The 57671-nt window shown below is 68.5% G+C and carries 47 protein-coding genes (2 of these 47 running past the window's edge); 21 read left to right on the forward strand and 26 right to left on the reverse strand.

Translation table 11 applies throughout. From position 1 onward, the window contains the following. From ACK5NO_RS10725 to ACK5NO_RS10780, 12 genes are all read right to left on the reverse strand, one after another. Positions 1 to 193 carry the 5' portion of an ABC transporter ATP-binding protein gene (locus ACK5NO_RS10725; RefSeq protein ID WP_416812667.1) on the reverse strand. 749 nt of this gene lie to the left of the window's left edge, so the window shows 193 of its 942 coding nt (coding positions 1–193); its start codon is at positions 191 to 193; the stop codon falls past the left edge of the window. Beyond that, positions 190 to 1209 carry an ABC transporter permease gene (locus tag ACK5NO_RS10730; protein ID WP_416812668.1) on the reverse strand — a complete coding sequence of 340 codons (1020 nt, stop codon included), beginning with the start codon at positions 1207 to 1209 and terminating at the stop codon, positions 190 to 192. Before ACK5NO_RS10730 ends, ACK5NO_RS10725 begins: the two co-directional genes overlap by 4 nt. Beyond that, positions 1202 to 2191, reverse strand: a complete 990-nt coding sequence (locus ACK5NO_RS10735) for an ABC transporter permease (RefSeq protein WP_416812669.1) — start codon at positions 2189 to 2191, stop codon at positions 1202 to 1204. The genes ACK5NO_RS10730 and ACK5NO_RS10735 overlap by 8 nt, the downstream gene beginning before the upstream one ends. 80 nt (positions 2192 to 2271) lie before the next feature. Beyond that, positions 2272 to 4002: an ABC transporter substrate-binding protein gene (locus ACK5NO_RS10740; RefSeq protein ID WP_416812670.1), complete on the reverse strand. Its 1731-nt coding sequence runs from the start codon at positions 4000 to 4002 to the stop codon at positions 2272 to 2274. A gap of 515 nt (positions 4003 to 4517) precedes the next feature. Continuing rightward, complete coding sequence (locus ACK5NO_RS10745; protein ID WP_416812671.1) at positions 4518 to 4991, reverse strand: hypothetical protein; 474 nt, start codon at positions 4989 to 4991, stop codon at positions 4518 to 4520. A gap of 25 nt (positions 4992 to 5016) precedes the next feature. Next, the gene (locus tag ACK5NO_RS10750; protein WP_416812672.1) at positions 5017 to 5460 is read right to left on the reverse strand and encodes a sterol carrier family protein; all 444 of its coding nucleotides are present in this window, start codon (positions 5458 to 5460) and stop codon (positions 5017 to 5019) included. A 50-nt stretch (positions 5461 to 5510) separates the two neighbouring features. Continuing rightward, on the reverse strand, positions 5511 to 6452 hold the full coding sequence (locus ACK5NO_RS10755) for a carbohydrate ABC transporter permease (RefSeq protein ID WP_416812673.1): 942 nt from the start codon (positions 6450 to 6452) through the stop codon (positions 5511 to 5513). Then, positions 6452 to 7525: a carbohydrate ABC transporter permease gene (locus ACK5NO_RS10760; RefSeq protein ID WP_416812674.1), complete on the reverse strand. Its 1074-nt coding sequence runs from the start codon at positions 7523 to 7525 to the stop codon at positions 6452 to 6454. The genes ACK5NO_RS10755 and ACK5NO_RS10760 overlap by 1 nt, the downstream gene beginning before the upstream one ends. A 77-nt stretch (positions 7526 to 7602) precedes the next feature. Continuing rightward, complete coding sequence (locus ACK5NO_RS10765) at positions 7603 to 8964, reverse strand: ABC transporter substrate-binding protein (protein ID WP_416812675.1); 1362 nt, start codon at positions 8962 to 8964, stop codon at positions 7603 to 7605. Positions 8965 to 9304: 340 nt separating this feature from the next. Then, on the reverse strand, positions 9305 to 12469 hold the full coding sequence (locus ACK5NO_RS10770) for a glycoside hydrolase family 2 TIM barrel-domain containing protein (RefSeq protein WP_416812676.1): 3165 nt from the start codon (positions 12467 to 12469) through the stop codon (positions 9305 to 9307). A 30-nt stretch (positions 12470 to 12499) separates the two neighbouring features. Beyond that, a complete protein-coding gene (gene purL / locus ACK5NO_RS10775; protein WP_416812677.1) occupies positions 12500 to 14803 on the reverse strand; it encodes a phosphoribosylformylglycinamidine synthase subunit PurL in 2304 nt (767 codons plus the stop codon). Between the two features lie 159 nt (positions 14804 to 14962). After that, a complete protein-coding gene (locus ACK5NO_RS10780) occupies positions 14963 to 15388 on the reverse strand; it encodes a hypothetical protein (protein WP_416812678.1) in 426 nt (141 codons plus the stop codon). A 124-nt stretch (positions 15389 to 15512) separates the two neighbouring features. On the opposite strand from ACK5NO_RS10780, the gene ACK5NO_RS10785 reads away from it, so the two are divergent. The 14 genes from ACK5NO_RS10785 (at position 15513) to ACK5NO_RS10850 (ending at position 32070) form a co-directional block, all read left to right on the forward strand. Next, positions 15513 to 16280, forward strand: coding sequence for a sensor histidine kinase (locus tag ACK5NO_RS10785; RefSeq protein ID WP_416812679.1), 768 nt, complete (start codon positions 15513 to 15515; stop codon positions 16278 to 16280). Between the two features lie 69 nt (positions 16281 to 16349). After that, positions 16350 to 16847, forward strand: a complete 498-nt coding sequence (locus ACK5NO_RS10790; protein WP_416812680.1) for a phosphoribosyltransferase — start codon at positions 16350 to 16352, stop codon at positions 16845 to 16847. After that, a complete protein-coding gene (locus ACK5NO_RS10795; protein ID WP_416812681.1) occupies positions 16844 to 17506 on the forward strand; it encodes a response regulator in 663 nt (220 codons plus the stop codon). The genes ACK5NO_RS10790 and ACK5NO_RS10795 overlap by 4 nt, the downstream gene beginning before the upstream one ends. 371 nt (positions 17507 to 17877) lie before the next feature. Beyond that, positions 17878 to 19080 (forward strand): serpin family protein, encoded by a 1203-nt coding sequence (locus ACK5NO_RS10800; RefSeq protein ID WP_416812682.1) that lies wholly within the window; start codon positions 17878 to 17880, stop codon positions 19078 to 19080. Positions 19081 to 19179: 99 nt separating this feature from the next. After that, the gene (locus ACK5NO_RS10805; protein WP_416812683.1) at positions 19180 to 19962 is read left to right on the forward strand and encodes an ABC transporter ATP-binding protein; all 783 of its coding nucleotides are present in this window, start codon (positions 19180 to 19182) and stop codon (positions 19960 to 19962) included. After that, positions 19959 to 21959, forward strand: coding sequence for an FtsX-like permease family protein (locus tag ACK5NO_RS10810; protein ID WP_416812684.1), 2001 nt, complete (start codon positions 19959 to 19961; stop codon positions 21957 to 21959). The genes ACK5NO_RS10805 and ACK5NO_RS10810 overlap by 4 nt, the downstream gene beginning before the upstream one ends. An 11-nt stretch (positions 21960 to 21970) precedes the next feature. Next, positions 21971 to 24043, forward strand: a complete 2073-nt coding sequence (locus ACK5NO_RS10815) for an FtsX-like permease family protein (RefSeq protein ID WP_416812685.1) — start codon at positions 21971 to 21973, stop codon at positions 24041 to 24043. A gap of 106 nt (positions 24044 to 24149) precedes the next feature. Then, on the forward strand, positions 24150 to 24572 hold the full coding sequence (locus tag ACK5NO_RS10820; RefSeq protein ID WP_416812686.1) for a rhodanese-like domain-containing protein: 423 nt from the start codon (positions 24150 to 24152) through the stop codon (positions 24570 to 24572). 132 nt (positions 24573 to 24704) lie between these two features. Continuing rightward, positions 24705 to 25745, forward strand: a complete 1041-nt coding sequence (locus tag ACK5NO_RS10825) for a LacI family DNA-binding transcriptional regulator (RefSeq protein ID WP_416812687.1) — start codon at positions 24705 to 24707, stop codon at positions 25743 to 25745. Between the two features lie 152 nt (positions 25746 to 25897). After that, a complete protein-coding gene (yicI, locus tag ACK5NO_RS10830; protein WP_416812688.1) occupies positions 25898 to 28186 on the forward strand; it encodes an alpha-xylosidase in 2289 nt (762 codons plus the stop codon). Between the two features lie 40 nt (positions 28187 to 28226). Further along, positions 28227 to 29450 (forward strand): O-succinylhomoserine sulfhydrylase, encoded by a 1224-nt coding sequence (metZ, locus tag ACK5NO_RS10835; protein WP_416812689.1) that lies wholly within the window; start codon positions 28227 to 28229, stop codon positions 29448 to 29450. Positions 29451 to 29652: 202 nt separating this feature from the next. Next, the gene (locus tag ACK5NO_RS10840) at positions 29653 to 30300 is read left to right on the forward strand and encodes a hypothetical protein (RefSeq protein ID WP_416812690.1); all 648 of its coding nucleotides are present in this window, start codon (positions 29653 to 29655) and stop codon (positions 30298 to 30300) included. After that, entirely contained in the window at positions 30297 to 31487 is a 1191-nt protein-coding gene (locus ACK5NO_RS10845; RefSeq protein ID WP_416812691.1) for a PrsW family intramembrane metalloprotease, read from the forward strand. Before ACK5NO_RS10840 ends, ACK5NO_RS10845 begins: the two co-directional genes overlap by 4 nt. Positions 31488 to 31497: 10 nt before the next feature. Then, positions 31498 to 32070 carry a hypothetical protein gene (locus ACK5NO_RS10850; RefSeq protein ID WP_416812692.1) on the forward strand — a complete coding sequence of 191 codons (573 nt, stop codon included), beginning with the start codon at positions 31498 to 31500 and terminating at the stop codon, positions 32068 to 32070. A 47-nt stretch (positions 32071 to 32117) separates the two neighbouring features. Here the strand turns inward: ACK5NO_RS10850 and ACK5NO_RS10855 are convergent, their stop codons facing one another. The 10 genes from ACK5NO_RS10855 to ACK5NO_RS10900 all read right to left on the reverse strand — a co-directional run bounded on the left by ACK5NO_RS10855 (position 32118) and on the right by ACK5NO_RS10900 (position 45107). Further along, positions 32118 to 34628 carry a heavy metal translocating P-type ATPase gene (locus ACK5NO_RS10855; protein WP_416812693.1) on the reverse strand — a complete coding sequence of 837 codons (2511 nt, stop codon included), beginning with the start codon at positions 34626 to 34628 and terminating at the stop codon, positions 32118 to 32120. Continuing rightward, positions 34628 to 34849: a cation transporter gene (locus ACK5NO_RS10860; protein ID WP_416812694.1), complete on the reverse strand. Its 222-nt coding sequence runs from the start codon at positions 34847 to 34849 to the stop codon at positions 34628 to 34630. The genes ACK5NO_RS10855 and ACK5NO_RS10860 overlap by 1 nt, the downstream gene beginning before the upstream one ends. Positions 34850 to 34980: 131 nt before the next feature. Continuing rightward, complete coding sequence (locus ACK5NO_RS10865; protein WP_416812695.1) at positions 34981 to 36621, reverse strand: SulP family inorganic anion transporter; 1641 nt, start codon at positions 36619 to 36621, stop codon at positions 34981 to 34983. Next, positions 36618 to 36971, reverse strand: a complete 354-nt coding sequence (locus ACK5NO_RS10870) for an ArsR/SmtB family transcription factor (protein WP_416812696.1) — start codon at positions 36969 to 36971, stop codon at positions 36618 to 36620. The genes ACK5NO_RS10865 and ACK5NO_RS10870 overlap by 4 nt, the downstream gene beginning before the upstream one ends. A 182-nt stretch (positions 36972 to 37153) precedes the next feature. Continuing rightward, on the reverse strand, positions 37154 to 38572 hold the full coding sequence (pntB, locus tag ACK5NO_RS10875) for a Re/Si-specific NAD(P)(+) transhydrogenase subunit beta (protein WP_416812697.1): 1419 nt from the start codon (positions 38570 to 38572) through the stop codon (positions 37154 to 37156). A gap of 3 nt (positions 38573 to 38575) precedes the next feature. Next, positions 38576 to 40138, reverse strand: a complete 1563-nt coding sequence (locus ACK5NO_RS10880) for a Re/Si-specific NAD(P)(+) transhydrogenase subunit alpha (protein WP_416812698.1) — start codon at positions 40136 to 40138, stop codon at positions 38576 to 38578. A gap of 193 nt (positions 40139 to 40331) precedes the next feature. Beyond that, positions 40332 to 40730: a heavy metal-responsive transcriptional regulator gene (locus tag ACK5NO_RS10885; protein ID WP_416812699.1), complete on the reverse strand. Its 399-nt coding sequence runs from the start codon at positions 40728 to 40730 to the stop codon at positions 40332 to 40334. Positions 40731 to 40955: 225 nt separating this feature from the next. Further along, positions 40956 to 42083 (reverse strand): substrate-binding domain-containing protein, encoded by a 1128-nt coding sequence (locus ACK5NO_RS10890; RefSeq protein ID WP_416812700.1) that lies wholly within the window; start codon positions 42081 to 42083, stop codon positions 40956 to 40958. After that, positions 42080 to 43519, reverse strand: a complete 1440-nt coding sequence (gene mmsB / locus ACK5NO_RS10895; protein ID WP_416812701.1) for a multiple monosaccharide ABC transporter permease — start codon at positions 43517 to 43519, stop codon at positions 42080 to 42082. The genes ACK5NO_RS10890 and mmsB overlap by 4 nt, the downstream gene beginning before the upstream one ends. A 76-nt stretch (positions 43520 to 43595) precedes the next feature. Further along, positions 43596 to 45107: an ATP-binding cassette domain-containing protein gene (locus tag ACK5NO_RS10900; RefSeq protein WP_416812796.1), complete on the reverse strand. Its 1512-nt coding sequence runs from the start codon at positions 45105 to 45107 to the stop codon at positions 43596 to 43598. A gap of 336 nt (positions 45108 to 45443) precedes the next feature. Between ACK5NO_RS10900 and ACK5NO_RS10905 the strand changes: the two genes are divergently transcribed. The 4 genes from ACK5NO_RS10905 to ACK5NO_RS10920 all read left to right on the forward strand — a co-directional run bounded on the left by ACK5NO_RS10905 (position 45444) and on the right by ACK5NO_RS10920 (position 50745). Further along, entirely contained in the window at positions 45444 to 46619 is a 1176-nt protein-coding gene (locus tag ACK5NO_RS10905) for an ROK family transcriptional regulator (protein WP_416812702.1), read from the forward strand. Positions 46620 to 46632: 13 nt separating this feature from the next. Beyond that, complete coding sequence (locus ACK5NO_RS10910) at positions 46633 to 47403, forward strand: ATP-binding cassette domain-containing protein (protein ID WP_416812703.1); 771 nt, start codon at positions 46633 to 46635, stop codon at positions 47401 to 47403. Between the two features lie 149 nt (positions 47404 to 47552). Then, on the forward strand, positions 47553 to 48257 hold the full coding sequence (locus tag ACK5NO_RS10915) for an aspartate/glutamate racemase family protein (protein WP_416812704.1): 705 nt from the start codon (positions 47553 to 47555) through the stop codon (positions 48255 to 48257). Positions 48258 to 48525: 268 nt separating this feature from the next. Then, positions 48526 to 50745, forward strand: a complete 2220-nt coding sequence (locus ACK5NO_RS10920; protein ID WP_416812705.1) for a hypothetical protein — start codon at positions 48526 to 48528, stop codon at positions 50743 to 50745. A 121-nt stretch (positions 50746 to 50866) separates the two neighbouring features. Here the strand turns inward: ACK5NO_RS10920 and ACK5NO_RS10925 are convergent, their stop codons facing one another. Further along, entirely contained in the window at positions 50867 to 51862 is a 996-nt protein-coding gene (locus ACK5NO_RS10925) for a GNAT family N-acetyltransferase (RefSeq protein ID WP_416812706.1), read from the reverse strand. A gap of 197 nt (positions 51863 to 52059) precedes the next feature. Beyond that, positions 52060 to 53553 carry a deoxyguanosinetriphosphate triphosphohydrolase family protein gene (locus tag ACK5NO_RS10930; RefSeq protein ID WP_416812707.1) on the reverse strand — a complete coding sequence of 498 codons (1494 nt, stop codon included), beginning with the start codon at positions 53551 to 53553 and terminating at the stop codon, positions 52060 to 52062. A 53-nt stretch (positions 53554 to 53606) separates the two neighbouring features. Between ACK5NO_RS10930 and ACK5NO_RS10935 the strand changes: the two genes are divergently transcribed. Beyond that, on the forward strand, positions 53607 to 54719 hold the full coding sequence (locus tag ACK5NO_RS10935) for an LLM class flavin-dependent oxidoreductase (protein WP_416812708.1): 1113 nt from the start codon (positions 53607 to 53609) through the stop codon (positions 54717 to 54719). On the opposite strand, the gene ACK5NO_RS10940 is transcribed toward ACK5NO_RS10935, so the two are convergent. After that, a complete protein-coding gene (locus ACK5NO_RS10940) occupies positions 54701 to 55270 on the reverse strand; it encodes a dihydrofolate reductase family protein (protein ID WP_416812709.1) in 570 nt (189 codons plus the stop codon). The two genes, ACK5NO_RS10935 and ACK5NO_RS10940, sit on opposite strands and share 19 nt — an antisense overlap. 98 nt (positions 55271 to 55368) lie before the next feature. Between ACK5NO_RS10940 and ACK5NO_RS10945 the strand changes: the two genes are divergently transcribed. Continuing rightward, complete coding sequence (locus tag ACK5NO_RS10945; protein WP_416812710.1) at positions 55369 to 56025, forward strand: dihydrofolate reductase family protein; 657 nt, start codon at positions 55369 to 55371, stop codon at positions 56023 to 56025. A 28-nt stretch (positions 56026 to 56053) separates the two neighbouring features. Here ACK5NO_RS10945 and ACK5NO_RS10950 read toward each other — a convergent pair whose 3' ends face one another. Next, a complete protein-coding gene (locus tag ACK5NO_RS10950; protein WP_416812711.1) occupies positions 56054 to 57100 on the reverse strand; it encodes an ASCH domain-containing protein in 1047 nt (348 codons plus the stop codon). Positions 57101 to 57148: 48 nt separating this feature from the next. Here ACK5NO_RS10950 and ACK5NO_RS10955 point away from each other — a divergent pair, with 48 nt between their 5' ends. Continuing rightward, positions 57149 to 57671, forward strand: partial view of a reductase gene (locus ACK5NO_RS10955; RefSeq protein ID WP_416812712.1) — the 5' portion only. The gene runs 452 nt beyond the window's last position; 523 of the gene's 975 nt are visible here — the first part of the coding sequence; it begins with the start codon at positions 57149 to 57151; its stop codon lies beyond the right edge, outside the window.

Raw genomic sequence — 57671 nt, forward strand, 5'->3', positions numbered from 1 at the left:
TGGTGAGGTCCACGCCGCGCACTGCCTTGACGACCGGGTCAACCTCGTACTCGATACAGACGTTCTTTGCCGTCACGACGGCGTTGGGTGAGGCCGATGCGCTGGCGGGGATGGCGCCCGCCGTCGCCTTCGCGTCGGCTGGCGTGGGGGTGGAGATCACGTCGACTTCCTCTGGTGTGGTCTGGTCGCTCATGCCTTGGCTTCCTGGCGTGCGGAGGCGCGGGCGGTGCGCTTGGCGGCACGGGCGGCCGCCTTGGCCTTGCGCACCCGACGGGCCTCGATGGGTGCCGAGCGGAGCTTGGGGTTGATGACCTCGTCAATCGCGAAGTTGATCAGCGCGAGCGAGCAGCCCACGAGGGCCACGGCGATGCCCGGAGGAATGAACCACCACCAGGCGCCGCGGGTGAGCGCGCCACCCGCCTGTGCCTCGTTGAGGATGGTGCCCCACGAGATCGAACCGGTGGGGCCGAGTCCCAGGTAGGACAGGCCCGCCTCGCCAAGGATGGCGAAGATGACGCCGAACAGGAACTGGCTCGTCAGCAGCGGCAGCAGGTTGGGCAGAATCTCCACACCGATCACGCGCAACGGGTGCTCACCCGCGATGCGGGACGCAGACACATAGTCGCGGTTGCGCAGCGATTGGGCTTGGGATCTCAGTACCACCGCCGATCCGGCCCATCCGGTGATACCGAGGATCACCGCCACCAGTATCGCCGAACGGCCAGGAACGGCAGAGGAGATCACGATGGTCAGCGGCAGGCCGGGGATCACCAGCATCACGCCGATCGCGAGGGTGAGGATCTCGTCCGTCATTCCGCCCACATAGCCGGCGACCACACCAAACAGGACGGACAGCGTCACGGCGATCAGACCGGCAATGATGCCGACCATCAGCGAGGTGCGAGCACCGACTGCCATCTGGGCGAACATGTCGTAGCCCAGGGAGGTGGTGCCCATCCAGTACGTGGCATCCGGTGCATTGAGAACTGGGTGATCTGAGTCGCGCGGGTCGAACTTGGCGATCATGGGGCCAAAGATCGCGAACAGCGTGATCAGGGACAGCATGATCGCGCCGATGACGAACTTGCCGTTGACGTGGCGGCGGGGCCGGGAGGTCTTGCCGGGGTCGACGGGGTCGATCACCTGTGCCTCGCTGGGCTCGGTCGGATCGGCCGGGGGCACGGTCGTGGTGGTCGTGGGTTCAGACATTCTGGCGCGCCCTCGGGTCGATGAGTCCGTAGATCATGTCGGTGATGAACATCGCCAGGAGCACCGTGAGGGTGATGACGAGGAACACTCCTTGCATGAGCGGGTAGTCGTTGCTTCGCACGGCGGTGATCATGAGCTTGCCCACACCGGGATAGCTGAACACCTGCTCCATGACAACAAAGCCGGCGACCACAAATCCGAGCGCGACACCAAAGCCCGCGACCGACGGCAGCATCGCGTTGCGTGCGGCGTAGGTGGTCATGATGCGGCGCTTCTTGAGTCCCTTGGCCTCTGCGGTGACGACGTAGTCCTCACCGAGGGTCGACACCATCATGTTGCGCATGCCGAGCAGCCAGCCGCCCACAGCGGAAATCACGATCGTGGTGGCGGGCAGGATCGCGTGATAGAGCACGGATCCCACGAAGGCCCAACTCAGTTCTGGGCCATTGAAGTGGAACACGTTGTATCCGCCGATGATCGGGAACCAACGGTTCTGCACCGAGAAGAAGTAGATGAGCAGCATCGCGACCCAGAAGTAGGGCAGCGACTGCAGCAGTGTGGTCGCGGGGACAATGTGGTCGACCCACGTGCCTCGCTTCCACCCGACGAACATGCCCAGGCTGATACCCAGGGTGAACGCGATGACTGTTGACACCCCGACCAAGCCGATCGACCACGGCAGTGCCGCACCGATCAGCTCGGAGACGGGGGTCGGGTACAGCGAAACGGAGGTCCCAAGGTCGCCAGTGAGCAACTGCTGCCAGTACTCGATGTACTGCTGCCACATGGGCGTCCCGGGGTTGCCGAAGAGGCGCCTGATGGCCTCCAACTGTGCATCGGTGATATCGCCGTTCCTCCCGAGCCTCGCAATCATGATGGCCGCGGGGTCTCCGGGCAACATGCGTGGGAGGAGGAAGTTCAGCGAGATCGCCGCCCAGAGCGTGATCGCATAGATGACCAGTCGTCGGCCGATATACCTCATCGTGCCGTCTCCTCGATCTGCAGCCACGCGCTGGCGCGCACGGATTCCATCAGGCGCCTCTTCATGTCAGGTACTGCCGGTTACTCGGTGCCGCCGATGTGCTTCAGGACATAGCCCGAGGCACTCGAACCCCATGACGGCGGGAACGCGTACAGGTTGTCTTCCGTGGGCCAGCCGGTGTAGTCGGTCTGGTTGTAGAAGGTCTGCGTGGCGTTGATGACAATCGGGATGTAAGGCAGGTCGCGGACGATCTCCTCCTGGATGATCGCGTAGGCACCCTGCTTGGTGGCCTCGTCGACGGTCGAAGCAGCCACCTGGATCTGCTCGTCCACCACGGGGTTGGAGTAGCGCGAGAAGTTCCAGTCGCCCGGCTCGAGCGCGGTGCCCGACGGGGTCGTGGCGTCTCCGCCGAACCAGTCCTTGTAGATCTGGAAGGGGTCAGCCACGGAGGTACCGACCACGCCACCCATGATGAGCTCGAAGTCACCGTTGGTGCGGCCGTCAGCGAACTCGTTCCACGAGACGGTCGATGCGATCACCTTGATGCCGGCCTCGGCGGCCTGCTCCTGGATGAGCTTCGCGGCGTTGTTGTAGTCAGTCCAGCCGTCAACGGAGGTCAACGCCATCTCGATGGGGTCGCCATCCTTGCCGTAGAACCCGTCAGCGTCCTTGGTGTAGCCGGCCTCCTCGAGGATGGCCTGGGCCTCTTCGATGTTGGGCGTCTGAGGCGACTCGGCCTCGACGTCAGCCGAGATCCACTTGTCGTCGCGACCCAGGAGCGCGAAGGTGGGCGAGATGGTGCCGGTGAGGCCCACAAACGCCTTGTCCTTGATGTCGGTGCGGTCGATGGCCAGGTTGAGTGCCTGACGCACCGCCACGTCCGTCTGGTCGCCCTCGCAGCCCAGGTCCGCGTTAGAGCAGGTGTACAGCACCGTGGGGTCCTGAGGCGTGTTGATGTAGCCCAGGCCAGCGTCGAGGATGGGCTGCGGCTCCGGAATGAACATGCCGACCCAGTCGATCTGGCCGGTGGCCAGCAGGTCGTAGGCGGCGTTGTTGTCCTCAACGGCGATGTAGCGCACGTTGGTGACGTTGGGCTCGCCGCCCCAGTAGTCGGGGTTGGCCGTGCCGGTGTAGTTCGCGTCCGAGATGGTGGCGAGCTCGTAGGGACCGGTGCCGACGGGTGCGTCGATGTTGGTGAACGTGAGGGGGTCGCCCTCAAGTCCCGACCACACGTGCTCGGGGATCATCCAGGTGGTGCCTAGGAGCGAGAACTCGTTGGTGAACTGAGGCTCGTCGAAGGAGATCACCACGGTGGACTCGTCGGGCGCGGTCGCGTCGGAGACGTATGCGGGGCCCGCGATGTCGTTGGTGAGCGAGTAGATGACGTCGTCGACGGTGAAGTCCTCACCGTCGTTCCACTTGACGCCCTGGCGGATCTTGACGGTCAGCTCAGTGCCGTCCTCGTTCCACTCGTAGGACTCACCCAGGAGCGGGGCGGGAGCGCCGTCCGAGGCCTTGTTGTAGTAGAAGAGCGTCTCGAACACACCACCGAGCGCGAGGTGCTGGACCTCGGGCACGAAGGGGTTGAAGGTCTGGTTCAGGGGCAGCGTTGCGCCCGCCCACACCACCAGTTCACGGTCGGTCTTGACGCCCGCGGACGTCGACTCGTTGCCCGAGTCAGTCGCCGTGTTCGTCGGATCGGTCGTGGGGTCGGTCTCCGGGTCGCTGGAGCAGCCAGCAACCAGGATGGACAGGCCCGCGACCATGGAGGCAGCAGCGATCAGCCGCTTGCGTCCCGAGGTTCGGATCATCATTGGTCCTTTCGGAAGGCGCCGCGCGACGTCAACGTCTCACGGCAGTGTGTGCTGACACCCCTCCGGTGGTGGGGTGCTGTCCGCGATGATACGAACCCCAAGCGAATTGACGCAAATTGCTTGGCCAAATTGAAACATCGCATCGTTTCGACACGCGCGATACCCGTTTGAAGAATTACGCAATTGCAATAGGTTGCATGAACAAACAAACTCAAATGCCGTCGTTTTCTCGCGCGGTCCCGTGCCTTCATGGCAACGCAGCGGAGCACGCCCGTCCATGCGAACGTTCACTCGGGCGGCACGTGGTCGAGTGGGGCCCCACCGACGGCTCCGACAACTCCGACGGCCCCCACCGAGGGTGGTTCTTCACGCAGCCGGGACAGGAGTGGCGGTGCGCACCACGAGCATGCACACGCGCATCACGCATCACGCGAGTCACGCGTGCGTGAAGGATCGCCCCGAGTGCCCTGCTCGGCGCGTGGCCACGCCGCCCCGGTGACGCAGTTCGCGGACTAGCGCGCGGGACCCTGCTCGTCGCTAGCGGGACGCTCAGGACCCTCGCTGGTGCCGTCGATCGGGCCGTCGATCGGGTCGTCGTTCACGACCGGCCTGGTCTCATCCGACGGGGCCTCGCTCGCCACCTCGTCGTCGTGGGGAGCGGTCCAGGCCAAGGGGTCGGCGCCTTCGGGCTCCCCCGCCTTCGCCTCCTTCAGAAAACCAGGGGTGTCGCGGTCGAAGAGCACGGCGACCACGCCAGCCGCCAAGCCCGCCAGCAGGGCAAAACCGAGGCCCATGAGCAAGCCCACCGACAGTCGGCCCGACCCCGTCGAGTTGGGCAGCAGCACGCCGCAGCCCATGCCGATCACAAAGCCGAGGACGGCACCGGTGCCCACGATGCGGGCGAACCGCGGGGCAACTCGCAGGCTTGCTGGCACCGCGGTGCGCTCAAGCTCATCGTTGGAGGGTGGGGAGGGAACGTCGCTCACACCCCGCAGTCTAGGCGCAGGGCCCTCACGCGGCTCCGTCGGCTCCCTCAAGCGGCAACAATGCGGACAGGTCCGAGCGGGCCCCGGAGGCATCCACCGTACCCACAGCCACGGCATCGTCCCAGCGTAGGCGCCCAGTGACGAGCCCCAGCCAGGTGGCGGGATCCATCTCGACGACGGCCGGCGGGGTGCCCCTGCGGTGACTTGGGCCTTCCAGGCACTGAGTGGCGCCAAAGGGCGGCACCCGCACTTCGAGGGCCCCACCAGGCGCACGTGAGGCGAGCTCCTCAAGCGTGAAGCGCACTGCCGTGGCCAACGTCGCTCGATCGATCACCGGCTGTGCGTCTTGAGCGGTCAGCGCAGCGGGCTCGTGAAGGTCCGCCTGCCGCGTCGAGGCACGCCAGTTGCGCACTGCTGCGCGGCCCGCATCGAGATCGATCCGCCGTCGGGGTGTCCTGGACTGAGACATGAGTCCAGGGTGTCACACCCCGACGACGGCTCCCCCAGCTTCGATCCCCCTCAGCCCTTGGTCGAACCGGCGAGCAGGCCTCGCACGAAGTACCGCTGCAGAGCGAAGAACACGATCAGCGGAATGATCATCGAGATGAACGCGGCGGGGGGCACCAGGTATGCCGACGCCCCGTAGTCGCCCGCAAGGTTGGAAATGGGATAGGTGAGCGGATAGGTATCCGCCGAGCCGAACACCGCGGAGACCAGCAGGTCGTTCCACACCCACAGGAACTGGAAGATCGCAAGCGATGCCACTGCGGGTAGCGACAGCGGAATGATGATCCGGAAGAACACCTGGGTATGACTTGCGCCATCCACCCTCGCCGCTTCCAACACCTCACGAGGAATGTGCGCCACAAAGTTGTGCAAGAGGAACACCGCAAGGGGTAGCGCGAAAATCGTGTGCGCTATCCATACCCCGGAAAACTCTCCCGCGAGCCCAAGGTTGTCGGGCCCGAGTAGCCGCAGTAGCGGGATCAGCGCCAATTGCAGCGGCACCACCTGGAGCGCAAAGATCAACACGAAGAGGAAGTTCGAGCCCCGGAATGGGATCCATGCAAATGCGTACGCAGCCATGAGGCCGAGCACGACGGGAAACACCACTGAGGGCACCGTGACCACAATGGAATTGAACAGATACTGCAGCAGCGGCGGCGCCGTGGAATTGTCGCCAAATGAATCGAACAGTACCGTGCCGAAGTTCTCGAAAGTCAGTTCCCCGTCGGCCATGACGCTCCACCAGGCATCGCGTCGGTAGCGATCTCCCGGCACGAGCGACGACATGAACAGCGCCACGGTTGGCACTGTCCAGAACACGGCGATGACGATCGCCGCAATGGTGGCCCACGGGCTTGTGAGCCGTTCCTTGGCCTTCGCCGCCTTGGTGAGCGACTTGCCCTGCGTAGGCCGCTCGTCCTCGACCGGATGCTGAGGAGGCATCGTGACACTCATCAGTGAGTCTCCTTCACCTTGTTGAGGGACCGAACGTTGTACACCACCACCGGGATGACGAAGATGAACAGGATGACGGCGAGCGCTGCTCCGAGCGCCTCGCGCCCCTCGACGAAACTGAGCACGTACATGCGGTTAGCGACCACATCGGTGCCATCCCGACCCTGCGTGACCGTACGCACGATGTCGTAGACCTTGAGCGCCATGATGGTGATGGTGGTGAGCACCACGACGATGGTCGACCGAATCGACGGCATCGTGATGCGCCAGAAGCTCTGCCACGCATTGGCGCCGTCGAGGGAGGCGGCCTCATTGAGCTCCGCCGGAACGCCCTTGATGGCGGCGGACAGGATCACCATGGCGAATCCGGTCTGGATCCACACGAGGATGACGATGAGCCACAGGGTGTTCCACGGGTTGTCGACCAGGAAGTTATAGGGGTCCAACCCCACGAGCGCTCGGAGCGCATTGAGCATTCCGGTCTGCTCACCCACCTGGTTGTAGTCGTACATGATGTTGCCCCAAATGACTGAGGCACCCACGAGCGAAATGGCCATGGGCATGAAGACCAGTGACTTGAGCACCTTCTCACCCTTGGCCTTGTCGATGAACACTGCGTAGGCGAGGCCCACCCCAGTGGACAAGAACGGCACCAGGATCATCCACACGAAGGTATTGAGGATCGTGCGCCGCATCGTGGGATCGGTGAGCGCGAACTGATAATTGTCCAGCCCCACGAACGTGAGTGTCTCCGTGTAGATGCCGGTGGTGGGGTCGGCTTCGTTGCTGATGCGGTTAAAGGACAACCAGGTGGTGTCCAGCGCCGGGTAGATCAGACCGATAGCCAACAAGGCCAGGACCGGTGTCACAAGGACCACGAGTTGGACCTTGTCACGGAGCCGACCCTTGACCAGGTCGGCCCCAAACATGATGAGCGCAATGATGGCCACGAAGGCGAGAATTGCCACCGCAGCGAACAGCAGGTTCTTGCCCTGTAGCGCCCAGAAGTCCGGCCCGAGATCGGCCATGCGCAACGGCGGGGCACCAGCGGAGAACATCGAGATCGACGGCATCGTCGAGTCCTTTCGTCAGGGGGTGCTGACGGGCGCCCGCTGTAGCGGGCACCCGTCAGCTTCTCAAGGGCCTGGGGTTAGGGCCAGGCGTTCTCGATGTCCGACAGGACGGTGTCGAGCCCCGTTCCGCTCACGTAGTCGTTGATGCCGGTCCAGAAGGCGGACGAGCCGACCTCTGCGGGCATCAGGTCCGAACCGTCAAAGCGGAAAATGGTGTCCTCTCCTTGCAGGATCTCGATCGACGCGCGGCCGATCTCGGATCCAGCATTCGCGGGGTCGAGTCCCTTGTTGGCGGAGATCACGCCGCCGATGGACACGCGGTTGTTGGCCCACGTGTCAGACGACAGGTAGGTCTGGAGCGCCACCGTGGCGTCCTCGTCGTTGAACGCCGCGACGAACTCGCCACCGCCGGTGACTGCGGCTGGGTCGTCCGCGTTGACGTTGGGCGTGAGGAAGGCCCACACGTCGCCGTCCTCAGCGACCGTCACGCCCTCGCCCCACTGCGCCTCGTAGAAGGAAGCCTGGTGGTGCAGCGAGCACGAGCCCTCGAGGATGGGCAGGCCGGCCTCCTGGAAGGCAGTATCGACGATGGAAGCAGCGTCACCCAGTCCGCCATTGACGTACTCGGGGTTCGTGCCGATCTCGCCGAACGACTCGAACGCCTGACGGATCTCGTCAGAAGTGAAGTCGAGTTCGCCCGCGATCCACTGGTCGTAGGCATCCGGGCCCTGCTGACGCAGCACCAGGTCCTCGATCCAGTCGGTACCGGGCCAACCGGTCGCGGTGCCCGACTCGAAGCCGATGCACCACGGCTTGTAATTGTCACCCTCGCCACCTTCGGCAGCCATGGTCTCGGTCAGGGTCATGAGTTCGTCCCACGTCGTCGGCACTTCGTAGCCCTTGGCCTCGAACTCGGACGGCGAGTACCAGACCCAGCCCTTGACCGATGCCATGAGCGGCGAGGCGTAGAACGTCTCGCCCACGGTGCCGTACTTCTTCCAGTCCTCGGACCAGAACTCGTCGACGTTGGCTTCCACGGCCTCGGGAGCAGGCAACACCTCACCCGTGCCTACCACGCGCTGGAGCAAACCAGGCTGGGGGATGATCGCCAGGTCGGGAGCATTGCCGCCCTCGACGCGGATGTTGATCTCGGTCTCGAACTCGTCCGAGCCGTTGTAGGTCACGTCGATACCCGTGCAATCCTCGAACGGCACAATCGACTCCGTCAGTTGCTCCGCCTCCACACCTGAGATGGTGCCGTAGAGCTCGACCTCGGCACCGTCGTGCGTGCCGTAGGCGGCGTAGTCCTCACAGCCGGCAGGCATGGTCTCGCCGGTACCAGGGGTCTCGGTGCCGCCATCCCCGTCGGAACTGCATCCTGCCAAGACCAGTCCGAGCGCCGCCGTCGTCGCGACGGGGCCGATGATCCTTCTTCTCATGCGCAACGCTCCTCCTCCTTGAGTGGCGCCTCCGTGCTGCGAAGTCGTGCCCAGAGGCGTGCTGACATCCGGTCGAGGTACGTCACCTCGATGTCAGCGCTTGCATTGCCACCATATGCAGGTCGCGGGCTCCGCGCCTGGAGACGTGGCAACTGTCACCTAATCGTGACGTTTCGACCCAGACGGACATATCGTGCCTGGCACGTCAATCCTTCGCGTCACCGCACCCCGGTCCAAGCGCAGTGCACACGGCACTGCACACGAAGCCTGCGCACAAGGCTCGGGGCGGCTCGCACACACGGCGGCGTTGCTCAGGTCGCAACGCCCCGGGCTCCAGGGACTATTTCCCGTCGAGCAGCACCTGCGCGGGATCCTCACCGGCCGCCAGCGCACTGATCACGAAGCTCACGCTGCGTTTCTGATCCGCCTTGAGCGAGAAGCCGGGCAGCGGCGTCTCACCCCAGCTGAGCCCCAGCCCGGCCTGCACCGCGTCCACGGAGACGTGCACGCGGCCGTCCCGCTCCACCTGGTGCGGGTGCGCCGCCTCACTGATAGCCGTCTCCGACGCGGGCAGCGCCGCGGCCTGCACATCCTCACCCACGGCCGTGATGACAGCGCCCTCTCCGGTGGCGTCAGTCAGCGCCATCCAGCGCACGCTGGTGTGATTGCCCTCGGCCTGGGGCACCACGTGAGGGAACAGTTGCTCGTCGACGGTCGAGGACCACGCGCCAAGCGTCGCTCCTCCCGTGCGGTCAGCCCAGGTCGCGTGCGGGCCATCGCCCCACCATTGCACGTGCTCGAACGAGCCCGGCATGGTGAGCGACGTGCCCACGGCCATCAGTTCGCCCGTCGCCTCCGAGCCCTCCATCGTCACGTCGACCTGCACGTGCCCCGAGGCGACAAACGTCACGACCACCGTCGCGGTCGGGTTGGGGGCCACGTTGAGCGAGTACGTGGTGGTCACCACGACGGTGGCGCCGTCCGGGCGCGTCACGTCGACCGATGCCGGCCCCTTGGCTGTTGCCTGACGCCACTTGCCGGCCCCATCAGCAAGCCCATTCATGAGGTCGTTCTGGGTGGGCGCACGCCACAGGTCCAGACTCAGCGGCCCATCGAGCACCTGGGTCCCGTCGAGTGTGAGCGCCTCGAGCACGCCGTCCACCATCACCGCATCGACCTGGTCGCCCGTGATCTCCAGCCGGTCGCCCGACTCTGCCACCACGAGAGAGCCGTCACCCTCGGCGCCCAGCCCGCGCATCGGCCCGTTGTCCCACAGGACAATCTGCTCGGTCGCGACCACGTGCCCGGCCTGCTCCCAGGTGGCGTCTTCGGCGAGCGCCACGGTCACCGTCACGGTGCCCACGCTGCCTTCGCTGGGGTCCGCTAGCAGGGCCGATGCATCCAGCGCCAGGTCTGCACACTCAGCTGGGGCGAGGGTCCAGTCGAGCACGCCCGTGTCCGTGACGGCGCCGTCGACGGCCCGCTCCCAGCGCACGTCCAATGCCGCGAGGTCCGTGAACAGGTGCTCATTGCAGACTTCGACCGTGCCGGAGCTCCACGCCGAAGCGTCGGTGCGCACGGGCTCGTAGGCATCCGCGACCGCGGCCAGCTCGGGCTGCGCCACCCGGTCGGGATTGACCAGTCCGTTGAGCGAAAAGCCCTCGTCCGACGGGTAATCGCCCCAGTCGCCGCCGATCGACAGGTACGTCTGCGAGTCGTCCAGATCCCCCACGGGCAGTGCGCTGACGCCGCCGTCGAGGGGCAGCCTGATGGCCTGGTCGGCCCAGTCCCAAATGAAGCCGCCCTGCATCTGGGGGTGGGTGTCCATCGCCTCCCAGTACTCGGCCATGCCCGCCCCGGCGTTGCCCATGGACATGATGTACTCCGTCATCATCCACGGCTTGTCGAAGGTCCCGAGGGCGAGTTCGCGCACGTCGGACACGTTGGGGTAGAAGACCCCTTCGATATCCGCCACAGAGGAATCGTCCTGGTAATGCACCAGTCGACCGGGGTCGACCTCGCGCAACCAGTCGGCCGCCTGCTGGAACACGTCGCCGGGCCCCGCCTCGTTGCCCAGCGACCACCACAGCACCGAGGCGTGGTTTTTGTCCCGCTCGTACATCGTGGTGACGCGGTCGATGACGGCCGCCGTCCACTCCGGGGCGTTGCCGGGGAACGGCCGCAGTTCGTGGCTCTCGACGTTGGCCTCGTCCATGACGTACATGCCGATCTCGTCGGCCAGCTGGTAGAGCATGGGGTGCGCGGGGTAGTGCGAGGTGCGCACGGCGGTGATGTTGGCGGCACGCATCGCCAGCAGGTCAGCGCGCATGATCTCCTCGGTCATCGCCTGGCCCACGTCGGGGTGCATCTCTCCCCTATTGACGCCCTTGATGTCGAGCGGCATGCCGTTGAGTTCCATCACGCCGTCGCGGATCGCGAACTCCCGAATGCCGATCCGCGTGCCGAGCATCTCGGTCACCTCACCGTTGGCATCGCGCAACTCGTACACGAGCGAGTACAGGTGCGGCGTCTCGGCAGACCACAGCAGGGGTTCTGCGACGTCAAGCGCCACCTGCCCGGCCGATGAGGTGGTCGTCTCGACCTGCTCGCCGTCAGGGCCGTACAGGGTGGCCGTGAGTCCGGTGGAGTCGGCTGCGGCCCCTTCCAGTTCTACGGCCACCGCTACGGTCGCGCTGCCGTCCTCGTGCAGTTCAGAGGTCACCGTGTGGTCGTCGAGATAGGTCGTGGGCGTCGAATACAACTCGACGTCGCGGAAGATGCCGCTGAGGTCGATCTGATCCTGGTTCTCGAGCCACGAACCGTCCGACCAGCGGTGCACCTGCACGGCCACCGTATTCACGCCGGGCTCGACCACGTCCGTGACATCGAACTCGGCTGGCGCGTAGGAGTCCTCGCTGTAGCCCACCTCGACGCCGTTGACCCAGACGGTAAACGCAGACTTGACCCCCTGGAAGGCGAGCACCGTGCGGCGCCCTCCCCACGCATCGGGCACGGTGACATCACGTCGATACGAGCCGATGGACGCGCCCTGGGTGGGAATCGCGGGCGGCGCGATCTCCTCGTATCCCTGCCACGGGTGCGCCTCGTTGAGGTAGACGATGTCGCCCGTCTCGTCATCCCCGTAGCCGTCGAGTTGCCACTGGTGTGGCACGTCGACCTGGTCCCACCCGGCCACCGACACGGCGGGGTCCATGAAGTCGGCGGGAGCCTCAGCGAGGCTTGCCGACCAGGTGAAGTTCCAGGCGCCGTTGAGCGACAGCAACCACGGCGAGTCCGCATCGTCTCCCGCGAGTGCGTCAGCGAGGTCAGCGACGGGCACCATGCGCGCCGTCGCGGGCAGCCTGTTGACCTCGAAGACCTCCGGCTGCGCATCCCACGGCCCGGCCGAGCGGCCGTTCCACACCACGACAGCGGCGATGGCGCAGGCCACGAGGACCGCGGCAGCGATCAGTGCCGTCGTTGCCTTGCGTCCTGGCCGTCGCATCGTCGCGCTCGTGTACTACAGACCAGCGGACTAGCCGAAGTGCGCCCGCAGCGGTGCCGACCACGCCTCGCGCACTTGTACGAGCGGGAGCGCGAACTGGCCCTGAACCTCGAGGGCGGGTTCGTTGGCGTCTTCGGTCACGCCCAGACGGATCGCGGGCACGCCGCGCGCCTCGAGCATGGCCACCAGGCGTGCCTCCTCGTCGCGGGGAAGGGCGATGAGCACCCGGCCCTGGGACTCCGAGAACAGCGCCTGCGCGGCGCTCACGCCGTCGCGCTCGACAATCTCGTCGAGCACCACGCGCGCTCCCACGTCGTACCGCAGCGCACCCTGCACGAGCGCGGCGGCAAGGCCACCGTCGCCCACCTCACGCGCGGCGTCGATCAGGCCATCGCGGCTGGCCGAAACCAGCACCTCCGCGAGCACCTTTTCCGCGGCGAAGTCCACGGCAGGCGGGAGCCCGCCCAGGTGACCGGACAGTTCCGCGTAGCGCGAGCCGTTGAGGTCCGCTCCCGTGGTGCCCAGCACGTACAGCAACTGGCCGCCCTTGCGCCAGCCGCTCGCGGTGGCACGCTCGACGGTGTCGAGAATGCCGAGCATGCCGACAATCGCGGTGGGGTTGATGGAAGAGTCGATGCGGCCAGGCTCGCCCGTGCCGTTGTACAGGGAGACGTTGCCACCGGTCACGGGAACGCCCAACTCAGCACACGCATCGGCCAGGCCCCTGATCGCCTCAACCAACTGCCACATGGCGTCGGGGTCCTCGGGGGAACCAAAGTTGAGGCCGTCGGTGATGGCCGTGGGAACGGCGCCCGCAACGGCGACCGCGCGGTAGGCCGCGACCACCGACTGCTGGGCACCCGCGTAGGGGTCAAGCTTGGTGAAGCGGTCGTTGCTGCGCGTCGCGATGGCGACGCCGCGGCCCGTGGACTCATCCACACGCACCACACCCACCGTGTCGGGGCGAGCGGCGGCGGTGTTGCCCTGGACGTAGCGGTCGTACTGGTCGGTAATCCACGAGCGGTCTGCAAGGTTGGGCGAACTCATGAGCTCGAGCACCGCCTGGCCCAGCTCCTCGCCGGACGTCGGCAGCGAGCCAGCAAACGCATCGGCCTGCAGGGCATCCATCCACGCGGGACGGGCGTAGGGACGGTGGTACGTGGGGCCCTCGTGAGCGACGGTCCGCGGGTCGACGTCGACAATGCGCTCGCCGTGGTGGTCAATCGTGAGGCGGCCCGAATCGTTGACCACACCGACCACAGCGGACTCCACGTCCCACTTGCGGGTGATCTCGATGAACTGCTCGAGCTTGTCCGGCGTGACCACGGCCATCATGCGCTCCTGCGACTCCGACATGAGGATCTCGCCAGCGTTGAGGGTGGGGTCGCGCAGCAGCACGTCGTCGAGCCATACGTGCATGCCGCCTGAGCCGTTGGACGCCAGTTCGCTCGTCGCGCACGAGATACCCGCGGCGCCCAGGTCCTGGATGCCCTGCACCACGTCTGCGCGGAACAGTTCGAGGCAGCACTCGATAAGCACCTTCTCCATGAACGGGTCGCCCACCTGGACGCTTGGGCGCTTGGCCGGCACGCCGTCCTCGAAGGTCTCGCTCGCGAGGATGCTCGCTCCGCCAATGCCGTCACCGCCGGTGCGGGCACCGAACAGGACCACCTTGTTGCCCACGCCCTCGGCGGAGGCCAGGTGAATGTCCTCATGCTTCATCACACCTACGCACAGGGCGTTGACCAGGGGGTTTCCCTGGAACGACGAGTCGAAGATCGAGCCGCCGCCAATGTTGGGCAGGCCCAGCGAGTTGCCGTAGCCACCCACGCCGCCCACCACGCCGTGCACCACGCGGGCCGTGTCGGGGTGGTCGATCGCACCAAAGCGCAGCTCGTCCATCGCGCCCACGGGGCGCGCACCCATCGCGAGAATGTCGCGCACGATGCCGCCCACGCCGGTCGCGGCACCCTGGTAGGGCTCCACGTAGGACGGGTGGTTGTGCGACTCGACCTTGAACGTCACGGCCCAGCCGTCGCCAATGTCCACGACGCCGGCGTTTTCGCCAATACCGACCATGAGCCGCTCGCGCATCTCATCGGTGGTCTTCTCGCCAAACTGCTTGAGGTGCACCTTGGAGGACTTGTACGAGCAGTGCTCCGACCACATCACGGAGTACATCGCGAGCTCCGCGGCGGTGGGACGGCGGCCCAGCAACTCCACGATGCGCGCGTACTCGTCGGGCTTGAGGCCCAACTCCGCGAAGGGCATCTCCTGGTCGGGAGTGGCGGCGGCTGCCTCGACGGTGTCGAGCTGGTGCTGGGCGTCGGTCATGTCATCCCTTGGGTGCGGCGGCATGGGCTCGCGCAGGCGCGCGGAGGTGTGGGGCCAGCCTACCGGCGCACGGGTGCGGCCGATGTTGGCTCGTGGGGGTGTGCGGGTGCGGGCTATGCGGGCACGGCACAGCGCCGATGCGCGGGTCGGCTCTCGCGCCTACGCTCCGGCGAGCTCTGCGACGGCATCGCGCGCGGCCGTGAGCAGCACGTCCCAGTCCGCGCCTGTCGCCCGCAGGTGGAGCCGGTCGAGGCCCTCCCAGCGGTAGGCGCACACGCCGGGGATGGCGGCCACCGCATCGGCGATCCGGTCGGCCACATGCGAACCCAGAATGGACTCGGCGGACGGCGAAATCCACAGCACGTGGGTGTAGCCCTCGAGCCGCGAGGTGCCACAGTCGAGCACCACGGACCCAGGCCCGGCGACCGCGAGCGCTGCCGTGGACGCGGGAGCCTCGCCGCGGCGGCGGCCGGGCAGCGGGGCGCGTGCGGAGTCGGCGGCAGCGGGCGTGAAGGAGTCGGCGTCTGACCCGAGTCCCTTCGCAAGGGTGGCCAGCACGCCGTCCGGGGAGTGCGAGTGTGCCATCACAGGTCCTTATCGGCAAAGAGGTGCGTTTCCATAAGAACGCGCGCACCCCCGCCCTGACACCCGAACGTGACAAATCAGACACCCTGTCGGCCGCCTGCGGTCCGGTCCTAGAGTGAGCGCCATGGAATGGGCCTGGTTCGCCGTCGCGCTGGCCACTGGCGCGCTCGCCGTCTGGCTTGGCGTGAGGCTGGCGCGAGCACGGCGCACCATCGCCGATCTCGAAGCCCAACTCGCTCGCGACACCGAGGCCGAACGTGCCCTGGCAGCCGCCGCTGAACGCGCCCGGATCGCACGCGAAATGCACGACGTCGTGGCGCACACCCTGTCGGTCGTGGTGGCCCAAGCCGACGGAGGCCGGTTCGCTGCGGAGGCCGATCCCGCTGCCGCGACCCGCTCGCTCGCAACCATCGGCGAGGTGGGTCGGGCCGCGCTCGCGGAGATGCGCTCGCTCCTGGGGCTCCTGCGCGACGGCAACGACGAGGTGGCGCTCGGGCCTCAACCCAGCATCGACGACATCCCGGCACTTGTGGCCTCGAGCCGCGAGCGCGGCCTCGACGTGAGCTTCGTGACGACGGGAACGCCGCGCACCCTGCCCATCGGAGCGGGGCTCGCGCTGTACCGGATCGCGCAAGAGGCCCTCACCAACGTCATCAAACACGCGGGCCCCTCTCCCCAGGCCTACGCGCAACTCACCTGGACCCCCGACGCGGTCACGCTGACCGTCTCCGACGACGGCCGCGGCGCCGCCGCACGCAATGACGGCGCAGGCCTTGGCCTGGCCGGGATGCGCGAGCGCGCATCGGTCTTTGGGGGCACACTCAGTGCCGGGCCTCGTGCGGGCGGCGGGTTCCTTGTGCGCGCGGCGCTGCCCGCGCCCCAGGGCAGGTAAGGCCGGGGCGACGTGAGTACGGCGGCCGCGGGCGCATCGGCCCTACGTGAAGAAGGCATACTGACGCGCATGACGGACAAGCGCGAGGTGCTCACCTGGGACGGATTCGGCGATGCGAGCAGGGAGCTCGCGCAGGCGGTGGTTGACAGCGGCTACGACCCCCAGGTGGTGGTCGCGGTCGCGCGCGGCGGGCTGCCCGTGGGCGGCGCGATGGCGTACGCGCTGGGCACCAAGGGCGTGGGCACCCTCAACGTCGAGTTCTACACGGGCGTCGACGAGCGTCTACCTGCCCCCGTACTGCTGCCGCCGCTGCTGGATACCGATGCGATGGCCGGCATGCGCGTCCTGATCGCCGACGACGTCGCCGACACCGGCGAGACTCTCGCGCTCGTGAAGTCCCTCATGGAACAGCACGCTGGCGAGGTGCGCACTGCGGTGCTGTACGCGAAGTCGCGCTCCGTGATCGACCCCGACTACGTGTGGAAGCGCACCGACGACTGGATCACCTTCCCGTGGTCCGCATTGCCTCCGGTCAAGCCGGGCGCCGCGCACCCGGAGCTGGGGTGACGAGCCCCATTCGTGTGGCGCTGGTCGATGACCAGCAACTCATCCGTGCCGGCTTCCGCATGGTCGTGGACTCGCAGGCCGACATGACCGTCGTGGCCGAGGCCGGGGACGGCGGCGACGCCGTGGCGGTGCTGTGCGCGCTCGACCCGCCCGCCGACGTGGCGCTGATGGACGTGCGTATGCCCGGCATGGACGGGATCGAGGCATGCCAAGCGGTGACCTCGGCTGGGCCCACGCGCGTGGTCATGCTCACCACCTTCGACCTCGACGAGTACGTCGTGGCTGCTATCAAGGCCGGCGCGAGCGGCTTCCTACTCAAGGACGCCCCGCCAGAGGACCTACTGGCGGCGATCCGGACCGTGCACGCGGGGGACGCGGTGATTGCGCCGTCGTCCACGCGGCGCCTGCTCGCACGCATGGCGTCACTGGACTCGGCGCCCACGGCCCTGCCCGCCCTTGAGACCCTGACGGACCGCGAGCGCGAGGTGCTGGTGCTCATGGCGCACGGGCGCTCCAACGCGGAGATCTGCGCGGAGTTGTTCCTTGCCGAGCCCACCGTCAAGACCCACGTGGGACGGGTGCTGGCCAAGCTGGGGGCGCGGGATCGAGTGCAAGCCGTGGTCATGGCCCACCAGGCCGGCCTGGTGCCGCGCGCCTAGCTGCCTGCTTTGCGGGGGGCCCGCTGCGCCTTCTGCCCCGCCCCCCTCCCCGCTGCGCGCCATCCCCCTCCCCCTCCCCGGTTCGCGTAGGTGTCGCCCACCTGTGGGCGTCGCGTGCGCGCTACGCGTATATCACGCCCACCGGGCGCGGTCCAACGTCTGCGGGCCCGGTGCACGCCCGGTCTACGGCACCGCGCCGCCATCTCCGCGTAGCGCGCACCGGCCTGCGGAATGTGGGCCAGGTCTACGCGAACCCCGGGGTGGGGGTGGGGTGGGGCGCGGTCCAGACCCAACGAACCGCACCCCCAGTACGTTGAGCCCTTATGAGGATCCCTACCGTGGCTGTCAGTGCCCTCCTGTTGGCTGGGTGCATGAGTGCGCAAGCCGCCGAGCGGCCCATCCCTGACTCCGACCTGGTCCCCGCCCTCGCGCGGGGCATCGACGAGGCCGGCTACGCGGTCTTTCGCGCCGCCGCGAGCGAGACCGAGAACACCGCGGTGTCCCCCTCAAGCATCGGGCTGGCCTTCGGGATGGCCGATGCGGGTGCCAGCGGGCAGGTCTCCCTCGCCATCGAGCAGACGTTCGCCCTACCGGGCGAGGGTGACGAGCGCCTCGCGGCGTTCAACGCTTACGAGCAGCGGCTGGCGATCGCGCCGGGCACCAAGGGCGAGGACGCCGACGGCCATGAGGTCGAACTGCCAATGGTGACGATCGCCAACAAGGTCTTCACCGACACGGCTTTCACGCCGAGCGTGGAGTACGTCGAGACGGTGCAGCGCTGGTTCGGCGCCGATGCGCAGTCGATCCCGCTCCGGACGGACCCTGGCGCCGCCGCGGACACCATGAACGACTGGATTTCCGATCAGACCAACGGCCTCATCAAGGACCTGTACGACGCCGACTCGTTCTCGGATGCGAGCCGCCTGGAGCTGCTCAATGCCCTGTACATGAAGGCCCAATGGCGCGACGAGTTGACGCCGGAGCACACCCAGGACTGGGGCTTCACCCGACTCGACGGCTCGCGGGTCGAGGTGCCCATGATGAACGCCACCGTGACGGCGTCGGGCGCGATGCAGGGCGATGGCTACGTTGCCGGGGCGCTCGCCTATGCGGGGGACGCGCTTGAGATGGTCGTCATCGTGCCCGACGAGGGCCGCTTCGCCGAGGTGCGCGACAGGCTTGACCCGGCCCTCATGGAGGAGATTGACGCGGGGTGGTCCCCGTCTGCGGCGTTCACCGTGCTCGTGCCCCGGTTCGAGGCCGCGACCAGGGTCGATCTGCGTGACGTGATGGAAGACACCATGGGGATCGAGGGTCTGTTCGACACCGAGGGCTTGGACGGCATCGCGCCGGACCTCGTCATCGGCAGCGCCATTCACGCGACCAAGGTGATCGTCGACGAAGAGGGCACCGAGGCCGCCGCGGTGACGGGCATCGGTGTCGAGGCAGCCGGCGCCATGGTCCCCGCCGAGAGCATCGACGTGGTCGCCGAACGCCCCTTCCTGTACGTCATCCGGGACATCGACACGGGCGCAAGCCTGTTCGTGGGACAGGTGCTGGACCCGACGGCCTGACGGCCTGACGGCCTGACGGCAGCGTCATACCTGGGTATCACCGCAAACGATGCCGTAGTCCGATGCGCCGACCGCCGCGGCGTCGATAGCGTCGCTGCCATGGACACACCCCAGGAGACGGCAGGCGAGGGCCCAACCCGCGCATCGGCCCCTGTGGCGCTCACAGCGCGGGGGCTCACGAAGACCTTTGGGAGCGGCAGTGCCGCGGTGACCGCGGTCGATCACGTCGACCTCGACATTCCCGGCGGGGAACTCACGGCGATCATGGGGCCGTCGGGCTCGGGCAAGACCACGCTCGTGCATTTGCTCGCGGGACTCGACCGGCCGGACAGCGGCGACGTGTGGGTGGGCAACGACAACCTCGCGACCCTGTCGGACAAGCAGCTCGCGAAGGTGCGCGGCCGGGTCGTGGGCTTTGTGTTCCAAGGCTTCAACCTGATCCAGACCATGACGGGGCGCGACAACATCGTGTTGCCGCTGCGCCTCAACGGCCTGGGACAGGACCAGGAGTGGCTCGCGACGCTGGTCGAGATGCTCGGCATCGACCGCGAACTCGACCGCCGCCCCTATGAGATGTCGGGTGGTCAGCAGCAGCGGGTTGCCATCGCCCGCGCGCTGATCACCCGGCCACGCGTGGTGCTCGCCGACGAGCCCACTGGCAACCTCGACACCCATGCGAGTGCGGAGATACTGTCGCATCTGCGGGTGAGCTGCCGCGAGCTGGGCCAGTCGGTGGTGATGGTCACGCACGACCCGACGGCCGCCTCGTACGCGAGCCGCGTGCTGTTGTTCGCGGACGGCCGGGTCGAGGGTCACATCACTGATCCCTCCCCCGAGTCCGTGCTCGCGGGCCTGGACGCGCTCGCGGGAGTTGAGCGATGAGGCGCCTCGCTCCCGCGCTGGTCGCCCTCATCGCGGCCCTGTCCGCCTTCGCGGGTCCCGCGCTGTACCAACCGGGCACCGGTGAGCAGCCGGAACCCGTCGGGCCGTGGAGCGCATGGGGCCTGATGTCGATGATCTTCTACGTGCCGTTCCTGCTCGTGGTGGTCGGTGGCGCGGCCGCGGCGTTCCGTGCCATGTGGATCGCGACGCAGCGGGCGCGGTTGGCCTCCGAACTGGCCTTGGGAGCGACGCGTCAGCGCCTGGTCCGGGCCCACACGGCCGCCGGCGCGCGCGAGGGTGCCCTCGCCGTCGCGCTCGGCATCGCGCTTGGCGCACTCGCGCGCCAAGCCGCGGAGGGCGTGGGCGCCGGGCACTGGCAGTCCAGCGCGGCGTGGCTGTGGCTCACCGTCGCCGTCCTGGGCATCGTGGCACTGACGCTCGCGTACCGCGTGGTCGCGCTGTGGGCGACGCGAGGCTCCGTGCGACAGGTCGCTGCAGGGTTGGCTGCTGGCGCGAACGGCAGCCCGGCCGATGCGCCCGCACGCAGGCGGCCACGGCGCCGCACGCTCGTGTGGCTTGGCATCGGCGCCGTGGTGGTCCTCGCCTGCGGGGTCTTTGCTGGCACCGGGATGCTCTCGACAGACGGCGACGTGTCGCCCGCCCGCGCCGTCGGCGTCATCATGGTGGGCACGGTGCTGGCCGCCACGCTGTACTTGGTGGTGCCGCTCGGGCTCGCGTATGCGGGGGCGAAGGCCGTCACGTGGGCATCGCGTCGTGTGATGCGCGCGCTCGCCGTGCCCAGTGCGCCGGGGTCCGCCAGGTCGTTGGCGGCCGACGCTCTCGAGCGCCCCGCTCCCCTGCGCACCATGGCGGCGGTGGCCGTGGTCGCGGTGATGGGTACGGCCACGGCGGTGACCGTGTTGTACACCGGCATCAATGCTCGCCAGCAGGTCGCGTTTGCACTCGAGCCGACCGCGGTCGTGTCGACGGTCCCGGTGCTGGGTACCGACGGCTCGCTCAACGCTCTCGAGTCGGGTTGGGTGCCGGGCTTGGACCCCAACACCCTAGAGGCCCTGCGCTCCGACGAGAGCTTTCGCGCGATCGAGGCGGGCCTGCTCGTCACTGATGTGAGAGCCATCGATGTGGAGGATGTTCCCGACGATGACTGGGCCAACCCCCGGCGGGACCTCTTGCTCGCCGTGTCGCCGGAGTCGGTCGAGGACGTCGAGCCTGACGCCACCCGCGCGCTCCAACTGCGGCCCGGCAACGAGTGGACCAGCGGCACCTTGGGATGGACGTCCGGCTTCCCTCAGGGGACCACGTATGTCGAGGTGGACGGGCTCCGCCGCGACACGTCGAGCATTCACGGTTCGTCGCTGCCGTGGAGCGGCATAGATCGCGCTTGGGCGCAGTCGGTCTGGGGCGAAGCCCCGACCGCGGCCATCCTGTTGTATTCCGCCGCGGGCGTTGACGTCGAGGCCGCCCTCGCACGCCACGATCTGGGCGACGCCCAGGTCACCATCAGCGCGGGCTTTGGATGGTCGAGCGGGGTGAACGGCGGCCTCATCGCCGCGGTCACCGCGCCGTTCCTGCTGGTTGCGGTCGGCATCGTGATCGCCCTCGCTTGGTCCTCTCAACGGCTGCGCGCCGCGGACCAGGCGACGTTGCTCGCGCTCGGTGCGCAACCTGCGACCCTGCGCCGAGCCGCCGCACTCGAAGCGGCGATCCCCACTGCACTCGCCACGGGGGTGGGCCTCGCGGGAGGTCTCGCGGCAGGCCTGTTGCTCGATGTCACCAACCGTGACGCACTGTTCAGCGCGGGGATGGTGGACGGCGCTCTGTTCACCGTGGCCGCGATGCCGTGGGGTGTGCTGCTCGCGCTAGCCGCGAGCGCATCGGCCCTCTGTGCGGCAGGGGCCGTGGTCGTCAGGGCGCGGCTCGACCGCCGGTCGCCCGCCGCGCAACTCACCGAAGCTCAGAAAGTGGGAGTCTCCTGATCTGGACGTTGATGCGTGAGCAGCTGCGGGCGCAGTGGCGCCTGTCGATCTGGACGGCCGCCCTTGTCTGCCTCGCCGTGGCGCTGGCCGGCACGGCCGTGATCGCGCGCGCCACCCAGGCGGCCACGCACGAACTCGCATGGGACGCCTACGCCGGTGGCGGCGACCACTCCTCGGGGATCACGTGGTGGACCAATGGCCTTCCGGGTGACGACGAGTTGGCGGACGCGGTGGGCCAGGGCAATCCCCACACGCGAGAACCGGGCGAGATCGAAGCGATGATCACCGCCGCGCGTGAAGCCGGTTACTGGGCACAGGCGCGCCTCTATGTGCCCGTCTCCTTGAGCGACGCCGTCGATGGGAGTGGCGGCCCACTCGACGACGGCCTCACCGGCGTGTTCCCGAGCGAGCCGTGGGACGTCGCAATCGTCGACGGAGCTGCTCCCACCGCGGGCGAGATCGCCATCGCGGGCAACGCGGCCGCCGAGTTCGGATTCAGCCTGGGAGAGGAGATCAGGGTTCGTCCCGAAGGCTCCACCGTGAGTACCGCGCTCACGTTGACGGCAGTGACGGCTCCGACAGTGTGGGAGCCCTTCGCCTCGTACCAACCGCACGCCTACGCCACCTGGGCGGACGCCCTCGCGCTGTACGAGGACGGCGGCTTCTCGCAGTTCGATGGTGCCGCCGGCGAGACCACCCAGCGGATATACGTGGACGTGCGGTGGCAAGACGGGGCTCCTGGCTTCGATGCGCTCCCGGTGGACCAGGCTCCCGCCAGCGAACCGATGACCTGGCGCACTGCGTATGTCAGCTGGTCGAGCACCCTGACGGCAATCGCGGGACTCATGGCGTTGTGCACGCTCGGCGCTGCGGTCGCTATCGCACGCTCTCAAGCGCAGGCCCGCGCGTCGTGGGTCGCGACCGCTCGGGTCATGGGCGCACGCCGGGCCACGGTGGTGGCGGCAAGCGTGCTCCAGACACTTGCGGTGGGCGTTGCCGCCTCGATCGCGGGCATCGCGCTGGCATACCTGGCCGTGCTCGCACTGCTCACGTGGGAACGCGCCGCGCATCCCGGCTCCGTCCTCGCCGCGACCCCCTCGGTCCCCGTGTGGGGCGCGGTCCTCGTTGCTGTCCTCGGAGTCGCGGTCGCCGCCATCGCGGCCGCGGTGCCGGCCTTCTGGGCGGCGCGGACCGCTCCCGTCGCGGCGATGCGCCACGTGCGGCCGCTGTCTCAGCAGAGCGTCTCGCGCGAGGTGGACGGGCGCTGGCTCGTGGTGATCACGGCCGTAACGCTCGGGGTGCTGGGCGCGGCGCTGGTCGGCGGCGTGTTCTCGCTGTCGGGCCTCGGCCCCGTCCTCGAGGTGATCGCGTGGATCGTGCTGCTGGCTGTGTTGATCGTCGACACCGTCGAGATCTGCCGCCGCGCCGTGCCACGCGTGGTCACACGGGTGGGGCGCGTGCCTAGGCCTTGGGCGATCGCACTTTCGGGTCGCGCAGGCAATCGGCTGCGGCAGTGGTCCGCGGCCGGCGCCATCGTGGCCCTGTGCACTGCGGGCGTCATGGCGGTGCTCGCGACCGGCGTCTACGCCTTTGCAGCCGACATGGACTCCGTCGAGCTCGGCGCCCGTGACACCGCCATGGCGTGGGCGCAGCAGAGCGCCTTTCCCGCCGCCTCCACGTGGCTGTCGATTGTCGGAGGCCTGGCTCTTGCCGTCGTCGTCGCCGGGGCCGTGATCGGGGCCGCCCGCATCGCGGGCTCCTCGGAGGACGCCGTCCATGCGGCGCTAGGACTCAGCAGGGCCGATGCGCGGCGCGCCAGCGCGGCAGAAGTGGCCGTGCCAATGGGCACGGGTGCCGTCATCGGCATCGGGATCGGGTGGACGTTGGCGGCGGCCGCTCACCTCCTGCTCGTCGCCACACCTCCCTATGGCCTTGGCGAGGTCGGGTACGCAGCGGCGCTCACGCTGGGCACGGCGGTGCTCGTGGGCGTGGCCGTGGTAGTGCCCATCGCGGCCGCGAGCGCCGTGTTCGCCGCGGTGCCGACCCGCGTCAGTGCCGGAGACCTCGACAAGGCGAGGGTGTGATGACCTGGGCGCTGGTGCGCGAGGCGCCCCGTTCTTGCTGAGCACTGACCTGGCGCCTGGCGCGACTAGGCTGTCATGCGCATCGGCCGTTCGGAAGGACCCCCTCGTGACCAACTACGCCGGAGACATCACGCCCCAGGAGGCCTGGGACATCCTCACCTCGAACCCGGACGCCCGGCTTGTGGACGTGCGCACGGAGGCGGAGTGGCGCTTTGTGGGCGTGCCCGACACGTCCCAGACCGAGCACGAGCCGCTGTTTGTCGAGTGGGTGGGCTATCCCGACGGGGAGCGCAACTTCCAGTTTGTGCACCAGTTGCGGGACGCTGGCATTGAGCCCGATGCGGGTGCCCCCGTGATCTTCCTGTGCCGCTCCGGGCAGCGCAGCATTGGCGCTGCGGTCGCGGCGACCGACGCCGGCATTGGCCCGTCGTACAACGTGCTCGAGGGCTTCGAGGGCGCCGTCAACGACGAGGGTCATCGCGGCTGGCAGGGCTGGCGCGCGGCCGGCTTGCCCTGGCGCCAGGGCTAACGTTCGCGGCTGCGACGCGGCTTGACCGCACGCATGCGGTAACGTCAAGTGGATCCCTCGCGGGGTCGTGTTAGCATCAATGATTCGAAGCGGTTCGAAACACCGGCCGCAGTAAGGGACACGAGGTCATCAATGGCGACGATCGCGGATGTGGCCCGGGAAGCCGGCGTCAGCATCTCGACCGTCTCGTACGCACTCAGCGGCAAGCGCTCCATCAAAGAGGCCACCCGCACGCGCGTCATGGAGGCGGCGGATCGGCTGGGCTATCAGCCCAACGCCTCCGCGCGCATGCTCGCGGCCAACCGCTCGGACATCATCGCGGTCACCACCCCGCTGCACCCCGACACCGACCACAGCGCCCACATGCTGTTCACCATGGAGATGACCAAGGCCGCGCGGGCGCACGACTATGACACCTTGCTACTGGTGCATAACGATGCAGTGGCGGGCATGAAGCGCTCGGCTGCCACAAGCCTCGCGGACGGCATCATCGTGCTCGACGTGGACGCGCACGACGAGCGCGCCGCCCTTGCTCGCGAGCTGTCGTGCCCCGTCGTGTTCATCGGCATCCCCGCTGACACGTCCGGGCTGGTGTGCCTTGACCTGGACTTCGAAGCCGCGGCTGCTCTCGCGGTGGATCGCCTGGTGGACGCCGGGCGCACCCACCTTGGCCTCATCTCGCACGCGCCCGAAGAGATCGAGCGCGAGTCAAACTTCCCGCTGCGCTTTGCCCGCTCGTTCGAGTCGCGCGCCAAAGAGCGCGGCGTCGCGTGCGCCGTGGCCTACCCGACCGCCGCCCGTGCCGACGAGCCCATCGCCGACCTGCTGCGCGACCTGCCCGAGCTCGACGGCCTGGTCGTCAACGGTGCGGAGTCGATCGCGGCGACGGTCGCGGCGGCGCTCGCCTCGCACGGGCTTGCGGTCCCCACCGACGTGTCCGTGGTCGCCGCCGGCGTGGCGTACGGCACCGACAAGTACGACGTGCCGCTCGACATCATCCCGCTCGACGCCACGGCCTCGTGCACGGCCGCGATGGACCTGTTGGCGGGAATGATCGAGCGCGGCGACACTCCGCCGCAGGTCACGCTGCTGGCGCCCACGTACGTCGAGCGTGGATCCGTCGCGGCTGCGGTGGCCGCCGTCCCCACCCCCGCGGCGAGCACCGTCGCATGAAGTCCACCACCCCGGCGGCGCCGGGTTACACTCAATGTCGAAGCGCTTCGAGATTTCTCAGTTTTCTCCCGTCGTCGGCATCTACAAGGAGGTAGACACGGCATGAGCATGGGCACATCCGGTCTGTTGTCACACCCGCGAGGGGGGCAGTCGTGAAGTTCACCGACGGCTTCTGGCTGCTGCGCGACGGCGTGAGCGCGCTGTACGCGCAAGAGGCATACGACATCACCCCCACCGCGACCCCCGACGGGGACGGACTGGTGATCCACGCCCCCACCAAGGTGGTCGACAACCGTGGCGACACGCTCAACCGCGCGCTCCTCACGGTGACACTCTCGTCCCCGCTGGAAGGCGTGGTGCGGGTGCGCATCGAGCGCCACCAGGGCGCCCACCGCTCCCCGGGCTTTGCGCTCGCGACCGAGCCGGGTAGCGCGTCAGTAGCGACCGCCGACGAGGGCGCGACCCTCACCACGGGCGGTCTCACCGCGCGCATCGGCAAGGGATCTCCCTGGGACCTGTCCTTCTGGCACGGCCAGCACCGCCTCACCGGCTCCGGCGCCAAGGCCGTGGGGCACATGAGCCTCGCGGCGGGAGCGCCCGTCAGCGCCGAGCCCTCCGGCGTGGCGGGGTACTCGACCAACGGACTCGCACCGCACCGCACCTATGTGCACGAACAGCTCGACCTCGGGGTCGGCGAGGTCATCTACGGACTGGGCGAGCGCTTTGGCGCCTTTGTGCGCAACGGCCAAACCATCGACATCTGGAACGCCGACGGCGGCACCAGCTCGGAGCAGGCCTACAAGAACGTGCCGTTCTACCTGTCGAGCCGTGGCTACGGCGTACTGGTCAACCAGCCCGAGCACGTGTCGTTCGAGGTCGGCACCGAGTCCGTCGAACGCGTCCAGTTCTCAACGGCGGGCGAGGCCCTCGAGTACCTGATCTTTGACGGGCCTACCCCCAAGGACGTGATCGATCGGTACACCCGCCTGACTGGCCGTCCCCCCGTCGTCCCCGCATGGTCCTACGGCCTGTGGCTGTCGACGTCGTTCACGACCAACTACGACGAGGCCACCGTCATGAGCTTCGTGGACGGCATGAAGGAGCGGGACATTCCGCTCAGCGTCTTCCACTTCGACTGCTTCTGGATGCGCGAGTTCAACTGGACCGACCTCGAGTGGGATGCCCGCACATTCCCCGACCCCGAGGGCTTGCTCACGCGCCTGCACGACGAGAAGGACCTGCGGGTGTGCGTGTGGATCAACCCCTACATTGCGCAGCGGTCGAGCATGTTTGCCGAGGGCGTCGAGCGCGGCTTCCTGGTCAAGCGCGCCGACGGCTCCGTGTTCCAGTGGGACTGGTGGCAGGCGGGCATGGCGCTCGTGGACTTCACCAACCGCGAGGCCCGCACGTGGTTCCAGGACAAGTTGCGCGGCCTGGTGCGCCAGGGCGTGGACGCGTTCAAGACCGACTTTGGCGAGCGCATCCCCACCGACGTGGTCTACCACGACGGCTCCGACCCCTACGCGATGCATCACCTGTACACGCAGCTGTACAACGAGGCTGTGTGGGAGGTGCTCACCGAGGAGCGCGGCGAGGGTGAAGCGATCCTGTTCGCCCGCTCGGCGACCACGGGCGGCCAGGCCATGCCCGTGCACTGGGGCGGCGACAACACCTCGACGTACATGTCCATGGCCGAAACCCTGCGCGGAGGGCTATCGCTCGCAGCCTCCGGCTTTGGCTACTGGAGCCACGACATCGGCGGCTTCGAGGGCACTCCGGACCCCGGCGTCTTCAAGCGTTGGCTCGCGTTCGGGCTGCTGTCATCGCACTCGCGGCTGCACGGCTCGAACTCGTACCGTGTGCCGTGGGAGTTCGACGACGATGCCGTCAAGCTCACCCGGGTGTTCGGCGAGCTCAAGAACACGCTCATGCCGTACCTCTTCACGGCAGGGGCCGATGCGGCGGCCACCGGGGTATCGGTCGCTCGCCCCATGTTCTTCGAGTTCCCCGACGATCCCGGGGTGACGTACCTGGACCGCCAGTACATGCTCGGCTCCGACATCTTGGTCGCGCCGGTGATGGACGAGGACGGCATCGTGGACGTCTACCTCCCCGCGGGCACGTGGACGTCTCTGCTCACCGGCGCCAAGGTCGAGGGCGGCCGCTGGGTGCGTGAGCGCCACGGCTTCGAGTCACTCCCGGTCTACGTGCGGCCCGGCGCGGTCATCCCTCGCGGAGCGCGCGGCGACCGGCCCGACTACGACTGGATGGACGGCCTCATCCTCGACGTCTACGCCGAGGACCCCGAGCAGCTCGACACGACCGTCGATGTGGTGGCCCCTGACGGCACCCGAGTGACGTTCGAGGTGAGTGGCACGCGCGAGGCTCCTCGCGCATCGGCCGTCAACGGCGCCACGGCGACGGTGCGCCTGAACCTGTAGCCGACGCCAAGCCCGGCCCCGCCGCCGCTACCCTGAAACCATGACCACCCAGGACCTGCCTTCCTCGCTGAGCCCCGACACCCTCGCGGTGCACACCGGCATCCACCGTTCCGAGGCCAACGAGATGTCCGAGGGGATGTTCCTGACCCAGGGCTACGCCTACGAATCCGCCGAGCAGGCCCGCGATGCCTTCGCGGGCGAGCTCGACATCTACATGTACTCGCGCTACGCCAACCCCACCGTCACGGCGTTCCAGGAGCGGCTCGCGGCCATCGAAGGCGCCGAGGCTTGCTTCGCGACCTCGACGGGCATGAGCGCAGTCTTCGTGGCCCTGGGCTCGGTGCTGGGCCAGGGCGACAGGCTCGTGGCCGCCAAGGCGCTGTTCGGGTCCACCCTGCAGACCTTCACCAACTTCTTCGAAAAGTGGGGCATCGTCATCGACTACGTCGACGGCAACGACCCCGCCGACTGGGAGCGCGCCCTCGCCACGCCGGCCAAGGTGGTCTTCATCGAGTCGCCCACCAACCCCATGCAGGACGTGCTCGACATCCCCTTCATCGCTGGGCTGTGTCGCCAGGCGGGCGCGTTGCTGATTGTCGACAACGTGTTCGCCACGGCCGTCGGGCAGAAGCCCCTCGAGTTGGGGGCCGATGCGGTGGTTTACTCCGCGACCAAGCACATCGATGGCCAGGGGCGGGTCTTGGGCGGAGCGATCGTGGGCTCCGACGAGTACGTCAACGGGCCCGTCAAGCTCATGGTGCGCAACATGGGCGCGACCATCTCCCCCTTCAACGCCTGGGTTCTGCTCAAGGGCCTTGAGACGCTCGCCGTGCGCGTGCGCCACCAGGCCGCGAGCGCGCTGGACCTCGCTACGTGGCTCAACGAGCACCCGCGCGTCAGGATCGCGCGCTACCCGCTGCACCCCTCGCACCCGCAGTACGAACTCGCGGTCAAGCAGATGTCGCTGGGCGGCACGCTCATCACGCTCGACCTGGACCTGAGTCCGGACGTGGACGTCGCGGGCGCCGAGGCTCAGGCGGCGGCGTTCAGGTTCATGAACGGGCTGCAGCTGTTCACGTGCTCGAACAACCTTGGCGACGCGAAGTCGATCTCGACCCACCCCGCGACCACGACCCACAACAAGCTCACCCCCGAGGGGCGCGCCGAGGTGGGGATCTCGGAGACCACCGTGCGTTTGTCGATCGGTCTCGAGGACGTCGAGGATCTGCGCGCCGACCTGGAGCAGGCGCTCTCTCGCGTCTAACCCCTCCCTCACAGGTCAAATGGATCCATTTGGCTCGTCACGACGGCCCCGATGAGGAAAATGGATCCATTTGACGGGTTGGGGGGACGCCCCACCTCAGCAAATGGATCCATTTGACGGGAGGGGGTGGGCGAAATGTCCGGTTCCGTAGCCATGGCGCGTGCTCGCGCATCGGCCATTTTGCCGTGATAACGTCCCCGCCATGAGTGCTGCCCAGCCCCCCGCTGAGCGGCCCTCCGCGCCCACCACTCAGACACTCGCGACGCCCCGGCTTCCGCTCGCGCTGCGACTGATTGGGCGCAGCTCCGCACCCGGCGCTGCGGTCGTGGCCGGCATCGCACTCCTGCTCGTCGGCGGCGTCCCCCTGCTCGCCACCGCACTCGAAGACAACAAGGCCGGCGACGAAGAGGCCAGCGCCGCAGGCGGCACCGTCGAACTGTCGCTGGCCGCAGGGTGGAGCGTGGCAGACCAAAGCGCGGGCATCACCACCCTGACCCACGGCAGCGCGACCCTCACCATCGAGACGGTGCCGGGTGGCGACGGCATCGCCTCACTTGCGCAAGAGGCCACCGACGTCCTCGAGGCAGACGAGTCTGCCAACTGGGTCATCAACACCCCGGCCGAATACACGACGGACGACGGCCACCCGGGCGCGACCGTCACCGCCACCTCCGAGACGCGATCAGCGGAGGTGTGGGTGGCCGACTACGACGCCTTCGCGACCGTCGCCATCCTCACTGCCCCCGTCGAAGCATGGGCCGCGGCCCTCCCTGGGGCCACAGAGATCGTCGGGTCCCTCACCGTGACCACGAGCACCGGCACCGGCGCCGCGCAAGGAACCGGTCCGTGACCGCCCGCGAGCCCCAGCCGTACACGGTAAGCATCGCCGCGATCCCCCGCATGATCCCGCGCACCTCGACCTACATTGACCTGCGCTCGTGGGTGTTCTGGGTCGGGCTGATACTGACCGTCGTCGGGCTCATCAAGTGGACCCCGTACGTGACGGCCGCGCTGGCCGCAAGCCCCTCGACGGCGCTGCTGGCCGCGTCGCTGTGGCTGCTGTATGGCTTCACGTTCATCGTCATCCTGTATCGCCTAGAGCTGTTCGAGCGCCGCTCGCCCGTGACCGTGTTGGGCGCGCTGCTGTGGGGCGCCGTCGCCGCGCCCGGCCTGGGCGCCATCGCCGCGCCCGCGATGCACGACGTGGTCGCGAGCGTCCTAGGCAGCAATAACCCGTGGGTGCCGTCGCTCGCGGCCCCGCTGTCCGAGGAACCGCTCAAACTCCTGGGCGTACTCGCCCTCGCCCTCATCCCCGGCGCACGCGTGCGCTCCGCTGCGGACGGGCTGTTTTATGGCGCGGTGGTGGGGCTGGGATTCATGGTCTCGGAGAGCTTCCTGTACACGGCGACCTTTAGCTCGGACGGCAACATCGACACCGTGTGGGCGATGGTGTGGCTGCGCGGCATCGTGGGCGGACTGTGGAGCCACGCGACGTACTCCGCGATCGCTGGCGCGGGCCTGGGTTACTTCTTCAACTCCGGCAACTCCGCGTGGCGGCGCTGGGGCGCGCTCGCGCTGGGGCTGGGACTCGCGATGGCGCTGCACGGTTTCTTCGACACCCCGTGGTTCTCTGGCAACGCCGTGCTCAGCTCGATCGTCAAGGGCCTGCCGGTGCTCGCGCTGTTCCTCGTGGTGCTGCGCTGGACCCACCTGAGAGAGCGACGCACGTTCGCCGGGCTTGCTCAGCACGTGGTCCCCGACGACCTCGTGAGCCCCGGCGACTTCACCACCTTGGCCACCCGCCGGGCCCGCCGTACCGCGCGCCATTGGGCAGAGAAGCGCGGCGGCCGCACCACCGCGCGCGCCCTCAAGCGTCTGCAGGGAGCGCAACTGAGCCTGCTCACGGCCGCGCACGAGGACGGCTGGGGTTCTCCGCGCACCATCGAACTCACCCGTGATGTGAGGATCCTGTCGGCCACCCTCGACAGGCGCCAGGCTCAGGCCGACGCCGCCGCGGCCGCACGGCGCCCGCGCTAGCCTCACACGTATGACCTCTCCCGCGCGTATTGAGTCCATCGAGAAGGGCACCGGCCGTAGCTGGGATGCCTGGGTGGCGTTCCTCGACGGCATTGGGGCTGCCGAGCTCGATCACACCGCGATCGCCGCCCGGGTGCTCGACGACATGGGCGACGACGTCGAGTCGGCGGCGTGGTGGGCGCAGGGCGTCACCGTCGCCTACGAGCAGCACATTGGCCGACGCCTGCCCGGCCAGCGCGCCGACGGCACGTTCCAGATGAGCGTGTCGAAGTCCACTCCCGTGCCCATGGCCGAGCTCATGGATCGATGGGAGGCCTTCGCCGCCGACTCCGCCCCCGTCCTCGCCCTGCTCGCGTCGACGCCACGGCGGGGCGGGACTGACAAGCGCCTGACGTGGCGTGCCAAGGGCGTCGACGGCTCGGCGGTGATGGTCACCGCCGAGCCGCGCTCGGCCGCCACGGCCTCCGTGATCGCCTCACAGGTGGGTACTCCCGACCTGGAGTCCAACGATGCCGCGCGGGCCATGTGGAAGGAGGTGCTGGCAGAGTTTGTCGCCACCCTGCCGGCCTCGCCCTCCCGTTGATACCCGTCTCGACGTGATCTGAGGCGCTCGAGCGCGCCTGATACCCGTCAGCGCGCAGCGCCCGCCCCGCGGTAGCCGGCAAAGCCACGCAGCCGCAGCGAGTTGCCCACGACGAACAGGCTTGATCCACCCATCGCCGCCGCCGCAATCATCGGGTTGAGAATGCCCAACGCCGCCAGCGGGATAGCAGCCGTGTTGTACGCGAACGCCCAGAACAGGTTGCCGCGAATCGTGGCGAGCGTGCGCCGGGACAGAGCAATCGCATCGGCCGCTGCGCGCAGGTCGCCCGAGACGATCGTGAGGTCCGACGCCTCCCTGGCCACATCCGCGCCCGTCCCGATCGCGATCCCCAGGTCCGCAATCGCGAGGGCCGGGGCGTCGTTGACGCCGTCGCCCACCATCGCGACACGCGAGCCGTCCTTCTGAAGCTCGCGGATCACGTCGGCCTTGTCGCCCGGCAGGACCTGCGCGATGACGCGTTCGATCCCCACCTCGGCGGCCACGGCCCGCGCCGCACGCTCGTTGTCACCGGTGAGCAGGACCACGTCGAGCCCCAGCTCACGGAAGGCCTGCACGGCCGATGCGCTGGTGGGCTTGATCGCGTCACTCACCACGAGCACGGCCTCGGCAATCGCGCTGGAACGGGTGGCGAGGTTCCCGCCGCCCAGCCCGCCCGCGGTCGAAGCCAGCCGACCGGCGAACACTGCGGTCGCGCCCTGAGACTCGGCCTGGGAGGCAAGCTGCTCGAGCTCGTCAGGAACCTCGTCGAACATGCGGCGCGAACCCACGAGGAGATCGGCGTTGGCAGCACCCTCCCCGGGGGCCTCACCGGGAAGGCCCACGTGCTGGACGGTGGCGGCCACTCCCTGGCCCGCTATCGAGCGGAAGCCCTTGAGCAACGCCCGGCCAGGCCGCGCATCGGCAATGGCCTGAGCGATGGGGTGCTCGGAGCGAGCCTCGACAGAGGCGACAGCGTCGAGCAAGGCGGCCTGCGCATCGGCCCCATGCGAACGCTCGAGGGCGGGGGCGACGGCGCTCACGAGCGTCATCCGTCCCTCGGTGACCGTGCCGGTCTTGTCGAGCACGATGGTCTGCACGTCGCGGGTGTCCTCGAGTGCTTCGGGGCCGCGCACGAGCACGCCGAGTTGGGCGCCGCGGCCGGTGCCGACCATGATCGCGAGCGGGGTCGCGAGGCCCAGAGCGCACGGGCAACTGATGATGAGGACTGCGACAGCGGCCGTGAACGCGGCGTCCACGTCACCCGTGACGGCGAGCCAGATTGCCAGCGTGAGCAACGACACCGCGATCACGATGGGGACGAACACGCGGGAGATGCGGTCAGCCAGACGCTGAACGCGCGCCCGGCCGGTTTGGGCGTCGTCCACCATGCGGGCGATCTGCGCGAGCATCGTCTCGGAGCCCACGCGGGTGGCCTCGACCGTGAGCGCGCCGTCGGTGGCAATGGTGCCGCCGACGACCTCGGAGTCCTTGCCCTGGCCCGCTTCGACGCGCACGGGCACCGACTCCCCAGTCACGAGGCTCGCGTCGACGCTCGCACCGCCGTCGACCACGATGCCGTCGGTCGCGATGGTCTCGCCGGGGCGCACCACAAACCGCATACCGACTTCGAGCGCCTCGCGGGCGATGACCGTGCCATCCTCGAGGCGTGCAGTCGCGCTTTGGCGGCGTGACAGGGCGCGGATCGCGTCCCCCGCGCGGGCCGTCGAGCGCACCTCAAGCCACTTGCCCAGCAGGATCAGGCTCACGATGACCGCACCGGTCTCGTAATAGATGTGGCCGGTGCCGGTCAGCAACACCGCCGTTGACCAGAACCACGCGGCGAGCGTGCCCAGCGTGACGAGGGTGTCCATGTTGGTGGCGCGATGGCGCGCACTGCGCCACGCACTCACATGGAACGGCCAGGCAGACCACCAGATCACGGGCGTGGTGAGCACGGCGACGACCCACTCCCAGCCAGCGAAGTGCCACGCGGGAATCATGCTGATCAGGAGGATAGGGACAGTGAGGATTGCCGCGACCGTGAAGCGGCGACGGTAGTCGGCGATGCGCGAGGCGTCGGCGGCCATGTGGGCGGCGTGCTCGTCGTCGGCGTTGTCGCCGTGGTCGGTGTGGTCGCCGTGGTCGCCGTGGTCGCCGTGGTCGCCGTGGTCGCCGTGGTCAGTGTGGGCCTGACCCTGGTCTACGCGCTGCGCGCCGCCGACCCCTTCATGGTGGTCCTGGTCTACGCGAGCGCCAGAGGACGCTGCGGGCGCCCGGCGGGTGAGCACCTCGTAGCCCAGGCCCTCGATGGCCGAACGCATCGCGTCCTCGACGGCCGCCGCATCGGCCCCCGGGGCGGGGCGCACCGTGGCGCGCCTGGTGGCGAAGTTCACGGTCGCGTCGTCGACGCCGGGCAGCTTGGCGAGGCCGCCTTGGATGGAGGCAGCGCAACTCGAGCAGGTCATGCCGCTCACAGCGAGGTTGATGGCGTCCACCTGTGGCAGGCGGTCAGCGATGCCGTCGCCGCCGCCGGGGGCCGTGTGTGCTGAGTGAGTCATCACGCCTCCACGGTGTATCCGAGCCGCGTCACCGCGTCGTCGAGGGCGAATTCGAGGGCGTCGACCGGCACCGAGCCGTCGGGGGCGACGCGGGCGCTCCCGTCCACGTGGGACACCTGAGCCGACGCCACCCCGGGGGTGGATTCGAGCGCGCCCTGGACCTTGCCCGCGCAGCTATTGCAGGTCATGCCGGTGATGGTGAGGTTGATGGTGTCGGACATGGAACCCTCCTTCGTAGGTCGTTGACCCCACGTTAAACCTTCCACTGCACTGGAAGGTCAAGCCCTCGCTGCCCGCACCGCCTTCGCGAGTCAAATGGATCCATTTGACTTGCGAAGCGAAGCGGGCGGGGCTAGCCCGCGGCGACCACCGCACGAGCCTTGGCCACCGCATCGTCCAGGCTTGCCACCAGGTGATCATCGTGGGCGAGCGAACCCAAGGCGCCCGTGTGCACCAGCAGCCGCAGGTGCTGAGGCTGCACGCCCTTCACCAGCACCGTGATCCCACGCCGCTCGAGCGTGGTGACCACCTCACCAAGGATTTGCGCGCCGGTGGTGTCGAGCAGGCGAATCTGCGACATGCGCAGGATCACCACTTCAACTCCGTCGATGCGTGCGACCCGCTCCAGGACGCGATCGGCCGCCCCAAAGAACAACGCGCCATCGATGCGCAGCAATGCAATGCGCTCGTCGCCCCCTTGCGCGGCGCCTGGCAGTTCCTCGCGGTGGACGCCTGCGGCACGTGAGACGGCGCGCAACGCGAACAGCGCCGCAACCGCCACACCGATCGCGATCGCGTAGATGAGGTCCACGCTCACGGTGATCAGCGCGGTCAGCACAAAGAGCAAGGCGTCCTGGCGCGAGGCCCGCATCACAGAACGCACGAGCGCGGGGCGCACCATGGTCACGGCCGTGACCATCAGCACCCCCGACAGCGCCGCGAGCGGCACGCGCTCCACGGCGGCCGCCGCCACGAGCACCACCAACAGCAACACGAGAGCGTGCACGATCGCCGCCATCCTGGTGCGCGCGCCGGAACGCACATTCACGGCCGTCCGGGCGATCGCGCCCGTCGCAGGCATGCCGCCAAACATGCCCGATGCGATGGAGGCCAGGCCCTGTCCCACCAGTTCGCGGTCGGCGTCGTAGCCGCCCACGTTGGCTTGCGTGTGGGCCACTCGGGCGGACAGCAAGGATTCGATCGCTGCGAGCGCCGCGATGGCGAACGCGGGCCCGGCGAGGGTGCCCAGCGATTCGAGGGTGACCTCGGGGAAGGAGGGCGCGGGCAGACCCGAGGGCAGTTCCCCAATCACTGGCACCGTCCACCCGAGCATCGCCACCGCAAAGGAGGCCACCACGATCGCGATGATCGTTCCTGGTACCGCGCGGGTGATGCGAGGCCAGATCGCCATCACGGCGACCACCAGTGCCACCAGGGCCAGCGTCTGCCAGGCCACGGCCCAGTCGATATGCGCCACCGCCTCCACCGCGGCGGGGAAGGCCTTGGCACCGTGAGCGCTTTCCGTACTGCCCACTGCGGCGGGCACCTGCTGGAGGAAGATGGTGATCGCGATGCCGAGCGTGAAGCCCTCGATGACGGGCCACGGAATGAGCCCCACCAATCGGCCCAGCTTTGCCGCGCCGGCGGCCACCACGATCACTCCTGCCATCACGGTGACGAGCGCGAGCGCGCCTGCGCCTTGCGTCGCGAGGATGGGCGCGAGCACCACCACCATGGCGCCGGTGGGGCCGGATACCTGCACGCTTGAGCCGCCCATGATGGCTGCGACCAGGCCGGCGACGATGGCGGTGACCAGTCCGGCCTCTGCCCCGGCGCCCGAGGTGACGCCAAAGCCCAAGGCGAGCGGCAGCGCCACCACGCCCACGCTGATACCCGCGAGCAGGTCGCCGCGCCACGAGCGCCGCAGCCCCGCGTAGTCCTCGCGTCCGGGCAGCAGACCACGCCGGCGGGCCAATTGAGACTTGGCGCTCACTTGTCTTCCGTCCCGGCCGATGCACGCTCAAGTTCCGCGAGCACGCCCCGAGCATCGAGGACGTCCCGCAGGACCAGCTGCGCTGCGGCCAAGAGCCCCGCGACGGAGGCGTGCGCGAGCCGATAGGTCACGGAGCTGCCGGTGCGCGCCGAGTTCACCAGTCCGTAGCCGCGCAGGACCCGCAGGTGCTGCGACAGGTGGGAGGCCTCGAGTCCCGTGTGCTCCAAGAGGTCGGCGACGGTGCGCTCGTCAGACTCCGCAAGCAGTTCGAGCACTCGAATGCGCACGGGGTGCGCGAGCCCCTTGAACAGATCCGCCTTGACCTCGTTGAGTGGTCGCCCGGTATGCAATGGCCGCCTCGTTCTTGAGTTCTCGTTGATGTGACTTGATGACTTTATCAACCCAACAAGTCACATCAACGGGCCCAAGGCCCCACGCCCCGTCAGAAGAGGAAAATGGATCCATTTGACCGGGCGGGGCGGCAGCAAGACCCAGCAAATGGATCCATTTGACGGGAGGGGGGTGCAGGAGGCTACGCGTCGACCGTCTCCACGGCGGGCATTGCCGCAACGATCGCCTCGACCTGAGTCTTGGCGTCACCGAACAACATCGCGGTGTTCTCGCGGAAGAACAGCGGGTTCTGCACGCCCGCGTAGCCGGTGGCCATCGACCGCTTGAACACCACCACGTGACGGGCGTTCCACACCTCAAGCACGGGCATACCGGCGATGGGCGAGGACGGGTCGTCGAGCGCGGCCGGGTTCACGGTGTCGTTGGCACCGATCACGAGCACCACGTCGGTGTCGGGGAAGTCGTCGTTGATCTCGTCGAGTTCGAGCACGATGTCGTAGGGCACCCGGGCCTCGGCGAGCAGCACGTTCATGTGACCGGGCAGGCGTCCGGCCACGGGGTGCACCGCGAAGCGCACCTCGACGCCGCGGGAGCGCAGGCGGTTGACCAGTTCGGCCACGGGGTACTGGGCCTTGGCGACGGCCATGCCGTATCCGGGGGCGATCACGACGGAGCGTGCCTCGGACAGCAACTCGACGGTCTCGGCCACGTCCACCTCGGTGTGCGTGCCCTCGACAGCCCCAGCGCCGGAGCCGCCAGGGGTCGTACCGCCCTCGGCGCCAAAGCCACCCAGGATCACGGAGATGAACTGACGGTTCATCGCCTTGCACATGATGTAGGACAGGATCGCGCCGGACGAGCCCACGAGCGCACCCACCACGATCAGCAGGTTGTTGCTGAGCATGAAGCCCGCGGCAGCGGCGGCCCAGCCGGAGTACGAGTTGAGCATCGACACCACGACGGGCATGTCGCCGCCGCCGATGGCGGCGACCAGGTGCACGCCGATGGCGAGCGCGATGACGGTCATGATGGCCAGCGGCCATACGGACGGGGCGGCGATGAACCAGGCGCCCAGCGCCACGGAAGCCACCAGGCCGGCGAGGTTGAGCAGGTGACGCCCGGGCAGCATCAGCGGCGCGGACTTCATGCGTGCGGCGAGCTTGAGGTAGGCCACGATCGAGCCGGAGAACGTCACCGCACCGATGAACACGCCCAGGAACACCTCGATGAGGTGCATCGCGTCGTGCCCCTCGGTGAGGTACGAGTTGAACCCAATCAGCACCGCGGCGGCACCCACGAAGGAGTGCAGGATCGCAATCAGCTCGGGCATCTGCGTCATCTCAACCGAGCGCGCCCGCCACGTACCCACGAGCGAGCCAATCAGCAGCACGCCCACGATGAGCGCGGCCGTCACGCCCACGGGACGCTCCGAGCCTTCCAGCGCGAGCGCGATGGTCGCGACGATCGCGAGCGCCATGCCCGCCATGCCGAGCAGGTTGCCGCGGCGGGCCGTCTCCTGCTTGGACAGGCCGGCAAGCGACAGGATGAACATCACGGCGGCGATCAGGTACGCCACCTGGGCAACGGAGATCAGCGTCATGGCTCAGGCTCCCTTCTGGAACATGCCGAGCATGCGGTAGGTCACGAGGAAGCCACCGAACACGTTGACGGAGGCGACGGCTGCGGCCACGAAGGCCAGGACGGTCACGACGGTGCTGGACGACCCGAGCTGGAGTAGCGCGCCAATCAGGATGATGCCGCTGATCGCATTGGTCTGGCTCATGAGCGGGGTGTGCAGCGAGTGCGACACGTTCGAAATCACGTAGTAGCCCACGAAGACCGCGAGCACAAACACCGTGAACATCGCGAGGAAGGCGGGCGAGGAGAACGCGAGCGCCACCGCGAGCGCGCCTCCACCGATCAGCGTCAGCAGGTTGCGTCGGTTCTTCTTGGCCTTCTCCAGTGCGGCCGATGCGGCGGCAGCCTTGGCGGGGTCCACGGGCTCGGCAGTGGCTTGGGTAGGCGCCGCGGCGGGTGCGGCGGACACCTGCACCGCTGGCGGTGGCCACATCACGTCGCCGTGATGCGCGACCGTCATGCCGCGCACCACCTCGTCCTCGAAGTTGAGGACGGCCTGGCCATCCTTGTCCGGCGTGACGAGCTTAAGCAGGTTGACGATGTTCGTGCCGAGCAACTGCGAGGTGTGCTGCGGCATGCGGCTGGGCAGGTCGGTGTAGCCGATCACGGTGACGCCGCCCTCGGTGACGACGCTGTCGCCGGGGACGGTGAGTTCGCAGTTGCCGCCGCCGGAGGCGGCGAGGTCGACGATGACGGAGCCGGGGCGCATGGCCTCCACCGCATCGGCCGTGATGGTGATGGGAGCGGAACCGCGCACGAGTGCCGTGGTGACCACCACATCGGCCCTCGCGGCCTCTTGGGCGTACAACTCAAGCGTGAGGCGAGCCTGCTCGTCGGTCAGCGCGCTCGCGTAGCCGTCGGAGGAGACCTCCTGCTGCGCGGCGGGCAGCGGCACAAAGGTCGCACCCATGGACTCGATCTGTTCGGCGGCCTCGGGGCGCACGTCGAACGCGCGCACCTGGGCGCCGAGCGACACGGCCGCGCCGATCGCGGCGAGACCGGCGACGCCGCCGCCGATCACGAACACGTTGGCGGGGTTGGTCTTGCCAGCGGCCGTGACCTGACCGGCGAACATGCCGCCGTAGGCCTGCGCCGACTCGATCACGCCGCGGTAGCCCGAAACGTTGGACATGGTCGACAGCACGTCGAGGGCCTGCGCGCGCGAGATGCGCGGCACGGCGTCGAGCGCCAGTGCGGTGACGCCACGTTCGGCGAGCGCCGCGGTCAGCTCGGGCTTCGAGTGCGGAGCGAGGGGGCTGATGATGATCGCGCCGGGCGTGAGGAGGGCGATCTCCGTGTCGGTGGGAGCGTTGGGGCTCACGACGATGTCGCCGGCCCACGCCGCCTCGCGGTCGCCAATGGCGGCACCCGCGGCGACGTATGCCTCGTCGGGCAGGCTTGCGGCGGCGCCGGCACCCGTCTCGACGGTGACGTCATAGCCCAGCCTGATCAGCTGCTCCACGGTGCGGGGGGTGGCGGCGACAAGGCTGTCGCCCGCCAAAACCTGACTGGGGACTGTCACTCTCATGGTGGCGGGATTCCTCCGTCGTAAGTGTCGAACTCGCATGCGACCCCCGGTGCGCGGGGCTCAGAGCGCGCCACGGGGGTCGTTCTCTTTGAGGCTAGGGCAGATGGGCTGGCAGAGGAAGGGACGTATGTCCCTTACGCATCTGCCCAGGTAGGTCGGGTGAGCCTCAGCAGGGCCGATGCGCTCGCTGGGTTCAGGCCGGGCCCACCACCTGGCAGCGTTGGGCGTCGGTGCAGGTAGTGGGGTCGAGCGTGGCGGCGCGGCCTTGGAGCGCGAGCAACTCCGCTCGCGCGGACTCGAGGGAGGCGATTTGGGCCTCGATATCGGCGAGGTGGCGCTCGAGCAGAGCCGCGGTGTGCTCGCACGTGGCGCGGCCCTCGGCCTTCATGTCGAGGATGGTGCGCGACTGCGCGAGCGTGAGGCCTGCGGCCTGGGCGTCGCGAATGAACCGCAGGCGATCCACGCTGTCGGGGTCGTAGTCGCGGTAGCCGGAGGCGGTGCGCTCAGGCTCCTCGATGAGGCCGATCGACTCGTAGTAGCGAACGGTCTTGGCGCTTACTCCCGCGGTATCCGCGAGTTGTCCAATGCGCATCGGCCCTCCTGGTGACGTGGCGGTGAGGCGAAACCTTCCACCTCACTGTAACCCCCTCCCGTCAAATGGATCCATTTGGCCCGCGTACGGGGGTCGCCACCGGCGCCCAGCCTCCCCTCACGATGAAAATGGATCCATTTGACGGGGAGGCGGGTGGGAGACTGGGCACGCCGCGGCCCCCGGAACCTGCATCGTTCCGGGGGCCGCGGTGTTGAGTGGGGACGATCAGCCCTCGGTGAGCGGCCCGAGCGTCGGGTCGTTCGCGTAGACCTCGGCAGCGTTCTCCTGGGTCACGATCTTGGGCTCGAGCAGGTACGCCGGCACCACCTTCACGCCGTTGTCGTACTGCTCGGTGTCGTTGACGGGGATCTCGCCGCATGCGGCCAGTGCCTCGACGGACGCGATGGTCTGAGCCACCAGTTCACGGGTGTCCTTGTAGATGGTGGAGTACTGTTCACCAGCAACGATGGACTTGACCGACTCCACCTCGGAGTCCTGTCCCGTGATGACGGGGGTGTCCTTGCCCGCCTGGTCCACGGACGTCAGCGCCGCGCGAGCCAGGGTGTCGTTGGGCGAGAGCACGCCGTGCAGCTCGGTGTCACCCGAGTACGAGCCCGACAGGATGGTGTCCATGCGGGTCTGCGCGTTCTGGGCCTGCCAACCCGCCGTGGCCGCCTGCTCGAACGTGGTCTGTCCAGACACGACCGTCAGGGTGCCGTCGTCGATCTTGGGCTGGAGCACACTCATGGCGCCCTCGAAGAACGGGATCGAGTTGGCGTCGTCCGCCGAGCCCGCGATGAGCTCGATGTTGTACGGCCCCTCGCCCTTACGCTCGGCGAGGCCCTGCAGCAGCGCCTCCCCCTGAAGGACGCCCACCTGGAAGTTGTCGAACGCGATGTACGCGTCCACTGCCTCGGTGTTCTTGACCAAGCGGTCGTAGGCGATGATCGTCGCGCCTGCGTCAGCGGCGGTCTCAAGCTGGGAACCCAGCTGCGAACCGTCGATGGCGCCCACCACGATCACCTGGGCGTCCTGCTCGACCATGGCCGAGATCTGGTTCTGCTGCTCCGTCACACCGGAGTTGCCGAACTGGACGATGGGGTTGAAGCCGGCCTCGGTGAGGCCGTCGTTGAAGAGCTCCTCCGCGAGAACCCAGTTCTCCGAGGTCTTCTGGGGCAGAGCGACACCGATGGTGGCGCCCTCCTCGATGCAGACCCCTCCGTCAGCGGTGGGGCTGCCCGTGGCACCGGTGGTGGACCCAGGGTCCTCGCCACCGCGATCAGTGGAGCATCCGGCGAGCAGCATCGCGCCCGCGGCCGCGAACACGGCCACTCCCTTGAAGGTGTTGCTCATCTCTCTTGGTTTCCTTCCCGCGCATTCCGCGTTGAATGCGACGTCTCTGGTGGTGGCGGATACTCGGCGGCGCCGGGATCTGCCCCATGGGTAGCCGTGCTCTGGTCCTGGTGGGCGCCCACGACGCCCGCGGCCGAGGAACCGCCGCCCGGCACGACAGCCTGTGCGGCCCCTGCCGTCGCGCCTGCCATCGCGAGCGCCGGCTGGCCTCCGTCGGGCAGCTCGCCCGGCTTGGGCGGCCTGCGGAACAGCAGACCCGTAATAGACGGGCGGCCCTGCGACTTGTTCCACACGTCGAAGGCGACGGCTGCCAGGAGCACAAGGCCCTTGATGATCTGGGTGCGGTCGGAGCCCACGCCCATCAGTTGCAGGCCGTTGTTGAGGGTCGCCATGACCAGGCCACCGATGATCGACCCGGTCACGGTGCCGATGCCGCCGGTCACCGCCGCGCCACCGATAAAGACGGCGGCGATCGCGTCGAGCTCCCACATGGTGCCGTCAAACGGACCAGAGGCTCGCGAGCGGCCAATGAACATCATGCCCGCGAAGGCCGCGAGTACGGACATGTTGGCCATCACAAAGAAGTAGGTGCGCTTGGTCGATACGCCCGACAGTGCGGCCGCGGCACGGTTGCCACCGACCGCGTACACGTGGCGACCGAGCTTCGTACGCTGGGTGACGATGTGATAAATCACCACGAGCGCCACCAGGATCACACCTGGGATGGGGAACGAGGTGCCCTCACGTCCCGTGCCAAACAGGTAGGTCGCGTAGGAGATCACGGCAATCAGCAGTCCGGCGCGGATGGCCGCCACGTAGATGGGGTCGGGCTCGAAGCCCACCCGGGCGGCACGGCGGCGCTTGCTGATTTCGCGCCAGATCACATAGGCGCACGCGAGGATGCCCAGCAGCAGCGTGGGGTTGTTGAACCCCGTATTAGGCCCTATCTCCGGCAGGTACCCGCCGCCCATGCGCTGGAACTCCTCGGGCACGGGCACCGAGTTGGACTTGCCGATGAACTGGTTGAGGCCGCGGAAGATCATCATGCCGGCGAGGGTCGTGATGAAGCCTGGAATGCCAACATAGGCCACCCACGTGCCTTGCCAGGTACCGATCGCAGCGCCGACGGCGAGGCCCAGCAACAGGCCCACCCACCAGGGGATGCCCCAGTCTCTGAGGGCAATCGCGACGATGATGCCCGTCACGGCCGCGACAGATCCCACGGACAAGTCGATATGCCCGACCACGATCACCATGACCATGCCGATCGCGAGGATCAGCACGTACGAGTTGCCGTTGATCAGGTTCATCATGTTCGACGAGGTCAGGACCTTGCCGCCCGTGGCTATCTGGAAGAACACGATCAGCGCGACGAGTGCTCCAAGCATGGAGAACTGCCGGATGTCGCCTCCGAAGATGCTTCTCAGTGACTTCATTGTCTGGTGCTTCCTTCTGAGTGTGGTGCTGGTGGTGAGTGGTCGACAGGTGAGGGTCGGGGCGGCGCTGGCCCGCTCAGGCCCTCGAGCTGGTGGTGGTCATGAGCCTCATGAGGCTCTCCTGGTCTGCCTGGGCTGCGGGCAGTTCTCCCGTGATGCGGCCCTCGCACACGGTGTAGATGCGGTCGCACATCCCGAGCAGTTCGGGCAGTTCGGAGGAGATCAGCAGCACGCCCTTGCCGTCGTCGGCAAGCTTGTTGATGAGCGTGTAGATCTCGTATTTGGCGCCCACGTCGATGCCACGGGTGGGCTCGTCGAGAATGAGCATCTCTGGCTCGGTGAACATCCACTTGCCCAGCACGACCTTCTGCTGGTTGCCGCCCGACAGGGTGGCGACGCCGCGGTTGACGTCCGGGGTCTTGATGCGCAGCGACTGGCGGTAGCGCTCGGCCGCCTGGTACTCGAGGTTCTCGTCGAGCAAGAACCGCGGCGTGATGCGGCTCAGGTCCGCCGACACGATGGTGTCGCGAATCGAGTCCAACAGGTTCAGCCCGTGCGTCTTGCGGTCCTCCGGCACGTACGCGAGCCCGTGCTTGATGGCCGATTCGACCGTGGGCAGGTGGACTTCCTGACCGCCGATGCGCACTCGCCCCGAGCGGTACAGGCCAAATGATCGCCCAAAGACTGAGCGCGCCAGCTCCGTACGACCAGCACCCATCACCCCGGCGAAGCCGACGATTTCCCCTCGCCGCACTGTGAATGACGATCCACTCGCGAGCATGCGGCCAGGGATGTTGGGGTCCTCCACGGTCCACCCGTCGACCTCGAGCAGGACCTCGCCAATGCTCGCGTCGCGCGCCGGGTACCGGGCTTCGAGGGAGCGGCCGACCATGCCGCGAATGATGCGGTCCTCGTCAATGCCGCCTGCCGCGTCGAGCCGTTCGATGGTGCGGCCGTCGCGGATGATGGTCACCGCATCGGCTACGGCTTCGATCTCGTTGAGCTTGTGGCTGATCATGATCGAGGTCATGCCCTTGCCCTTGAACCCCCTCAGCAAGTCCAAGAGGTTGGCGGAATCGTCCTCGTTGAGCGCGCTGGTGGGCTCGTCGAGGATGAGCAGGCGCACGTCCTTGGACAGCGCCTTGGCAATCTCGACCAGCTGCTGCTGGCCCACCCCGAGGTTCTTGATAGGCGTACGCGGGTCAATCTCAAGCCCCACGCGGGCGAGCAGTTCGAGGGTGCGCACCCGAGCCTCATCCCAGTTGATGAGCAGGCGTCCCGTGACCTCGTTGCCCAGGAAGATGTTCTCCATCACCGACAGTTCGGGGATGAGGGCGAGTTCCTGGTGGATGATGACGATCCCGGCTCGCTCGGAGGCCTTGAGGTCCTTGAACTCGACCGCTTCGCCTTCGAACACGATCTCGCCGGTGTAGGTGCCGTGGGGGTAGACGCCGGACAGCACCTTCATGAGGGTCGACTTGCCGGCCCCGTTCTCGCCGCAGATGGCGTGGATCTCGCCGGCCCTGACGGTGAGGTCAACTCGGTCGAGCGCCTTGACCCCAGGGAACTCCTTGGTGATCTGGCGCATCTCGAGCGTGATGTGCGTGCTGCTCACTGCTACTCCACTTCGTTGTGCAGAAGACTCGTGCGAGGGCTTGCCCCGACACTTCCCGACGCTACGAGCGTCCATCCTTGTCGTCAAGACTCAAACGCAAGCGTTACCAATCTGTGACAGTTTGAGAACTCAAGCCAGCGGGAGGCGCCTTTTTGCCGTTTCTTACGCCCCGCATCGGCCCTCCCGAAGCCAAAATCGTGCGAATCGCCCCCCTCGCGACTGAATTCAACCCCAATCTCCCCCCTTCTTGGGTTCGATGCGTAAACTCAAAGCGCATCGGCCCCTTGCGCTCGTCTGTACTATCGGGCCATGGCGACGATGCGAGGGGCAGCTGGGTCTCAGTCGTCCCTGCGCGAAGCCAACAGCCAGCGACTGCTCGACGCGGTGCGCCGGTTCGGGTCCATCACCCAAGTCGAGCTCGCCCAGGCGACCGGACTGTCCCCCGCGACGGTGTCGACGATCGTCAAGCAGCTGCTCGAGGCCGGGGTGGTCGAGACTCGTCACACCATTCGGTCGGGCCGGCGCGCACAACTGGTGACGATCGCCCACCGCGCGGGCCTGCTCATCGCGTTGCTCGTGGGCGAACGCTCGATGCGCGTGACCATCTCCGACTCGTCCTTCGACATCCTCGAACAGCGCACCTTGCCGCTGCCGGCCGACCACCGTCACGACACCACGCTGGACCGCGCCGCGTTGCTTATTGCGGAACTCGTCGAGGGGCTGGGCTCCACCCTCGAGGAGGTCAACGCCGTCGGCGTGGGCATCCCCGCACCCGTTGACCCTGAAACCGGCATGATCTCCGTGGCCGGCATCCTGCGCGGATGGGAGGAGATCCCCATCGGGCAGGTACTCGAACGCAGGATCGGCGCCCCCATTGCCGTGGACAACGACGCCAACCTTGGCGCGCTCGGAGAGCTGCGCTCCGGCGCGGGACGCGGCGTCGACAACCTCCTCTATATCCGCGCGTCGTACGGAGTGGGCGGCGGGGTCGTCGTGGGAGGCACGCTGCAACGGGGCTTCCGCGGCCTCACGGGCGAACTTGGCCACACCCTCGTCGACCCCCAGGGCTCGATCTGCCGCTGCGGCTCGCGCGGGTGCCTTAATACGGTGTGCGGCGCGCAGGCGCTCGTGGACTCGCTGCGCCACTCGCGCGGCAGCCTGACCCTCACCGACGTCCTCACCCTTGCCGACCAGGGCGACCCCGGCAGCCAGCAGGTCATCATGGACGCGGGCGCGGCCATCGGCTCGGCGACCGCCAATGCCGCGGTCACGCTCGGCCCGAGCCTGATCCTCGTAGGCGGCGAGCTCGCGCTCGCCGGGGCACTCGTGATCGAGCCGATGCGTGAAGCCGTCCGCAGGCGCGTGCCCCTCGGGCAGGGCACGGCCTTGGAGGTGCGGCCGGCTCAACTGGGACTTGAGGCGGAACAGTACGGGGCGCTGGCCGCGGCCGCCGACCTCGCCCATGCGACCGCGGGGGCGGCGTGACATGACGGAATCGATGGCAATCACGGAGGTGCCCATGGCCAGCGCGCCGCTGCTGCAGGCTCACGGGATCAGCAAGTTCTTTGGGGCGGTTCAGGCGCTCGTCGACGTCGACCTCGAGGTCGACTCGCACCAAGTGGTCGCGCTCGTCGGCGACAACGCCGCAGGCAAGTCCACCCTCGCGAGAGTGATCGCCGGGGTGCACGCTCCCGACACGGGCGTGGTGCGCATTGGCGGGGAGCCCGTGCGGACCTTCACCACCAAGGCCGCACGCGACAACGGCGTGGCCACGGTCTTCCAGGAGCTCGCCCTCGCGGAGAACCTCGACGTCACCGCCAATATCTTCCTGGGACAGGAGCTGCCCGGGCGGGGGCTGCTCGACGAGGAGGCCATGGAGGGCATGGCGCGCCAGTTCCTCAAGGACCTCAACGCGCGCATCCCGTCGCCCCGCACCCCCGTGGCCAACCTCACCGCCGGTCAGCGCCAGTGCGTCGCGATCGCGCGCACACTCGTGGGCAAGCCGCGCATCATCGTGCTCGACGAGCCCACGTCGTCGCTGTCCGTCACCCAGACAGCCGAGGTCCTCACGCACATCGAGCAGTTGCGCGCTATGGGCCTGGCCGTCGTGATCATCTCCCACAACCTCACGGACATCCGCGCGGTGGCGGACCGCATCGAGGTGCTGCGCCACGGCCGCAACAACGGCTCGTTCATCGCAGCGGAGACTCCCTACGAGGACATCATCGCGGCGATCACGGGCGCCCCGCGCTCGGGCCGCCTCCCCTAACCCGTCAAATGGATCCATTTTCTTGGTCTCAACTCCCCCACCCTCCTGTCAAATGGATCCATTTTCCTCGTCAGGGAGGGCCGATGCGGGGGCCAGCACCGCACTCCGTGGCCCTCGCGCCTCTCCCGTGAGCGCCGTAGCCTGAGCAGATGCGCACTGAACCTCGCCGCCTTGGCCTGCTCGGAGGAATCACCTGGCACAGCTCGCTCGAGTTCGAGCGGATGCTCAACGAGGGCGTCAACGCCGCACTCGGAGGCTCGTCGGCCGCCGATCTGCTGGTGCGCAGTTACAACTTCCAGCAGATCGCCGACGCGCAGGCAGCGGGCGACTGGGACGGGCTGGGCGCCACCTTCGCTGCCGACGCCCGCGCGCTCCAAGCAGCCGGAGCAGAGGCGATTTTGATCTGCGCCAACACCATGCACAAGGTCGCGCCTGCCGTAGCGCAGGCCATCGACGTACCGCTCATCCACATGCTCGACGCCACCGCGGACGCGATTGAGGCCGCTGGCCTCGACACCGTCGCGCTCCTGGGCACCGGGTACACGATGCGCGACCCCTTCTATCGCGACCACATGGCGGCGCGCGGCATCACCACCGTGGTGCCGGACGAGCCCGTGCTCGGCGAGGTCCACGAACTGATCTACGGCTCGCTCGCTCGCGGCGTGATCCCCGAGGGCGCGCCTGCCTGGATCCGTGGCGTCTACGACGACCTCAAGGACAAGGGCGCCCAGGGAGTGATCTCCGGCTGCACCGAGATCCCCATGGTGCTCACGGCACAAGATGTCGACGAGCCGTATTTTGACTCGCTTGGTCTACACGTGCAGGCCGCCCTCGCCTTCGCCCTCGGGCAGTAGCGCTCGGGCAGTAGCCCTCGCGACCCGTGGGGCCCGTGGGGCCCGCGTGACCCGTGGACGGTGCTGTACGCCGCTGGCGTCGGTGCCATCGTCGGGTGGTTCTGGGTGCGCCGGCGCAGAACCCCCAAACCCCCATATACCTCGCCCTTCACCGCCTCGAGCAGCCAGTGGACTTCTTCACACCAGAGTGTCGCCGCCCACACCACAGCGGGCACACTGACGCCAGAGGAGTGCAAGGCCCCAGGGACGGGGCAGCTGAGGCGGGGGCATGGCAACGCAAGCGCGCGGGGACAATCACGCGCGCCCTGAGGGGACCCGAGGGGCGTGTGCGGAGCGCGCCCAGATTGCGGCAGCGCGCATCGTCGCTTACGACTTCCCCGACCGCACTCCCGCCGAGCGGGCGGCGATGCTGCGCCGCATTGGCCTCACGCGCATCGTGTGGGATTGGCGCGAGGAGCATGTGCTGCGCTTCGAGGCGGAGATGGACGCGCTTGCCACCGCTGGCATCGATGTGGTGGGCCTGTGGTGCCCCATGCCGTTGGCCGATGCGGGCGCACCCGACGCCGACGCCGGGCTTGGCCTGGTGGACCCTCACGTGCGCGTCCAGATTGAGCAACTGCATGAGCGCGGCCTCAGGCCGGACCTGTGGACGTGCGTCGAGTTTGGCCAAGAGGGCACCCCTGCACGGCTTGCCCCACGGATCCAGCGCGCCAGGGTGCGCCGGGTTGCCGACCACCTCGAGCCCCTGGTGAGGCTCGCCCGCGAGCACGACATGTGTGTGGCGCTCACCAATCACTTGGGCTGGTTTGGCGAGCCAGAAAACCAGGTCGACGTCATCGACGAGCTCGCCTCGCGCGGCCTGCACAACGTCGGTATCGCCTTCCAATTGCAGCACGCCCACCACGCGGCACATCGGTTTGCTGAGTTGCTCGCCGCCATGCAGCCGCACCTGATCGCCGTCGCGCTGTCCGGCATGGACGCCGATGCGATTCAGACGGGCCGCAAAATCCTCCCTTGGGGCGCGGGCCGGCTCGATCGTAAGCTCGCGCACGTGCTCATGGCCTCGGGCTGGGAGGGCCAGATCGCCGTCCAGGGCCACAGCGCCGACGACGCCGAGCCACGCCTACTCGACAGTCTCGAGGGCATCGAGTGGATGCTTGACCGCTGGCAGTCGGTGCGTCACCCCCGCCCCGTCCCGCGCATCGCGACGCCGGCATGGCCCGAGCCGACCGGCTTCGCCGGCCCCTCCATGGGCGCATCGATGCTGAGCCGTCGCCTACGTCGGCGCCTGGTCGAGGCCGGTGAGATGGCGCCCACCCTCGCGCGCGTGCGCACGTCGCCGCCCGAGCCTGCACCCATCACGCTCCCGCCCCGCCGCACCGATGCGCGCCTTCCCTCCCGCAGGGCCGATGCGCCCGCGGCCCCCACCGCCCCCACACCTCCCGCAGTGTTCACCAGCGATGACGCGCCTGCGCCGCGCCGCTCCCGCGGCGGCGCCGCCGGCGCGTTGGCCGCGATTCACGCGGCGCGCGCCCAGTTCGCCACGGAGGGCACGCCAGCGGCGACGCCCCCGCCCAGCCGGCGCACGAGTCGACCGGCCGCCGCCCGGCCAGCCCGCGCATCGGCCCTGCAGGGCAATGCCCTGTCGCCCATGACGGCCGCGAGCGCGAGTGGGCCGGTGTACACCCCCGCGAATGGCACCAGCACGGCCCCGCTGCCGCTCAGGATTTCGCGACGCGAGGTCTCCCACGAGGCGCCCGACCCATACTCGGGCGCGATTCACGCGCTGCTGACGCACCTGGAGTCGGTGGGGTTCACGGGCGCGCCGCGCAGTTTCGGGTGGGACGCGCAGGGGCGGCATCTGGTCGAGTGGGTGGACGGCATCCGCGCCGACCACCCCGATGCGCCGCAAGAGGCGCTCGACCCCGCGCGCATCGGCGCTTTCATGCGGGACATGCACGACGCCTTGTCGCACTTTGAGCCGCCGTCGGACGCGCAGTGGTTCGACGGTCTCGCCGGGCCGGGCGGTGACCTGATCGTGCACCAGGATCTCGCGCCCTCCAACCTGGTGGTCGCCACCGACGGCAGGCTTATCGCGATCGACTGGGATGCGGCGGCGCCGGGCACCCGGCTGTGGGACATCGCCTACGCGATTCACGCGTTCGCGCCGCTGCACGGCGAGGGGTTCGACATCGCGTCGCAGGCGGAGCGTATGCGTGCCTTCGCGGACGGGTACGGGCTCGACGACGCCGAACGCGAGCGCCTGCTGCCGCTGTTGTCGCTGCGCTCGGAGCGCATGCACGACTACCTCGCGCAGATGCGCGCCACGGGCAAGTCGCCGTGGCTCGAGTTGTGGGAGCGCGGCGTGGGCGAGGTGTGGCAGGCCGATGCGCGGTGGATCCGCGACCACGAACCTGCGTGGCGCGCGGCCCTCCTCCCCCTCTCCCTCTCCCACCCCCTCTCCCCGTCAAATGGATCCATTTGCTGAGAAAACGGCGCCTCCCCTCCCGTCAAATGGATCCATTTGGCTCGCGAAGCGGGGGTCGGGCGGGATGGCTGGCGCCCGGATGGTGAAAATGGATCCATTTGACGGGTGAGGGCGGTGGCGGTTAGGCCCAGTCCGCCTGCTCAAGCACCTCCGCAGCGACCTCGAGCCGGTCGCGGTCGCCGGCGTTGTCGACCACCACGTCGTCGAGGTCGAGCCCACGCAAGATCCCGTCGAGTTCGACGGTGCGCGCGTGCGCGAACTCCTGCCAGTAGCCCTCGGGCTCCCGTGCAGTAAGCCGCGCGATCCGCACCTCCTGAGGAGCGTCAACCCGAGCGATCGTCACCTCGGCGACCCCCGCATCGGCGCTGGAAAAGGCCGTCCCGTAGCGCTCTCGGTCCGTAGCATCCTCGACCACCCGAGGGACCACCATGAGCCCGATCCCGCGCCGGCGGTAGTGGGGCGCGATCGACGCGAGGTTGTCGAACAGCAGGCCCTGGAGGAACGGATCGTCGTGCGGACGCGGCGTGGCCTGGCACAGAAAGTCGGCGTCGACGTAGCCCGCGTGGGCCCCCGCGTCGCGCAGCAGATCGTGGATCGCCGCCGCGACGGTGGTCTTGCCCGCGCCCATCGTGCCGTTGATCACGAGCACACGCGTGGGCAGCGGGCGCGCGTAGCAGCGCGAGTCGGGCTCATCGCGATACTCGCCGTACGGGGCCATGGGCTTCCAGCCGATCGACTCGTACAGCGCCATCGCCTCGGGCTGCTCGGTGCCGGTTTCGAGGATGAGCCGGGTCGCGCCCGCCCGGTGAGAGGCCTTTTCGGCCACGCCCATCATCACGCGCGCATAGCCGCGTCCTCGGTGCGCGGGGTCCACCCAGAGTCGCTTGAGTTCGACATCGCCGGGGCCGGTCTCCTCGTACGGCGCCCAGCGCGCGACGATCGACGCCACCGCGAGCCCATCCTCGGTGTAGCCCACCCACGACCCGATGAGCGTGGGGAAGGACGTCTCAAGCACCAGTTCGGGGTCGTCGTAGCGCTCGGCGAGGTCGCGCTCCTGCGCGCTCCACAGGGCGTGGGCGTCCACGTCGTCGGGCGCCACACGGCGAACGGTCAGCATGGGGAGATTCTAAGGACGGCCGATGCGCTCGCTGGGCGGGCAACGCCCATCGCCTCTCCCTCCTCCCAGCCCCGTCTCCCAGCCCAGTCCCCCAGCCCCGTCCCCCCAGCCCCGTCTCCCGTCAAATGGATCCATTTGCTCGGGGATGCGGGCGCCGAGACGATGAAAATGGATCCATTTGACGGGGAAGAGGGAGGTTAGACGCCTTGGCCCGCGTCCCACAGGCGCTCGGTGCGGCCCGCGAGCATCGCGTCCAGGTGCGTGGCCTGCGCGTCCGTGAGCGAGGCGACGTAGTCGATGATGCCGCGTCCCGTCGCGCGCCGCCTGATCTCGTGCTCGTCAACCGTGGGCAGCAGCTGCGGCTGCTCGTGCAGGATCGTCAGGTAGTCATCCGTGGACATGTCGACCAGGTCCAACAGCCTGCGCGGTGCACGCCTAGCGTCGTGGGAATCATCAAGCCAGGCCGCGAAGCCGTCCACCAGGCGCTCGATGAGACCGGCCTGTCCGCGCTGGTAAACAGCCAAGTCGGGACGATCAAGGATGAAGCGCTGATGCAGGAACTTCAGCACCGCGACCTCATGCCAGGCCTGGCGATTGAGCATCACGTGGCCCGAGCGGTGAGCCGGTTCCGCGTGCACCTCGACCGAGGATTGCAGGTGACGGATCCATTCCGTGGTGAAGCGGGCGAGCGAGCGGTCAGCGGCCAGTGAACCGTCGAACGGCACCGTGAGAAGCCCCTCGACCACTTCGTCAGTGACCTTGGCCACCGCATCGTCGAAGGCGTCGGCATCGGCAATCCACGGGTCCCGGTCCACCAGGCGGCGCCACAGCAACTCAAGCGAGTGGCCCGGCGAGCGCGCAGTGTCGCGCAGGGTCGCGGTGTCGAGGGCGCGCAGGTCGGCCAGTTCGCGGCGCCACTCGCGGAACTCCCCCGCAATGGTGGCCTGATTCAGCAGCCCCGCCCGGTAGAAGTCGTCGAGATCGTGCAGCGAGTACGCGATGTCGTCGGCGATGTCCATGACGGAGCATTCGAGCGTCTGCTGACCCTCCGCGATGCGGGGGTAGGCGCTCAAGGCATCACGCGCATCGGCCACGTCGACCACGTACATCGAGAACTTGTGGCTCGCGCCGCCGCGGCGCTCGCCGCCCTCGCCGCGCAGCCACGGGTACTTGAGCACGGCGGCGCGCACGGCGCGGGTGAGGTTGAGCCCCACGCCGGCGGTGTCGTGCTCGTCGAGCCGGGTGAGGATCCGGTACGTCTGCGCGTTGCCCTCGAAGCCCTCGCGCAGGCGGAACCGGTCACGTGCCAGGCGGTCGAGCGCACGCTCACCCAGGTGTCCGAACGGCGGGTGGCCCACGTCGTGGGCGCTCGCCGCCGCCTGCACCACGACGGGGTCGCAGCCGCCGAGGTCCGCCACCAGCGCCCCCATGGGACCTGTGTCACGGTGCAGGTGCATCGCGATCGCACGTGCCACGGCCGCGACCTTGACCGAGTGCGTCAAGCGGTTGTGCACCGCGAGACCAGCGCCGGTCTGTGAAATCACCTGGGTGACGGCGGACAGTCGCGAGAAGTACGGCGAGAAGCGGATGCGCTCGACGTCCACCCGAAAGTGCGGGTTGCGTTCGGCGAGCTGGAACTCGTCCAGTTCCTCGTGCGCGCGGCGGACGGTACGCGGATCTGCATCTGTCATGCGCTCCATCTTTGCGCATGGAATCCCCCGGCCGCACGGGTCGTTGACGTGCCGTGATCAACATTGGCTTCCTCAGCTTCGGCTGGTTCTCCGCCGCTCCGGGCTCGAAGGTCCGCACCGCGAGCGACCTGATGCACGACACCATCGCGCTGGCTGAGGCCGCCGAGGATGCCGGCATGGACGGCGCGTGGATCCGCGTGCATCACTTCGAGCAGAACACCTCATCGCCCTTCCCGCTGCTCGCCGCGATGGGCGCGCGCACCAGCCGCGTCGAGCTGGGCACTGGCGTCATCAACATGCGCTACGAAAACCCCCTCTACATGGCGGAGGCCGCCGCGACCGCGGACCTCATCAGCGACGGCAGGCTGCAACTCGGCGTTTCCAGGGGAAGCCCCGAGCCCGCCGCCGACGGCCCCGGCGAGTTCGGCTACCCCCTGCCCGTGGGCAAACTCCCCGTCGAGGACGCCGCCGAGCGCATCGCCAAGTTCCGCGAGGCGATCTCCGGGGCAGGCATCGCGCTGCCAGGCGCCCGCGCCCACGGCATCCCCGGCCAGCGCCTCCCCATCCAGCCGCAGTCCCCGGGCCTCACCGAGCGCATTTGGTACGGCGCGGGCGGCGAGGAGTCCGCCCGCAAGGTGGGCGAGCTGGGCATGAACCTCATGTCGTCGACGCTGGTCGAGGGCGGCACGGGCGAGCCCCTGGGCGACATTCAGGCCCGCCAGATCGCCGCCTTCCGCGAGGCGTGGGACGCTGCGGGCCACCAAGGCACCCCGCGCGTGTCCATCTCGCGATCGATCATGCCGATCATCGACGACGAGACCCGCATGTACTTTGGCACCACGCTCGAGCGGGACCGCATGGGCGCCAACCGCGACCAGGTGGGCGAGATCGACAACTTTGTCGCGACGTTCGGCAAGACGTACGTGGGCGACCTCGACAAGATCGAGGCCGAGCTCAGGGACGATGGGGCGGTCCAGTCAGCGGATACCGTCCTGGTCACGATTCCCAACCAGCTGGGCGCGGACTTCAACCACCGCACCTTCTTCGCCCTCAAGGAGCTGCGCGAACGGCTGGGCGACGCTCATACGGGGCCCGCACCCGCATCGGCGCTGCGAGGAGTGGCCCTGCCACGAGGGCTAGGCGACGCTCACCGCACCACGCGGTAGCGCAGGAACACCGTCCCCGACTCGAAGATGCGGCTCTCGACCAGTTCGAGGTCCTCGCGGCGGCCGTCGTGCGCGAAGAACGGGGTACCGCCGCCCACCAGCACTGGGTCGACGAACACCTGGTACTCGTCAATGAGGCCCAACGTAGCGGCCTGATGCGCGAGGTCGGCACCGCCAATCGCGATGTCGCCGTAGGCGGCGCGACCCTCCGCCAGCAGCCGCTCGATCTCCTCGGCCAAGCCAAGGGTCGCGAGCCGCGCGGGGGCCTCCACCGCCGTCAGCGTCCTCGAGAACACCACCTTGGGCAGCGGGTTCCACAACGACGCCCATTCCCGCTCGGCGGCGTCGAAACCCTCGACGTTTTCAGGCTGCGACCAGTAGAGCATCGTCTCGTGCAGGCGCCGTCCCATCAGGTGCACGCCCACGCGCTTGATCTCCTCGATGTGGAACGCGAACACCTCGGGCGACGGCTCCGACCAGTCGAAGCGTCCCTCGCCATCCATGACATAGCCGTCGAGGGACATGCCCATCGAGTACGTAACGCGACGCATTCTCACCAGCCTCCTCACCTCGTTCTCGATGCTACGGCGACCGCGCGTGCCATGCTGGGCGAAGGGCGGTGCTGTCCGAACGGACCGAGGAGGAACCCATGACCCGCGTGCGCGTGGATCTGAACATCTCGCTCGACGGCTTCGCGACCACGACCGACCAGACGCCCGAGAACCCCTTTGGCGACGACTGGGGCCGCCTCACCGCGGACTATGTGGCGACGCGCACCTTCCGCGAGCGCGTGCTGCACCTGACCGACGGTTCTGGCACCACCGGCGTGGACGACAACTACGCCGCGCGCTACTTCGAGGACGTGGGCGCGGAGATCATGGGTGCCGGGATGTTCGGCCTGCACGCCCACGGCGACGATCCCGACTGGCGCGGCTGGTGGGGCGACGAGCCGCCGTTCCGTTGCCCAGTGTTGGTGCTGACGCACACGCCACGGCCGCCCATCGAGTTCGCCAACGGTACGTCCTTCGAGTTCGTGAGCACCACCCCGGCCGATGCGCTGGCTCGGGCCCGCTCACTCGCCGCCGGTGCGGACGTGCGGGTGGGCGGCGGCGCGAGCACCGTACGGAGCTTCCTCGCGGCCGGGCTCGTGGACAGCCTGCACGTGGCCGTGGTGCCCATCCTGTTGGGCCGCGGGATTCGACTCTGGGACGACCTGCGCGGCTTTGAGGCGGGCTATCGCATCACGTCGGAATCGGCGCCCAGCGGCGTCACGCACCTCACCTTCGAGCGCGAGGACGGCTGGTAGCAGGGCCGATGCGCCGGCTGGCATCCGCTCACACGAATCCCAGGTAGGGGCCCTCCTTGTCGGGCTCGACGATGCGGAACGCCTGGGTGAGGCCTGAACCGCGAAGCAGATCCGCCTGTGCGGCCCAGCGCTCGGCGGTCACGAACGCGACCGTGGCCCATCCCCACTCCTGCGCAAACCACGCGCGCAGATGCTCGAGCAGGCGCGCGTCGAGCCCCTCGTCCGGGCGCGCACCGGTGGTCCAGAAGTAGATCACCGCGTCGACGTCCTCCCACGCCAGGTCGGCCTGCGCGGTGACCTCGGAGCGCGCGAGGAACGCCGCACTCGTCGGGAACAGGTAAACACAGCCCAGGCACTCGGTGTCGGAGGGGTCCGCGACGGTGAAGGTGTACGCGATCTCTCGGCGGTGACGCTCCTCGAGCCCGCGCAGATCCTCCCGATTGCCTTCAACCGTGAAGTCCTCTTCCGGCCAACCGGTCTGCTCCCACAGCAGCAAGCCCTCCCGGGTGGCGACGACGGCCTCGAAGTCGCGTGGCGCATCGGCCTCAAGAAGGGGCCGCAGCAGCAGGCGCGGCGTGCGCAGCTCAGCCGGGACGGGGCCTTGAGCTGGCCCGAACGCGCGCGGGAACAGCACCCGGAACCGCTCGCAGATCACCGGCATGTCCGGCTCGTAGCCGCGCGGGCTGTCGGAGTGCTCGCGCCAGTACCGCTCGTGCACGGCGCGCCAATGCGCCAGGGTGCGGTCACCCTCGCCCTCGGCGGCCGCGTGCTCCGCGTCCACCTGGTCGAAGGGCACGATCTCGATGGCCGTGGTCTCGAGCACCGCGCGCGGCTCGCCCGCCCCATCGAGGATGATGCTGAGGTCTCCCACCTCGGGGACCTTCTCGCCGGCGTGCTCGTAGTCCCACAGGGACGATGCGGTGCCCGTCTTGATCCCTTCCAGCACCAGGGCGAGCAGCTCGTCCGCATGGTCCGGGGTCGCGCCGAACGCCCACACTTCGGGCAGCTCCGCAGGCAACCCGGGGTTGTCCGCGCGGCGCGCGGCCCAGAACTCGGCAACGGCGGCAGTGGTCACGTGGCCCGACCCTACCCGTCGCCGCGGCGCTTGCGGTTGACTGGGCTCATGAGGCGAGTGCTGGTCTTGGGTGGAACGGCGTGGCTGGGGCGCACGATCGCCGCGCGGGCGGCGTCCTCCGGCGCGCAGGTGACGTGCCTGGCACGGGGCTCTTCGGGGCAAGTGCCGGAGGGTGCCACGTGGGTGCGCGCCGACCGCAGTTCCCCAGGGGCCTACGACGCACTCGACGGCGACTGGGACGAGGTCATCGAGATCGCCTACGAACCCGACCTGGTCACCGGCGCGCTCGACGCGCTCACGCCCCGCGCCGCCCACTGGACGCTGATCTCGAGCGTGTCCGTGTACGCGGACAACTCCGTGCCGTTCGAGGATGAGTCCGCCACGCTCGTCGAGCCCACCGACCTCACCCAGTACCCCGACGCGAAGGTCGCCGCCGAGCGCGCTACCCGCGAGCGCATCGGCGATCGGTTGCTCATCGCCCGACCAGGGCTGATCGTGGGCGCCGGGGACCCGAGTGACCGCCTGGGGTACTGGCCAGCGCGACTTGCCCTCGCATCGGCCGGGAGCGATG

Source organism: Demequina sp. (assembly GCF_047975725.1).
Taxonomy (GTDB): Bacteria; Actinomycetota; Actinomycetes; order Actinomycetales; family Demequinaceae; genus Demequina.

Coding starts and splice junctions, on each gene's coding strand:
- ACK5NO_RS10730 (WP_416812668.1), bottom strand. CDS start 1,209: ATGTCTGAACCCACGACCACCACGACCGTGCCCCCGGCCGATCCGACC.
- ACK5NO_RS10735 (WP_416812669.1), bottom strand. CDS start 2,191: ATGAGGTATATCGGCCGACGACTGGTCATCTATGCGATCACGCTCTGG.
- ACK5NO_RS10740 (WP_416812670.1), bottom strand. CDS start 4,002: ATGATCCGAACCTCGGGACGCAAGCGGCTGATCGCTGCTGCCTCCATG.
- ACK5NO_RS10750 (WP_416812672.1), bottom strand. CDS start 5,460: ATGTCTCAGTCCAGGACACCCCGACGGCGGATCGATCTCGATGCGGGC.
- ACK5NO_RS10755 (WP_416812673.1), bottom strand. CDS start 6,452: ATGAGTGTCACGATGCCTCCTCAGCATCCGGTCGAGGACGAGCGGCCT.
- ACK5NO_RS10760 (WP_416812674.1), bottom strand. CDS start 7,525: ATGCCGTCGATCTCGATGTTCTCCGCTGGTGCCCCGCCGTTGCGCATG.
- ACK5NO_RS10765 (WP_416812675.1), bottom strand. CDS start 8,964: ATGAGAAGAAGGATCATCGGCCCCGTCGCGACGACGGCGGCGCTCGGA.
- ACK5NO_RS10770 (WP_416812676.1), bottom strand. CDS start 12,469: ATGCGACGGCCAGGACGCAAGGCAACGACGGCACTGATCGCTGCCGCG.
- purL (WP_416812677.1), bottom strand. CDS start 14,803: ATGACCGACGCCCAGCACCAGCTCGACACCGTCGAGGCAGCCGCCGCC.
- ACK5NO_RS10780 (WP_416812678.1), bottom strand. CDS start 15,388: ATGGCACACTCGCACTCCCCGGACGGCGTGCTGGCCACCCTTGCGAAG.
- ACK5NO_RS10785 (WP_416812679.1), top strand. CDS start 15,513: ATGGAATGGGCCTGGTTCGCCGTCGCGCTGGCCACTGGCGCGCTCGCC.
- ACK5NO_RS10790 (WP_416812680.1), top strand. CDS start 16,350: ATGACGGACAAGCGCGAGGTGCTCACCTGGGACGGATTCGGCGATGCG.
- ACK5NO_RS10800 (WP_416812682.1), top strand. CDS start 17,878: ATGAGTGCGCAAGCCGCCGAGCGGCCCATCCCTGACTCCGACCTGGTC.
- ACK5NO_RS10805 (WP_416812683.1), top strand. CDS start 19,180: ATGGACACACCCCAGGAGACGGCAGGCGAGGGCCCAACCCGCGCATCG.
- ACK5NO_RS10810 (WP_416812684.1), top strand. CDS start 19,959: ATGAGGCGCCTCGCTCCCGCGCTGGTCGCCCTCATCGCGGCCCTGTCC.
- ACK5NO_RS10815 (WP_416812685.1), top strand. CDS start 21,971: ATGCGTGAGCAGCTGCGGGCGCAGTGGCGCCTGTCGATCTGGACGGCC.
- ACK5NO_RS10825 (WP_416812687.1), top strand. CDS start 24,705: ATGGCGACGATCGCGGATGTGGCCCGGGAAGCCGGCGTCAGCATCTCG.
- metZ (WP_416812689.1), top strand. CDS start 28,227: ATGACCACCCAGGACCTGCCTTCCTCGCTGAGCCCCGACACCCTCGCG.
- ACK5NO_RS10840 (WP_416812690.1), top strand. CDS start 29,653: ATGAGTGCTGCCCAGCCCCCCGCTGAGCGGCCCTCCGCGCCCACCACT.
- ACK5NO_RS10850 (WP_416812692.1), top strand. CDS start 31,498: ATGACCTCTCCCGCGCGTATTGAGTCCATCGAGAAGGGCACCGGCCGT.
- ACK5NO_RS10855 (WP_416812693.1), bottom strand. CDS start 34,628: ATGACTCACTCAGCACACACGGCCCCCGGCGGCGGCGACGGCATCGCT.
- ACK5NO_RS10860 (WP_416812694.1), bottom strand. CDS start 34,849: ATGTCCGACACCATCAACCTCACCATCACCGGCATGACCTGCAATAGC.
- pntB (WP_416812697.1), bottom strand. CDS start 38,572: ATGACGCTGATCTCCGTTGCCCAGGTGGCGTACCTGATCGCCGCCGTG.
- ACK5NO_RS10880 (WP_416812698.1), bottom strand. CDS start 40,138: ATGAGAGTGACAGTCCCCAGTCAGGTTTTGGCGGGCGACAGCCTTGTC.
- ACK5NO_RS10885 (WP_416812699.1), bottom strand. CDS start 40,730: ATGCGCATTGGACAACTCGCGGATACCGCGGGAGTAAGCGCCAAGACC.
- ACK5NO_RS10890 (WP_416812700.1), bottom strand. CDS start 42,083: ATGAGCAACACCTTCAAGGGAGTGGCCGTGTTCGCGGCCGCGGGCGCG.
- mmsB (WP_416812701.1), bottom strand. CDS start 43,519: ATGAAGTCACTGAGAAGCATCTTCGGAGGCGACATCCGGCAGTTCTCC.
- ACK5NO_RS10900 (WP_416812796.1), bottom strand. CDS start 45,107: ATGCGCCAGATCACCAAGGAGTTCCCTGGGGTCAAGGCGCTCGACCGA.
- ACK5NO_RS10905 (WP_416812702.1), top strand. CDS start 45,444: ATGGCGACGATGCGAGGGGCAGCTGGGTCTCAGTCGTCCCTGCGCGAA.
- ACK5NO_RS10910 (WP_416812703.1), top strand. CDS start 46,633: ATGGCAATCACGGAGGTGCCCATGGCCAGCGCGCCGCTGCTGCAGGCT.
- ACK5NO_RS10915 (WP_416812704.1), top strand. CDS start 47,553: ATGCGCACTGAACCTCGCCGCCTTGGCCTGCTCGGAGGAATCACCTGG.
- ACK5NO_RS10920 (WP_416812705.1), top strand. CDS start 48,526: ATGGCAACGCAAGCGCGCGGGGACAATCACGCGCGCCCTGAGGGGACC.
- ACK5NO_RS10925 (WP_416812706.1), bottom strand. CDS start 51,862: ATGCTGACCGTTCGCCGTGTGGCGCCCGACGACGTGGACGCCCACGCC.
- ACK5NO_RS10930 (WP_416812707.1), bottom strand. CDS start 53,553: ATGACAGATGCAGATCCGCGTACCGTCCGCCGCGCGCACGAGGAACTG.
- ACK5NO_RS10940 (WP_416812709.1), bottom strand. CDS start 55,270: ATGCGTCGCGTTACGTACTCGATGGGCATGTCCCTCGACGGCTATGTC.
- ACK5NO_RS10945 (WP_416812710.1), top strand. CDS start 55,369: ATGACCCGCGTGCGCGTGGATCTGAACATCTCGCTCGACGGCTTCGCG.